This is a genomic window from Candidatus Acidianus copahuensis, assembly GCF_000632495.1.
GTDB classification, from domain to species: Archaea; Thermoproteota; Thermoprotei_A; order Sulfolobales; family Sulfolobaceae; genus Acidianus; species Acidianus copahuensis.
Genome location: NZ_JFZT01000044.1, coordinates 1 through 56,936 on the forward strand (window position 1 = coordinate 1; position 56,936 = coordinate 56,936).

Annotated in this window: 63 protein-coding genes and 1 pseudogene (1 of these 64 running past the window's edge); 31 read left to right on the plus strand and 33 right to left on the minus strand. The window is 35.5% G+C overall.

Annotated elements, in window-relative coordinates; genetic code table 11:
• On the minus strand, nucleotides 1-643 hold a 643-nt coding region (locus CM19_RS06845; RefSeq protein WP_048099717.1), incomplete at its 3' end, for a cbb3-type cytochrome c oxidase subunit I.
• A 186-nt stretch (nucleotides 644-829) separates the two neighbouring features.
• On the opposite strand from CM19_RS06845, the gene CM19_RS06850 reads away from it, so the two are divergent.
• A complete protein-coding gene (locus tag CM19_RS06850; protein ID WP_235185645.1) occupies nucleotides 830-1,669 on the plus strand; it encodes an enoyl-CoA hydratase/isomerase family protein in 840 nt (279 codons plus the stop codon).
• On the opposite strand, the gene CM19_RS06855 is transcribed toward CM19_RS06850, so the two are convergent.
• Nucleotides 1,646-2,641: an ABC transporter permease gene (locus CM19_RS06855; RefSeq protein WP_048099718.1), complete on the minus strand. Its 996-nt coding sequence runs from the start codon at nucleotides 2,639-2,641 to the stop codon at nucleotides 1,646-1,648. The two genes, CM19_RS06850 and CM19_RS06855, sit on opposite strands and share 24 nt — an antisense overlap.
• Nucleotides 2,641-3,363 (minus strand): ABC transporter ATP-binding protein, encoded by a 723-nt coding sequence (locus CM19_RS06860; RefSeq protein WP_048099719.1) that lies wholly within the window; start codon nucleotides 3,361-3,363, stop codon nucleotides 2,641-2,643. The genes CM19_RS06855 and CM19_RS06860 overlap by 1 nt, the downstream gene beginning before the upstream one ends.
• Before the next feature lie 30 nt (nucleotides 3,364-3,393).
• Here CM19_RS06860 and CM19_RS06865 point away from each other — a divergent pair, with 30 nt between their 5' ends.
• The 4 genes from CM19_RS06865 (at nucleotide 3,394) to CM19_RS06880 (ending at nucleotide 6,731) form a co-directional block, all read left to right on the plus strand.
• Nucleotides 3,394-4,344, plus strand: coding sequence for an AIR synthase-related protein (locus CM19_RS06865; protein WP_048099720.1), 951 nt, complete (start codon nucleotides 3,394-3,396; stop codon nucleotides 4,342-4,344).
• On the plus strand, nucleotides 4,307-4,789 hold the full coding sequence (locus CM19_RS06870) for an NTP transferase domain-containing protein (RefSeq protein WP_048099721.1): 483 nt from the start codon (nucleotides 4,307-4,309) through the stop codon (nucleotides 4,787-4,789). The genes CM19_RS06865 and CM19_RS06870 overlap by 38 nt, the downstream gene beginning before the upstream one ends.
• Nucleotides 4,790-4,828: 39 nt before the next feature.
• Complete coding sequence (locus tag CM19_RS06875; RefSeq protein ID WP_048099866.1) at nucleotides 4,829-5,521, plus strand: DUF1614 domain-containing protein; 693 nt, start codon at nucleotides 4,829-4,831, stop codon at nucleotides 5,519-5,521.
• Between the two features lie 655 nt (nucleotides 5,522-6,176).
• Nucleotides 6,177-6,731, plus strand: a complete 555-nt coding sequence (locus CM19_RS06880; RefSeq protein WP_048099867.1) for a thiamine-phosphate synthase family protein — start codon at nucleotides 6,177-6,179, stop codon at nucleotides 6,729-6,731.
• On the opposite strand, the gene CM19_RS06885 is transcribed toward CM19_RS06880, so the two are convergent.
• Nucleotides 6,708-7,166: a PadR family transcriptional regulator gene (locus CM19_RS06885; RefSeq protein ID WP_048099722.1), complete on the minus strand. Its 459-nt coding sequence runs from the start codon at nucleotides 7,164-7,166 to the stop codon at nucleotides 6,708-6,710. The two genes, CM19_RS06880 and CM19_RS06885, sit on opposite strands and share 24 nt — an antisense overlap.
• A gap of 672 nt (nucleotides 7,167-7,838) precedes the next feature.
• On the opposite strand from CM19_RS06885, the gene CM19_RS06890 reads away from it, so the two are divergent.
• Nucleotides 7,839-8,906 (plus strand): NAD(P)/FAD-dependent oxidoreductase, encoded by a 1,068-nt coding sequence (locus CM19_RS06890; RefSeq protein ID WP_048099723.1) that lies wholly within the window; start codon nucleotides 7,839-7,841, stop codon nucleotides 8,904-8,906.
• 35 nt (nucleotides 8,907-8,941) lie between these two features.
• On the opposite strand, the gene CM19_RS06895 is transcribed toward CM19_RS06890, so the two are convergent.
• Nucleotides 8,942-9,355, minus strand: a complete 414-nt coding sequence (locus CM19_RS06895; RefSeq protein ID WP_048099724.1) for a hypothetical protein — start codon at nucleotides 9,353-9,355, stop codon at nucleotides 8,942-8,944.
• A complete protein-coding gene (locus CM19_RS06900) occupies nucleotides 9,352-10,011 on the minus strand; it encodes a ParA family protein (protein WP_048099725.1) in 660 nt (219 codons plus the stop codon). Before CM19_RS06900 ends, CM19_RS06895 begins: the two co-directional genes overlap by 4 nt.
• Nucleotides 10,012-10,923: 912 nt before the next feature.
• On the opposite strand from CM19_RS06900, the gene CM19_RS06905 reads away from it, so the two are divergent.
• The 3 genes from CM19_RS06905 to CM19_RS06915 all read left to right on the plus strand — a co-directional run bounded on the left by CM19_RS06905 (nucleotide 10,924) and on the right by CM19_RS06915 (nucleotide 14,250).
• Complete coding sequence (locus CM19_RS06905) at nucleotides 10,924-12,567, plus strand: cbb3-type cytochrome c oxidase subunit I (protein WP_048099726.1); 1,644 nt, start codon at nucleotides 10,924-10,926, stop codon at nucleotides 12,565-12,567.
• A gap of 233 nt (nucleotides 12,568-12,800) precedes the next feature.
• Nucleotides 12,801-13,259 (plus strand): hypothetical protein, encoded by a 459-nt coding sequence (locus tag CM19_RS06910; RefSeq protein WP_048099727.1) that lies wholly within the window; start codon nucleotides 12,801-12,803, stop codon nucleotides 13,257-13,259.
• 37 nt (nucleotides 13,260-13,296) lie between these two features.
• Nucleotides 13,297-14,250, plus strand: a complete 954-nt coding sequence (locus CM19_RS06915; RefSeq protein ID WP_048099728.1) for a VIT1/CCC1 transporter family protein — start codon at nucleotides 13,297-13,299, stop codon at nucleotides 14,248-14,250.
• 90 nt (nucleotides 14,251-14,340) lie between these two features.
• Here the strand turns inward: CM19_RS06915 and CM19_RS06920 are convergent, their stop codons facing one another.
• From CM19_RS06920 to CM19_RS06930, 3 genes are all read right to left on the minus strand, one after another.
• On the minus strand, nucleotides 14,341-15,135 hold the full coding sequence (locus tag CM19_RS06920) for a hypothetical protein (RefSeq protein ID WP_048099729.1): 795 nt from the start codon (nucleotides 15,133-15,135) through the stop codon (nucleotides 14,341-14,343).
• Between the two features lie 84 nt (nucleotides 15,136-15,219).
• A complete protein-coding gene (locus CM19_RS06925; protein ID WP_048099730.1) occupies nucleotides 15,220-15,933 on the minus strand; it encodes a carbon-nitrogen hydrolase family protein in 714 nt (237 codons plus the stop codon).
• Nucleotides 15,930-17,033 (minus strand): CBS domain-containing protein, encoded by a 1,104-nt coding sequence (locus CM19_RS06930; protein ID WP_048099731.1) that lies wholly within the window; start codon nucleotides 17,031-17,033, stop codon nucleotides 15,930-15,932. Before CM19_RS06930 ends, CM19_RS06925 begins: the two co-directional genes overlap by 4 nt.
• Nucleotides 17,034-17,098: 65 nt before the next feature.
• On the opposite strand from CM19_RS06930, the gene CM19_RS06935 reads away from it, so the two are divergent.
• On the plus strand, nucleotides 17,099-18,133 hold the full coding sequence (locus tag CM19_RS06935) for an arginase family protein (RefSeq protein WP_048099732.1): 1,035 nt from the start codon (nucleotides 17,099-17,101) through the stop codon (nucleotides 18,131-18,133).
• Here CM19_RS06935 and purT read toward each other — a convergent pair.
• Both purT and CM19_RS12565 read right to left on the minus strand, forming a co-directional pair.
• Entirely contained in the window at nucleotides 18,122-19,309 is a 1,188-nt protein-coding gene (gene purT, locus CM19_RS06940; RefSeq protein ID WP_048099733.1) for a formate-dependent phosphoribosylglycinamide formyltransferase, read from the minus strand. The two genes, CM19_RS06935 and purT, sit on opposite strands and share 12 nt — an antisense overlap.
• A gap of 56 nt (nucleotides 19,310-19,365) precedes the next feature.
• Complete coding sequence (locus tag CM19_RS12565) at nucleotides 19,366-19,953, minus strand: hypothetical protein (RefSeq protein ID WP_052349481.1); 588 nt, start codon at nucleotides 19,951-19,953, stop codon at nucleotides 19,366-19,368.
• Nucleotides 19,954-19,989: 36 nt separating this feature from the next.
• Here CM19_RS12565 and CM19_RS06950 point away from each other — a divergent pair, with 36 nt between their 5' ends.
• Nucleotides 19,990-20,637, plus strand: coding sequence for a hypothetical protein (locus tag CM19_RS06950; RefSeq protein ID WP_048099734.1), 648 nt, complete (start codon nucleotides 19,990-19,992; stop codon nucleotides 20,635-20,637).
• Between the two features lie 302 nt (nucleotides 20,638-20,939).
• On the opposite strand, the gene CM19_RS06955 is transcribed toward CM19_RS06950, so the two are convergent.
• Entirely contained in the window at nucleotides 20,940-21,428 is a 489-nt protein-coding gene (locus tag CM19_RS06955) for a hypothetical protein (RefSeq protein ID WP_235185646.1), read from the minus strand.
• 662 nt (nucleotides 21,429-22,090) lie between these two features.
• Complete coding sequence (locus CM19_RS06960) at nucleotides 22,091-23,077, minus strand: FAD-dependent oxidoreductase (RefSeq protein ID WP_048099735.1); 987 nt, start codon at nucleotides 23,075-23,077, stop codon at nucleotides 22,091-22,093.
• A 35-nt stretch (nucleotides 23,078-23,112) separates the two neighbouring features.
• Here CM19_RS06960 and CM19_RS06965 point away from each other — a divergent pair, with 35 nt between their 5' ends.
• Both CM19_RS06965 and CM19_RS06970 read left to right on the plus strand, forming a co-directional pair.
• Nucleotides 23,113-23,901 carry a hypothetical protein gene (locus tag CM19_RS06965; RefSeq protein WP_048099736.1) on the plus strand — a complete coding sequence of 263 codons (789 nt, stop codon included), beginning with the start codon at nucleotides 23,113-23,115 and terminating at the stop codon, nucleotides 23,899-23,901.
• 40 nt (nucleotides 23,902-23,941) lie between these two features.
• Nucleotides 23,942-24,478, plus strand: coding sequence for a MogA/MoaB family molybdenum cofactor biosynthesis protein (locus CM19_RS06970; protein WP_048099870.1), 537 nt, complete (start codon nucleotides 23,942-23,944; stop codon nucleotides 24,476-24,478).
• Here CM19_RS06970 and CM19_RS06975 read toward each other — a convergent pair.
• The gene (locus tag CM19_RS06975; protein ID WP_052349482.1) at nucleotides 24,471-26,330 is read right to left on the minus strand and encodes a 4Fe-4S dicluster domain-containing protein; all 1,860 of its coding nucleotides are present in this window, start codon (nucleotides 26,328-26,330) and stop codon (nucleotides 24,471-24,473) included. The two genes, CM19_RS06970 and CM19_RS06975, sit on opposite strands and share 8 nt — an antisense overlap.
• A gap of 38 nt (nucleotides 26,331-26,368) precedes the next feature.
• Entirely contained in the window at nucleotides 26,369-28,588 is a 2,220-nt protein-coding gene (locus CM19_RS06980) for a DEAD/DEAH box helicase (protein WP_048099737.1), read from the minus strand.
• Between the two features lie 32 nt (nucleotides 28,589-28,620).
• Between CM19_RS06980 and CM19_RS06985 the strand changes: the two genes are divergently transcribed.
• Nucleotides 28,621-28,833, plus strand: coding sequence for a hypothetical protein (locus CM19_RS06985; protein ID WP_048099738.1), 213 nt, complete (start codon nucleotides 28,621-28,623; stop codon nucleotides 28,831-28,833).
• Nucleotides 28,834-28,974: 141 nt separating this feature from the next.
• Complete coding sequence (queC, locus tag CM19_RS06990; protein ID WP_048099739.1) at nucleotides 28,975-30,360, plus strand: 7-cyano-7-deazaguanine synthase QueC; 1,386 nt, start codon at nucleotides 28,975-28,977, stop codon at nucleotides 30,358-30,360.
• Between the two features lie 11 nt (nucleotides 30,361-30,371).
• On the opposite strand, the gene CM19_RS06995 is transcribed toward queC, so the two are convergent.
• Nucleotides 30,372-30,953: an alpha/beta hydrolase family protein gene (locus CM19_RS06995; protein WP_048099740.1), complete on the minus strand. Its 582-nt coding sequence runs from the start codon at nucleotides 30,951-30,953 to the stop codon at nucleotides 30,372-30,374.
• Between the two features lie 133 nt (nucleotides 30,954-31,086).
• Between CM19_RS06995 and CM19_RS07000 the strand changes: the two genes are divergently transcribed.
• A complete protein-coding gene (locus tag CM19_RS07000; protein WP_048099741.1) occupies nucleotides 31,087-31,566 on the plus strand; it encodes a DUF2299 domain-containing protein in 480 nt (159 codons plus the stop codon).
• Between the two features lie 4 nt (nucleotides 31,567-31,570).
• On the opposite strand, the gene CM19_RS07005 is transcribed toward CM19_RS07000, so the two are convergent.
• Nucleotides 31,571-32,164 carry a hypothetical protein gene (locus CM19_RS07005; protein WP_048099872.1) on the minus strand — a complete coding sequence of 198 codons (594 nt, stop codon included), beginning with the start codon at nucleotides 32,162-32,164 and terminating at the stop codon, nucleotides 31,571-31,573.
• 207 nt (nucleotides 32,165-32,371) lie between these two features.
• Between CM19_RS07005 and CM19_RS07010 the strand changes: the two genes are divergently transcribed.
• Nucleotides 32,372-33,229: a sulfite exporter TauE/SafE family protein gene (locus tag CM19_RS07010; protein ID WP_048099742.1), complete on the plus strand. Its 858-nt coding sequence runs from the start codon at nucleotides 32,372-32,374 to the stop codon at nucleotides 33,227-33,229.
• Nucleotides 33,229-33,615, plus strand: a complete 387-nt coding sequence (locus CM19_RS07015; RefSeq protein ID WP_048099743.1) for a DUF1634 domain-containing protein — start codon at nucleotides 33,229-33,231, stop codon at nucleotides 33,613-33,615. Before CM19_RS07010 ends, CM19_RS07015 begins: the two co-directional genes overlap by 1 nt.
• A 17-nt stretch (nucleotides 33,616-33,632) precedes the next feature.
• Here the strand turns inward: CM19_RS07015 and CM19_RS07020 are convergent, their stop codons facing one another.
• The 11 genes from CM19_RS07020 to pyrB form a co-directional block, all read right to left on the minus strand.
• Nucleotides 33,633-34,856 (minus strand): MFS transporter, encoded by a 1,224-nt coding sequence (locus CM19_RS07020; RefSeq protein ID WP_150111408.1) that lies wholly within the window; start codon nucleotides 34,854-34,856, stop codon nucleotides 33,633-33,635.
• Nucleotides 34,857-35,626: 770 nt separating this feature from the next.
• Nucleotides 35,627-35,896, minus strand: a complete 270-nt coding sequence (locus CM19_RS07025; protein ID WP_052349483.1) for a hypothetical protein — start codon at nucleotides 35,894-35,896, stop codon at nucleotides 35,627-35,629.
• 1,025 nt (nucleotides 35,897-36,921) lie between these two features.
• Nucleotides 36,922-37,392 (minus strand): Lrp/AsnC family transcriptional regulator, encoded by a 471-nt coding sequence (locus CM19_RS07030; RefSeq protein WP_048099745.1) that lies wholly within the window; start codon nucleotides 37,390-37,392, stop codon nucleotides 36,922-36,924.
• Between the two features lie 58 nt (nucleotides 37,393-37,450).
• Nucleotides 37,451-38,056, minus strand: a complete 606-nt coding sequence (locus CM19_RS07035; RefSeq protein ID WP_048099746.1) for a MarC family protein — start codon at nucleotides 38,054-38,056, stop codon at nucleotides 37,451-37,453.
• A complete protein-coding gene (locus CM19_RS07040; RefSeq protein ID WP_048099747.1) occupies nucleotides 38,053-38,370 on the minus strand; it encodes a hypothetical protein in 318 nt (105 codons plus the stop codon). The genes CM19_RS07035 and CM19_RS07040 overlap by 4 nt, the downstream gene beginning before the upstream one ends.
• On the minus strand, nucleotides 38,342-38,641 hold the full coding sequence (locus CM19_RS07045) for a hypothetical protein (RefSeq protein ID WP_048099748.1): 300 nt from the start codon (nucleotides 38,639-38,641) through the stop codon (nucleotides 38,342-38,344). The genes CM19_RS07040 and CM19_RS07045 overlap by 29 nt, the downstream gene beginning before the upstream one ends.
• Complete coding sequence (gene pyrD, locus CM19_RS07050; RefSeq protein WP_420804718.1) at nucleotides 38,638-39,507, minus strand: dihydroorotate dehydrogenase PyrD; 870 nt, start codon at nucleotides 39,505-39,507, stop codon at nucleotides 38,638-38,640. The genes CM19_RS07045 and pyrD overlap by 4 nt, the downstream gene beginning before the upstream one ends.
• Complete coding sequence (gene pyrC / locus CM19_RS07055; protein WP_048099750.1) at nucleotides 39,488-40,639, minus strand: dihydroorotase; 1,152 nt, start codon at nucleotides 40,637-40,639, stop codon at nucleotides 39,488-39,490. The genes pyrD and pyrC overlap by 20 nt, the downstream gene beginning before the upstream one ends.
• Nucleotides 40,623-41,207 (minus strand): ferredoxin reductase domain-containing protein, encoded by a 585-nt coding sequence (locus CM19_RS07060; RefSeq protein ID WP_048099751.1) that lies wholly within the window; start codon nucleotides 41,205-41,207, stop codon nucleotides 40,623-40,625. The genes pyrC and CM19_RS07060 overlap by 17 nt, the downstream gene beginning before the upstream one ends.
• Nucleotides 41,204-41,671, minus strand: a complete 468-nt coding sequence (gene pyrI / locus CM19_RS07065; RefSeq protein ID WP_048099752.1) for an aspartate carbamoyltransferase regulatory subunit — start codon at nucleotides 41,669-41,671, stop codon at nucleotides 41,204-41,206. The genes CM19_RS07060 and pyrI overlap by 4 nt, the downstream gene beginning before the upstream one ends.
• A gap of 1 nt (nucleotide 41,672) precedes the next feature.
• Nucleotides 41,673-42,563 (minus strand): aspartate carbamoyltransferase, encoded by an 891-nt coding sequence (gene pyrB, locus CM19_RS07070; protein ID WP_048099753.1) that lies wholly within the window; start codon nucleotides 42,561-42,563, stop codon nucleotides 41,673-41,675.
• A gap of 64 nt (nucleotides 42,564-42,627) precedes the next feature.
• Between pyrB and pyrE the strand changes: the two genes are divergently transcribed.
• From pyrE to CM19_RS13310, 3 genes are read left to right on the plus strand one after another with little or no spacing between them, the layout of a single operon-like run.
• Entirely contained in the window at nucleotides 42,628-43,206 is a 579-nt protein-coding gene (pyrE, locus tag CM19_RS07075) for an orotate phosphoribosyltransferase (RefSeq protein WP_048099754.1), read from the plus strand.
• Nucleotides 43,199-43,849, plus strand: coding sequence for an orotidine 5'-phosphate decarboxylase / HUMPS family protein (locus CM19_RS07080; RefSeq protein ID WP_081801239.1), 651 nt, complete (start codon nucleotides 43,199-43,201; stop codon nucleotides 43,847-43,849). The genes pyrE and CM19_RS07080 overlap by 8 nt, the downstream gene beginning before the upstream one ends.
• Nucleotides 43,821-44,474 (plus strand): hypothetical protein, encoded by a 654-nt coding sequence (locus tag CM19_RS13310; RefSeq protein ID WP_048099755.1) that lies wholly within the window; start codon nucleotides 43,821-43,823, stop codon nucleotides 44,472-44,474. Before CM19_RS07080 ends, CM19_RS13310 begins: the two co-directional genes overlap by 29 nt.
• Here the strand turns inward: CM19_RS13310 and CM19_RS07090 are convergent.
• Together CM19_RS07090 and CM19_RS07095 are read right to left on the minus strand one after the other, a co-directional pair.
• Entirely contained in the window at nucleotides 44,458-45,456 is a 999-nt protein-coding gene (locus tag CM19_RS07090; protein ID WP_048099756.1) for a phosphate uptake regulator PhoU, read from the minus strand. The two genes, CM19_RS13310 and CM19_RS07090, sit on opposite strands and share 17 nt — an antisense overlap.
• Before the next feature lie 16 nt (nucleotides 45,457-45,472).
• Complete coding sequence (locus CM19_RS07095) at nucleotides 45,473-45,955, minus strand: hypothetical protein (RefSeq protein ID WP_048099757.1); 483 nt, start codon at nucleotides 45,953-45,955, stop codon at nucleotides 45,473-45,475.
• 187 nt (nucleotides 45,956-46,142) lie between these two features.
• Between CM19_RS07095 and CM19_RS07100 the strand changes: the two genes are divergently transcribed.
• The 4 genes and pseudogenes from CM19_RS07100 to CM19_RS07115 all read left to right on the plus strand — a co-directional run bounded on the left by CM19_RS07100 (nucleotide 46,143) and on the right by CM19_RS07115 (nucleotide 48,866).
• Nucleotides 46,143-46,514, plus strand: coding sequence for a hypothetical protein (locus CM19_RS07100; RefSeq protein ID WP_048099758.1), 372 nt, complete (start codon nucleotides 46,143-46,145; stop codon nucleotides 46,512-46,514).
• Nucleotides 46,507-47,850, plus strand: coding sequence for a dihydrolipoyl dehydrogenase family protein (locus tag CM19_RS07105; protein ID WP_048099759.1), 1,344 nt, complete (start codon nucleotides 46,507-46,509; stop codon nucleotides 47,848-47,850). Before CM19_RS07100 ends, CM19_RS07105 begins: the two co-directional genes overlap by 8 nt.
• A gap of 25 nt (nucleotides 47,851-47,875) precedes the next feature.
• Nucleotides 47,876-48,199 (plus strand): winged helix-turn-helix domain-containing protein, encoded by a 324-nt coding sequence (locus CM19_RS07110; protein ID WP_048099760.1) that lies wholly within the window; start codon nucleotides 47,876-47,878, stop codon nucleotides 48,197-48,199.
• Nucleotides 48,200-48,231: 32 nt separating this feature from the next.
• Nucleotides 48,232-48,866 (plus strand): annotated as a pseudogene (locus tag CM19_RS07115) (tRNA(Phe) 7-((3-amino-3-carboxypropyl)-4-demethylwyosine(37)-N(4))-methyltransferase).
• Here CM19_RS07115 and CM19_RS07120 read toward each other — a convergent pair.
• The 3 genes from CM19_RS07120 to metG are packed head-to-tail and all read right to left on the minus strand — an operon-like array spanning nucleotide 48,789 to nucleotide 50,729.
• Nucleotides 48,789-49,415 carry a 7-carboxy-7-deazaguanine synthase QueE gene (locus CM19_RS07120; RefSeq protein ID WP_048099761.1) on the minus strand — a complete coding sequence of 209 codons (627 nt, stop codon included), beginning with the start codon at nucleotides 49,413-49,415 and terminating at the stop codon, nucleotides 48,789-48,791. The pseudogene CM19_RS07115 and the gene CM19_RS07120 sit on opposite strands and share 78 nt — an antisense overlap.
• The gene (locus CM19_RS07125) at nucleotides 49,405-50,397 is read right to left on the minus strand and encodes an NOG1 family protein (RefSeq protein ID WP_048099762.1); all 993 of its coding nucleotides are present in this window, start codon (nucleotides 50,395-50,397) and stop codon (nucleotides 49,405-49,407) included. Before CM19_RS07125 ends, CM19_RS07120 begins: the two co-directional genes overlap by 11 nt.
• Nucleotides 50,391-50,729, minus strand: coding sequence for a methionine--tRNA ligase subunit beta (metG, locus tag CM19_RS07130; protein ID WP_048099763.1), 339 nt, complete (start codon nucleotides 50,727-50,729; stop codon nucleotides 50,391-50,393). The genes CM19_RS07125 and metG overlap by 7 nt, the downstream gene beginning before the upstream one ends.
• A 140-nt stretch (nucleotides 50,730-50,869) precedes the next feature.
• Between metG and purC the strand changes: the two genes are divergently transcribed.
• The 6 genes in view from purC to CM19_RS07160 are tightly spaced (at most 5 nt apart) and all read left to right on the plus strand, a layout consistent with a single transcriptional unit that may run on beyond the window.
• Nucleotides 50,870-51,580 carry a phosphoribosylaminoimidazolesuccinocarboxamide synthase gene (gene purC, locus CM19_RS07135; protein WP_048099764.1) on the plus strand — a complete coding sequence of 237 codons (711 nt, stop codon included), beginning with the start codon at nucleotides 50,870-50,872 and terminating at the stop codon, nucleotides 51,578-51,580.
• A complete protein-coding gene (purS, locus tag CM19_RS07140) occupies nucleotides 51,577-51,846 on the plus strand; it encodes a phosphoribosylformylglycinamidine synthase subunit PurS (RefSeq protein ID WP_048099765.1) in 270 nt (89 codons plus the stop codon). The genes purC and purS overlap by 4 nt, the downstream gene beginning before the upstream one ends.
• Entirely contained in the window at nucleotides 51,827-52,495 is a 669-nt protein-coding gene (gene purQ, locus CM19_RS07145) for a phosphoribosylformylglycinamidine synthase I (RefSeq protein WP_048099766.1), read from the plus strand. Before purS ends, purQ begins: the two co-directional genes overlap by 20 nt.
• A complete protein-coding gene (gene purL, locus CM19_RS07150; RefSeq protein ID WP_048099767.1) occupies nucleotides 52,492-54,606 on the plus strand; it encodes a phosphoribosylformylglycinamidine synthase subunit PurL in 2,115 nt (704 codons plus the stop codon). The genes purQ and purL overlap by 4 nt, the downstream gene beginning before the upstream one ends.
• On the plus strand, nucleotides 54,603-55,937 hold the full coding sequence (gene purF, locus CM19_RS07155) for an amidophosphoribosyltransferase (RefSeq protein ID WP_048099768.1): 1,335 nt from the start codon (nucleotides 54,603-54,605) through the stop codon (nucleotides 55,935-55,937). Before purL ends, purF begins: the two co-directional genes overlap by 4 nt.
• A gap of 5 nt (nucleotides 55,938-55,942) precedes the next feature.
• Nucleotides 55,943-56,936, plus strand: the 5' portion of a protein-coding gene (locus tag CM19_RS07160) for an amidophosphoribosyltransferase (RefSeq protein ID WP_048099769.1). 212 nt of this gene lie beyond the right edge of the window; only the first 994 of its 1,206 coding nucleotides appear in the window; the start codon lies at nucleotides 55,943-55,945; the stop codon falls past the right edge of the window.

Below are 56,936 nucleotides of genomic sequence, written 5' to 3' on the forward strand. Positions count from 1 at the left end.
AACCTATCGCTATCATTAAGGAAGTCATTAAAGCAAATACTGCAAATATTGGAAGTTTTTCTTTCATCCCCCTACTCGCTATGTAGTAATGATATATTAACCAAATAACGAAGATGTAAGTTCCTATATCCATCAGCTCGTAACCTATGAACCAAAGAGGGCTGACAACATATTGGGAATAATTAGGGATACCAATGGGATTCATGTAATACCAACCAGTTGCGCCAAAGTAGTTATCATTAAATGATGGAAATGCAACAATTGGTCCCTCAAGTAGCATAAAAGAGATGTTAAATAGGATAAAACCTATGTTTAGGAACCATTTGGCCTTTGGTTGTAAGTTTAATAATCTAAACGAGAGGAAGATGAAAAGAGCTACTTCTAGTTGAACTGCAAAGCCAAACAGATCTCTAACTCCGTGAAGGGTTATTGATCCGTAGTATTCCTGAGAGGTAATAACTAAGCTTTGCGTTAACCCCCAAGAAGCTTCCTGTATTCTAGCCATTAAAGCGTCAATAATGCCTAACATTCCCCAGATTAGGCTCATCACTATCATTGCCATAGTTATTCTACTTACCCAGTCCTTGTCTAGCTGAAATATTGCGTTTATCAGTGTGAATAGAGGATTAGAACGCGTAGACATGAGCTAATGCTATCTTTAATGGTATATATCATTTATTTAAGATCAAATATATACTTTTTTAAAACCTTTTTAAGTAAAAACTTAACAATAGGGATTAAGTTATAAATATATCAATCTTTAATGTTTATTTATTATTAAAGCAGTTTATCTATATACCAAGAAGAATGGAATAACTTATCGCTATTATTGCTTAAATTGTTAGATGTTCAAAACGATCAGTATAATAATTTATTTCTCGAGAAAACTAAGGGAATTATGGGTTTACTAATAGATTTTAGAGGAAATTTAGCAAAGGTCACGTTCAATTCTGAGTCTAAATTTAATATGTGGAATGTAAAGACAATGAAAGAGCTTCTTGACTTTTTAGGAGATGTAGAGAAGAGAAGAGAAATTAAATACGTTTTGTTTAATGGAAATAACGGGAATTTCGGTAGTGGAGCTGATATAAGGGAACTAAATGTTGCATCTAAAGATAGAGAATTTGCCTCTTCATTCTTCGGATATATGAAAGATATTTATCTGAAGTTGATATCCTTAGATAAAATAACAATAGGAGCTGTTGAAGGTATAGCTTACGGTGCTTCTCTAGAAATGTTACTATTTTTAGATTTCGTTATAGCGCATAAAGATTCCAAATTTGCTGCTCCTGGGGGTAAAATAGGAGTCTTTCCTCCCGCATTAATAACAGTAGGTCCATATATCATAGGTTTCCAGAACGTAAAAAAAATGGCTATGCTTGGAGAGGAAATAAGTGCAGATCAAGCTAAGACAATTGGCCTAGTTACAGAAGTAGTTGAAAATTTAGATCAAGGAATCAGCTATTTACTTGGCAAATTATCAAACTTTGCACCATCATCATTAGTTCTGATGAGAAAGGAACTTTCACGCTATTTAGTTAGAGATATGGAGGAGGCTTTCACCAATTTAGTAATCCAGGTAGGTAGTGACGATGCAAGAGAGGGTATAAACGCATTTTTGGCTAGGGTAAAACCTTCATGGGCTTCAGTCAGCTTCTCTAAGTCTTAGAGTCTTACCTCCTAACATAACTAGAACCAATGTAAGAAGGAATATGTACAAAATATTAAAGGGGGAAGGAGGTACCCTATAAACTATTAGTCCCCTTATGATATCGTTTAGGATAGAAACTGGCTGATATTCTACTATATATCTTATTATTCCTGGAAAGTCAACTGTTGGGAAGAATGCATTGCTTAAAAAAATGAGAGGAAAGGTTATAATGTTTGCCGCTATCTGCGAGACAAAGATTTTTTCCTTCGGAGTTATTCCTACAATAACTGCTCCTAATCCTGAGAACGTTAATGTTCCTAAGAGTAAAAATACTATGAAAAGAACGCCAATAGCTGGTATAAACCCTAGGGCAATACCTAAGAGGAATAATGGAACAATTGATATCAGAGTTATTACAAGCTCATATATCATTAGGCTGATTACCCACTCATGATTCTTTAATGGAGAAGCTGCTAATCTATCAACTAGTTTATCTCTATAATAGCCTGTAGATACTCCAGTTACTCCAAACACTCCATTTGATAGAGCTATTACCCCGATCATACCTGATATTACGAATTCTGACCCGGTAAAACCTTTTCCTGAATATAGGGTAAATACCATAGATGAATCATTACTTTTATACTCCAAAATAAGGGCTTTAAGGGAAGGCACAAGGTAACCGTAATTAGAAGGATAATATATTATAGTATCATTTTTGCTTACGTTAACAACAAAGTAATTATGAAGAAGAGCACTATGAACACTAATGTTACTAGTAATTCCAATGAACATTGCACTTGTATTTAGGAATCTTCCAAGACCTTGCTGGTTAACTACAACTGTCTCGACAGTATGATTTACAGCGCCAAAAGCGAAAGCAAATATCATAGCTAAGAATAGTGGAAAGGCTATTACAAAGAATATAGTTGTTTTATTGCTTAGGTTATCCTTTATTATCGCCTTTGCGGTGTAAATTATCCTCCTCATTACTCTTCGCCTAGACTCTCCATAAGTGCCAGATAGGCCTCTTCCAATGAGGACTTTTCAAATTCCTTCATAATTAACTCGGGTGTTGAACTCCTTATGATTTTCCCATTGTACATTATCGCAACCTTATCTGAGAGTTTTTGAGCCTCGTCTAAGTAGTGAGTAGTCAGTAGCACGGTTATACCTTTATTTTTAAGCTCTTTTATTGTATTCCAAAGATCTCTTCTTGATTTTGGATCTAATCCTACTGTAGGTTCATCAAGGTAAATTAAGCTAGGTTTTCCAACTAATGCACAAGCTATAGCTACTCTTCTCTTGTATCCTCCAGAGAGTTTTTTAAATCTGGTATTAGCGTATTCTATAAGACCTAATTTACTTAATGTTTCCTCTACAGAGCTATTTCCTTTTCCATATAATTCTGCAAAGTATCTTGCATTATCCTTTACGCTCAAATCTGAAAAACCTTGGAACTCTTGAGGTACAATACCAACAGATTCCCTAATCTTCTGGCATTGAGAAGGTATTGAATATCCTAATACCTCAATCTTCCCCCTTGTAGGTTTATCAATACAAGAGAGAATTTTAACTGTGGTAGTCTTTCCAGCTCCATTTGGACCTAAGATAGAAAATATTTCTCCCTCATTCACGGAGAATGTGAGACCCTTTAACACCTCCTTTTCATCATAATACTTCCATAGGTCTTCAACCTTAATAGCTTCCATATTTATTTATGTGAATAGTATAAAGTTAATGTGTCTTTTGGTAAGATTCCCTTAGATTCAATACCAGGAATACCTATAGGCGATTGTGTAATTTGTCCTGAAGTAGGGGAAGATGATGCAGTTCTTATAGCTGATAAACCATATATTGTTACGCATTCAGATCCTATTACCGAATCAAGCGATGATGCAGGATTTTTGGCTGTTGCAGTATCTTGTAACGATGTTAACATGAAGGGAGTTCCTTGTAGGTGGGTTTTAACTACTATCCTTTTATCTAAGAGGGAAAATTTAGAAGGTGAGATCTCAGGGATAAGAGAGGCATGTTCTATTATTGGTTGTCATGTTGTAGGGGGTCATACTGAAGTTACAAGGGGAATAGATAATGATATAGTCATATCAACTGCTATCTCTCTATCAGAAAAAGTTATTAGCGTTAAGGACGCAAGAGCTGGAGATTACGTAGTTATGGTAGGAAGCGCAGGAATAGAAGGTACTTGGATATTAAGTCATATGGAGGATTTGCTACTATCAAAGGGAGTAAGCAAGGAAACCATAATTAGAGCAAAAGAATTTAAAAAGAGAATTATAGTTCAGGATAGAGCCCTTAAGGTTTCAGACGTAGTTATAGGTATGCATGATGCTACAGAGGGAGGAGTTTTACAAGATCTTCTGGAGATCTCTAGACTTTCTAAACTCAGAGTAGAAGTTGATCCTTCGAAAATACCGGTTGAAAAAGAAACCCTTGAAATATCGAAGGTTCTCTCTATAGACTACCTAAGGCTTATCTCTTCTGGTTCATTCGTTGTCGTTACTAGATTTCCTGAGGAAGTTATAAGAAGAGTTGGGGGAAGTGTAATAGGAAGATTAGAAAAGGGAGAGCCAGCGTTATATCTTAAAGGTATTGGAGAGTTTAGAGAGAACTTTGAGGAGGAGCTTATTAGAGTTGAAGGCAATTATAATGGCTGGAGGAAAAGGAACTAGGTTATCTCCGATGAAGCCTTTCCTAGAGGTATGCGGAAAACCGATGATACAACGAGTTTATGATATTGCTCATAAATTCGCAGAGACAGTGTTTATTGCTACTGTTCCAAGTAATCCGGTTTACATTGAAATAGTAAAGACATTCAATAATGTAATCTTAACTAGTGGAAAGGGTTATGAGTTTGACGTTATAGAGGCAATTAATAGGGTGGGATTTCCTGTCTTGGTTTTTCCTTCAGATACGCCATTCATTCCGGATAGGGCTATCTATACTTTGCTAGCTTGTCAAAGAGATATATGTACTTTATTTTCCAGGGGAAAATACGTCGGAATAAGTTTCTGGAGAAAGTTTGGAGATGATTATGAAGACGTTGCTATAGACTATGAAATAAGTAACGTAAATACCAAAGAAGATTTAGAGAAGATAAATAAATCATGTATATAGATAGCATTGAGAATAATAGTTTACTCTCCTGTAAGGGGTATGTTATTTCCAATCTATGTACTATTAGGTCTTATACTTCTTTTTATTTCAATGGGTTATTTTAGGGATGTTCTCTCCTTTGTTGGAGTCAATAGCAAGTTTTCTTACTTGCTTGCCTTTGAGGTCTCAGTTCTTAGTCTATCATTAAGTCCAGTAAACCTAGTAGTAAAGGAAGTGAAGAGGATAGCCAAAATTCCTAGTTACGACGTAGTATACGTTTTTGGAATTCCATTCTATATACCTAGATTATCACATACTTACGCTACTACATTGATTGCCTTAAATTTTGGAGGGGCCATAATGCCTTTAATACTCTCTCTAACTTTAATGTATTTTACATTTCATTATATTGTTCTTATATTATTTGCTACTTTATTTTTAATAATCATCTCTAAGATATTATCAAAGGTGATAGAAGGAGTCGGAGTAGTAATGCATCCAATAGTTCCACCTTTATTTGCAGTATTAATAAGTTACATATTATTCATGGGAAAGCCGGAACTTATACCAGTATCCGCTTATATAAGCAGCGTTTTAGGGACATTAATTGGAGCAGATTTGCTCAACTTGAGGAAAATACTTGACTCATCTCCTCAAATAGTTAGCATAGGCGGAATGGGAAGTTTTGATGGTATATTCTTGTCTGGGTTATTTTCTATTGTAATAGGAGAAATTTTAATTTCTCTCCTGTAAATAAGGTAAAATATTACTAGATTTACAAGTTAATTGTAATTGAAAACCTCGATCTTTAGATCGCGTATGAAAGGGCATACAGAACTTCCTTAATCATTCGATGCTTACCCATTTAACAAGATGCCCACTGTAGTATCCCGTTTTAGATCTTATCCTAACTACTCATTAGTAAGGGCGTTAAAAACCCCGTTAGCGTGTGAGATATACAACACACTACGGTGTAGATCAATCTACTTTTATAGAAAAAAAGGTTAAGTAAAAATTCAACTAAGGTAGTTAGCCCTTGATCTGAGAAAGCAAAATAAAGAGGATAAACAACTCTATTCTCAGACAGTACAGAGAATTGCAGACCGTTTTCATGACGGGTTAAAGAGGTTCCTAGAGATAATCGAATTTTCTTCTATGAAAGTTATGGTTACGTCGCAGACCGCGATTTAGTCGGTTCCCTTAACGTTTTGTCCCGTCTGGCGGGGGAGTAACCTTAGATCCTGTGTAGTTGACCCCCTTCTACCTTGGTCAAGGCAAGGGTTGACGATAAAGCAGGAAGCTCCACACTGTAGTGCAGGGTAGATCACAAATTAAGATAAAACAATTAACAATTTATGCGTGAGTTTCGAATGCTAGCTTTAAAGGCTGATATATGATTATTATTGTGATGGCAGCGCAATTATCTGAAAGAGATCTAGTTTTAAAGGAGCTAAAAGAAGCTGCGGATTATTTTGTATCCAATGAAAAATCCTATATTCTTATCCCAGAGATAAGAACAAATTTGGGCTTTGCAATCTCTAATCCTAAAGATGAAAAGGATGTTGCAGCCTTTCCTGGAAGGTTAACGGTAGCTTTTGGGAGAGTGATTTATTGTTTACCCCCAGCTTTTGGAGCTTCGGATCACGTTGCAAGGATAATCTTAACGGCAATGAAATATAATAAATCATTAAGATCTGCAATAAATTTAAAATATTTACCGAATGTTATTAAAAGACTAGAGGACGTATATTTCTTTGATAGGAAAAGTGAACCGGAGGAGAGTAAGCAAATGGAAGGTCACACAATGAACTTTATGGTTAAAATGGCCTATGAAAGTCTTGGCCATATACCTCAGTACTTGGTCGATCTGGGTGACTACGGAAAAGAACCAGGGATATTTATATTGTCCAGCAATCCTACTGATGTTGTAAAGAAATCTTTACTCCTTCTTAACTCCCTCTAGAACAGCTTCTATCTTTTTCCTACAGTCATCTATTACAGTCATTACTTCATTAAACGTCTTTTCGTCCTTGAGTATTTCCTTATAGTTATATAATGTTAGTCCAATGTCAAAGAGAGATCTAGTGAGTTTTCTATATTGATTGTTTTGACTGAAAAAATTCTTAGCTTCTTCTTTCATCTCCTTATATGTTGAACGACCAGAATCTGTTATTACATAAATTTTCTTTCCATCAACATTGTCAACTTTTACTAGACCTTCTGAGACCAGACTTTTTATAACCGGATATACAGATCCAGGACTGGGCTTGTAAAGACCGCTAAACTTTTTCTCAATAGTCTTAATTATTTCATATACGTGCATAGGTCTTTCATTAAGTGCGTCAAGTATTAGTAGTTTTAGCCTACCTTTCCTAAGTCTTTCGATGTTTGTCTTCATGTCCTACACTCTACTCTTTATGGATACTTGTTTTATCTATCATATGAGTTTTTCCCTTCCCAAATACTATTCAGGTTTCCTCTAGTTAAGAACCATAACTGGAGCCTGTTCAGCTATTTATATGAAAGTCCTGGAATTAACTACTTAATGCTATATATGACTCGTTTTGCGTCTTGCATGTTTATTTTTAAAGGTTTGGGAAGTGAAGCAGTTTCAGATTCTAGGTAACAAAAGGCCCTTAAGTTGATTATCATTTTTATGACTAATCCTACACCGATGAAGCACAACGCAAAAAGGTGCAGGGCGATAGATGTCTGAAGGGATAAACGTCGTTGATCCAGATCCTGGATCCCACACTGGAGGTGGTTGTCCCACCATCAAAGGTGAGTGAGAGGGGAAAGTCCTAAAGGACTAAAATACAATGAACAACCTAAAGCCCTCTAGGGATAAACGGTTAGAGAACTAAGGTGAATCTGATAGTTACCCGGAGAGTATCAACTTATTGAGATTTTTGGATAAAGTATAAATATAGTAAAAACATTTCATTATGGCATATAAATTTCTTAAAACATTTCATGAATCTGTAATATATAATTTTTTTATAATTAATTAAATCATGTTTTAACTCTAAGAAGTATAGTGTTTAAATATTTACAGTTACAAGCCATAATAATGAAAAGAGTAGTTGTAGTTGGAGGAGGAAACGCGGGTTCTATAGTAGCTAATAAGTTATCAAAAAAAGGTCTAGATGTTAAGGTAATAGAACCACTAGAATATCACTTATATCAACCTGGGATCATAGACTATGCCCTAGGCAAAGTAGATAAATCAGAAATTACAAAACAAACTAGTGAAGTTCTGTCTACGTGGATAAAAAATAAGGTTACTAAAGTAGACCTAGAAAATCATACTGTAAACTTAGCCAATGGAGAAAAAATGGAGTACGAGTATTTAGTAATTTCTGCAGGAGTTAAGTCTTCTCATCCACAAGGATTTCCAGAATGGCATAGTTTAGAAGGAGCAGAAGAGATAAAAAGGCAAATCGATAATTTTGAGGGAAAGAGAATAGTCATCGGTTCATATGGAATAATAAAATGTCCAGCAGCACCTTTTGAGCTATCATTTATGTTGAAAGAAAGATTTCCTAAGGCTGAGATAACCTTACTAAATCCTGTTGTCTCTCCACCACCTATTCAGAAACCTATGGCAGAAATACTAGGAAAAAGGTCACATGAAAATGGTATTAATGTAATTCGTGGATTTAAAATTTCTGAAGTAAGAAAAGATGAAAAGACAATATTTTCCGAGAATGGGGATAAAGTGGAATATGATCTAGCTTTTATAGATGGGCAAATTAAGGCCTCAGAAGAATTTAAGGATCTAACAGATAACTCAGGTTTAATTCCTGTTGACAAGAACAGTATGAAAGTAAAAGACTTAGATAATGTGTTTGCAATAGGCGACATTACCAATATAATTTCCCCTCCTAAAACCGGAGCTATAGCCCACTTTGAGGCAAATTTTGTAGTTAAATCGATATTATCTGATATTTATGGATCCGGGAAAACTAGGTTTAATGGAGATGCTGCATGTGCAGTTTATACTGGGAACGGTTTAGGTTCTTTTATATATATGAACTACGAGAAAAGTTTTGCCTTAGGTCCTAATAAATTCTTTGCAAATCTAAAGACAAAATTTGGTAATATGTATTGGAGAACTATAAGGGGAGAATTGCTTTAATGAAATAGGTTATTTAGAAAAGAATACTCCTGAGACTACCTTACTTTGTTTTTGTATATATCTATTGCCCTATCAAATAATTCTGGATATAGTTGCCTCAGACCTATTTCTAGCGCTTCTTTTGCTACTTTACCTATTCTGAAACCTGGTTTAGTATTATAGAGGTATTGTAATACTAGGAAAGCAGGGTAGCTCCATACACCTATTTTTGGATCTTTTTCAAGAAATTTATTCATTATTTCCTCTATAGAGTCTATACTCTTTTCTCCACTTTCTTGTTTTTTCTCTCCATTTTCTTCAGTATAGTTTAAGGGATCTGAACTCTTCTCTTCAGTCTTTACATTATAGTCTTCTCTCTTCTCTTGATTTTCCTCTTCTCTCTTCTCTATTTTCTCTATTTTCTCCTCTGAAGATTTCTTTTTCTTTAGTAAGAAATCTAGTTCACTCACTCTAGAATCGCCTTTGATAACTCTTCATAGAAGCGTATTAACTTTGGTTTCTTCATTCTGATCTCTTCATATCTAGAGGCTGGAACTCCGAGTCTAGAGGCTTCAATAAAGATTTTAGACTGAGGAACGGATATTTTCAGAAAATTTACTGACTGTAAGTTAATCTCGATTGGTTTTGCAGACATATTAGTAAATGCCATTGCCTTTTTCTCTAGACTTTGTAGTCTACTATCTAGATTTTTTGCAGCCTCCATTGCTAAGGGCTGCGGTGTTACTGGAGAAAGTATCTTATCTGCAGCTATCATAGAAGCTAGAGCTAATGTCCCCAAGTTTGGGGGCGTGTCTATAACTAGTAAGTCGAAGCTCTTAGCGATATTTTTTAGGCTATTTGTAACTTCCTCCACATCTCCATTAAGTTCCATCTTAAGAAGACCAAGATGAGAGGGAAATAATTCTACATTGAATATATTTACACTTTTTCCCCCAAGAGGAATCTCCTTCTTCTCTCTCTTTAATCCGAAAGAAGTAGTTGTACCTCCTTCTGGATCCATATCTATTAAGCCCACGTTTTTATTCCTTGATAAGATGTAAGCCAGGTTAACTGCTGTAGTAGTCTTTCCTACTCCCCCTTTCTGATTAATTACCGTGACTATCATGTCTAGAGTATTCAAAGAATATCGTTTAAAAGGCAAATAAGGAAATAATACGAAGAGTCAGTAGTCTAGAGAGATATTTGTCTTAATGAAATGCAGAAGAACTATCAGTAGAATGGGGTCGTGAAGCAGTTTCAGATTCTAGGTAACAAAAGGCCCTTAAGTTGATTATCATTTTTATGACTAATCCTACACCGATGAAGCACAACGCAAAAAGGTGCAGGGCGATAGATGTCTGAAGGGATAAACGTCGTTGATCCAGATCCTGGATCCCACACTGGAGGTGGTTGTCCCACCATCAAAGGTGAGTGAGAGGGGAAAGTCCTAAAGGACTAAAATACAATGAACAACCTAAAGCCCTCTAGGGATAAACGGTTAGATATATTCTTAAATAGATTATATACGATTTTATTTTTTAATATATTTTCTTAAAATTATTAAGAGAAGAATTTATGATCTCTGTGAGATTGTGCTATATTCATGGAACGTAGGGAACTTATTGTGATCTCTTCTGTAAAACCTCTAGTATTCAGAGTTTGTTGGAATCATCATACAAAGCACACTTTCCTGTAGCGAGAAGAAGATCGCCAGAAGACTAAGGTAGAAGACTAACAAAAGATCTGGCAGTTCACTTAGCTAATATTGGTAAAGTGTTTTCTTGTATGAAATGATACCTGATATATGATTTAACAAATTGTTTGGAATCGCTTTATATCTTAATGTTCACAGCATTAGTGCAGTTAAAATTTAACAGTTGTTATTTTACTAAACCAAAGTATATAATGCTTGAACTTTTAGTAACGTTTATTTATTATCTTAATTCTATTTTTTATTTTCATTTTTAAGCTAGTTTTCAAAATAACTTATACTCTATTCTAATGTAATTTTTATAATAAGCTGATTAACGTTTTAACAATGAATTATCATAATCGTTCTAATCCTCTATTCACACTGATAAACGCAATATTTCAGCTAGACAAGGACTGGGTAAGTAGAATAACTATGGCAATGATAGTGATGAGCCTAATCTGGGGAATGTTAGGCATTATTGACGCTTTAATGGCTAGAATACAGGAAGCTTCTTGGGGGTTAACGCAAAGCTTAGTTATTACCTCTCAGGAATACTACGGATCAATAACCCTTCACGGAGTTAGAGATCTGTTTGGCTTTGCAGTTCAACTAGAAGTAGCTCTTTTCATCTTCCTCTCGTTTAGATTATTAAACTTACAACCAAAGGCCAAATGGTTCCTAAACATAGGTTTTATCCTATTTAACATCTCTTTTATGCTACTTGAGGGACCAATTGTTGCATTTCCATCATTTAATGATAACTACTTTGGCGCAGAAGGCTGGTACTATCTTAGCCCATTAGGTTTACCAGGAAGCTCACAGTATGTTGTAAGCCCATTATGGTATTTTGGTTACGAGCTGATGGATATAGGAACTTACATCTTCGTTATTTGGTTAATATATCATTACTACATAGCGAGTAGGGGGATGAAAGAAAAACTTCCAATATTTGCAGTATTTGCTTTAATGACTTCCTTAATGATAGCGATAGGTTGGAGTGGAGAGTTAGCAGCCAATACATGGGACATACTAGCCTACTATCATATTACCGGCTTAGACGTTATAGCAAATCAGATATCATGGGGGATTCTATGGCATTCAATAGTGTACATTGTATGGATGCCAGCAATAGCGTCAATGTATTACTTGATCCCAATGTTAGCGAATAAACCACTATATAGCGATAAACTGGGTAGAGTATCCGCATTGCTTTATCTAATATTCTCGAATAACGTACCAATACACCACTTATACATGGTAGATTTACCTGCTTCAATAAAGATTTTTGAAGAGATACTAACTTACGCTGTAGTCGTTCCATCAATGATGACGTTCTTTAACCTGTGGGCTACTGTAAAAGGTGCAACGTTTAAGCCTAACTTAATCTCTGTATGGATAGCAATAAGCTTTGCAGGAGCTATAGCTGCAGGAGTTACAGGAATAGCAAACGGGGATATTGCTTTTGATTCCATTATTCATAACAGTATGTGGGTCCCTGCTCATTTCCACGCAATGATATGGTTCTCAATAGTTCCAGCAGGATTTGCCACTTTGTATCTCGTTGTCCCAATGATTACGGGTAAAATGTGGTACTCCGCTAAGATGGGATGGACTCATATGATAGGCTATATGCTTGGCACAGTAATGGTTGATGTTGGTTTCATGTATATCGGGTTAGCTGGACTTGTTAGAAGAGCTGAAATATACCCGTTAACTCCAACATATGTTGCAGGAGAGGTACTATCAACTGTTGGTTCTATAATTGCAGATCTAGCTACGCTTCTTTGGTTAGGCAACTTAGTACTTACTTTACTTAAGGGAAGAAATGCTAACGTTGAGGGATTATCAGTAGGAGATGTAGTATCAACTGTCGCGATGCAACTAGGAAGTGAAGGGATTTCGCCTATGAGATTGGCTACTCCACTAAGAGGTCTAGTACATAAACAAGTCGTAACAAGGATAAGGCATCTGAAACTTCATAATAAATAAATAATTTTTTTTAATAGAATATATGAAAGACTTTGTCCTTAAGGACTATAATATTAAGGTCTAAGTGTAGTTAGGATAAAAAAATTGTTTCTAAATAAAGATCTTTAAAAGAGAGACTTAAGTTAGTATCGTGAAAAAAGTACAAAAATATTCCCTATTTTAGAAGCAATTGGTGTTATCATAAAGTAAAAGCATAATATGGAAAATTCACGATAAAGTAATGAAGAGTCTTAATGTCGGAGGAATATTTTCTTAAATATAATGGAGATCAAGTTTTTGTTGTTCTTCTTGGGTACTCTGGAAATAAAACATATCTTTACTATCCTAAGGGAGATGCGATATTTATCGTTTCAGATGATGGCGTATCGCTTAAAGAAATAGATCAAGTTATAGGTAGTGCGCCGGCTGGGTTTAAATTATCCGAACCGAAGGAAATCTGGGATAAGATAAAAAGTAGACAGGTCACTTGGTATATAGAAGGGAAAGAGGTTGTTTCCGATAATGTCTACGTAGTCACGAAATCAGAGATAGGGTATAAGAAAGCTGAAGAATTTTCCCCAAATAGATTGAAGTATTATATCCTTAAGGAACAAAATCCGTGGGACTACGCAAACTGGTGCTGTGTTCTAATAGTTTCAAAAAATGATGTTCAAAATTTACCATCTAGTTTTACGAAGATTACTATTGATTAGAATAACTTTTAAATAAGACTTACTAAAATATCTTCTTATGGAAGAGATGATTAAGAAGAACTATAGAGAAGAACTCTTTGGATATATGTTTTATAAAGAGCTTGCTAATGACGAAAAGAACCCTAAGGTAAAGGAAGTACTTGAAGAACTTGCTGAGGGGGAGAAAAAACACTCTGAATTTTGGAAGGAAGTAGCAGAGAAAAGAAATGTAATCATTGGTGAATTAGGTTGGTTTTCATCTCTAAAGCTAAAGATCATGAAGTTTTTGAGAAGGGTATTAGGTCTACCGATAGTTCTAAAAATTGCTGAGATGGGAGAAATAAACGATTCAGAGAAATATAAAGAGCTTTCAAAAGCAGAGGGTTTTAGCGATACAGAAAAGCAGAGACTCTCATCCATAATGATGGAAGAGCTAGCTCACGAAGATATCTTAATTAGTGCCCAAATAAATATAGATAACGTTAGGAATGCCATATATGCTGTTAGTGATGGATTAATTGAAGTTTTAGCTGGAGTATCAGGTTTAGCAGGTATATTTAATATACCTCTATATGTGGGGTTAGGTGGACTTATAGTTGGGATATCTGGAACAATTTCTATGAGTATAGGAGCATATTTATCCTCAAGTTCAGAAAGCGATATAGAGAAATCTTCTAGAAAAAAGATGAAGGAATTAGGGTCAGAAGTTAAGCAAACTATAGAAAATAAGCCCAAGGAAAGCGTAACTACAACGGCTATCTTCTATATTTTGGGCGCTCTAATTCCGGTAATGCCATTTCTTTTAGGAGCTGGGGGGTTAACAGGTCTTGTTATAGCCTATGTTATAACCGGTATTGCTACTCTTATAGTTGGAAGTATGATTGGGATATTAAGTGACGTAAACCCATTTAAAAAAGGTATACAGATGACATCTTTAGCAATTAGTGCTGCTATTGCTACTCACTTATTAGGTATAGCGTTTCATATTATTGAGATTATTTTACTAATTTAATCTCCATCAGTTAAGAAGTATGTTTTTACTCTATTTTCATTATTAAAAAGAATTTCAACGTTTAATTATTTATACTACAAAGATAAAAGCTTATATGGAGGCTATTTTCCAAGCTATACTTTTGAGGATTTCCTCCTTTATTATTCCCTTAGTTTTAACGTCATAATAAAGGAAAGCTTTTTCCCTTAGTGTTAACGTATCTCCTCTTAATACGTTGTCACTTTTAGCTAGCCCTCTTATCACGTCAATTAGGACATTATCTTCCTTTCTCCTTATTTCAATTATATTGTCGTTCTCGACATTATTGGCGATAATAGCCGATAACAACATATACTTTCCAGGTAACATAAGGTAAGAAACTATTTGTCTAGACTCTTCCATCTTCTCTACAGACCTATAGTCCATAAAGATGTTTCTTTTCTTATCCTCATTAATTATTACTCCTTTTTCTACTTCTATGATTAGATCATCCTCTATCTGAGACTTTATTGCATTTTCAATATCTGTAAATGTATTATACTTCATAAAAACTAGTCTGAACTTTCCTTCCAAAGGTATAATGAGAGGAGGTACTTTATCATTATCCTCAACCTTCACTTTAGTTTCTTCCGATAATGGAACTATATAGTATGGAAATAAGTTGGTAGGGAATATTTCTTTACTGTTTAGTATCTTCCTTACAAATGTTGTTCTCTCATATAAGAATTCGTCATATCTAGAAAACTCTTTTTCCAGTGTTTTTATCAAATTTCTAAGTAAATCATCTTCCAAATAAAAGGAGACCAGTGGAACTAATTCCTTCTTTTTTATATCATTCTTTATGTCAGAGATAATTGAGGCCATTCCAGGAATTTTTTCCAATTGGCTGAGGGATATAGGGTTCATCTAGTCATTAACTGCTATTACAATTAAAAGCTCACCTTAATATCTTTACTTTAATTTTAACGTTGTCAAGACGTATTAGTAGCTCTATCGTTCTTCTACTTCAAAGCTTGTAATTTCTTTCATTCTACTTATTCTTAAATTGAAATAACTTAAAGGATTTATTTCTGCTATTGCATAGCCCTCCTCATCTCCTAACTCTATTATAGTCTTAAGCACAACGATATCACCAGATTTTTCTGGGACAACAATAAAACTTTTACCCGGGTAAAAGGGCGGACTATACACGTTTGCGTTTACTACCGATACTCTATTCTCTAGAGCCCTGACTCTCAGGTATTCTTTCCATATATCATATCCGTTTGACGTTATTTTAGATGGAATAAGAAAGATTTCGGTTCCTCTCATAAAAGAGGCTCTAGCTATTTCTGGGAAGTCTGCATCATAACACACTATTACTGAAAACTTTATTCCTCCATACGAAAAAACAATGAGTTTATCTCCTGGTAAAAGCTTTTCTTTCTCTTTTCCGAAAAGATGTATCTTTTTAGCTATAGCTAATATATTTCCTCTAGAGTCTATAATTGGCGCAATTATTGAAACTCCATCATCTACAGCACCTGGTATAATATAAGATGTATATTTAAGAGCAAGTCGCTGAAATTCCTTAATTGGTAATTCTTCTAAGGATTTAACCCACTTCTCTGGTAGTAGGACTAACTGAGCCCCCTCCTTAAGAGCTGACTCAGTTAGATCTACTCCACTTTTAGCTGAAAGAGGTTGTACTATGGCTATTTTCAAATCTCTTCTTCCTTTGACACTTTCTTGTTTTGCAACCTCTTAATCTTTTTAACTATATTGTTCTCAACTTTTTCGACAGCTTTCTTAACTGCAACTATGGGATCCCAGTCTGTCTCACTTGCAATAAAGTTGCCTTGTTTTGTAGAAACTGTAACAGTACTCTTATAAAGGGTCTTATTCTGACTCTTAGCAGCCTCCTTAAAAGATACCTTAAAATTTATTATGTCCGTTATTTTTTCCAATTTACTAAGGTATCTTTCGACTACAGCGTCTATCTCAGCTTTTGTAGTGTTGCTTGTTAATCCAGAGGCCAACTTAGCTTGAATTGGCATACTAAGATTATACTTTTTCTCTAAGGATTTGATTATATCTATTCCACTTATAACTCCAGCGATAAAATCCCCTTCCATAACTGGTGCTCCCGAAATACCTTTTTTCACTAAGAGTTCAGCTACTTTTTTCAGTGGATCTGAACCATTTACGGTGATTACGGGGGATGTCATTATCTCCTTTATAGGCATAGCCATTATTCTTTCTTCCTCTGTTAGTATAGATGCCTTTTTCTTCTCAGAAACAGAATAAAGGGAATTTACTATATCTCTAGAACTAACTATACCCTCTAACTTCTTCTCATTAACTACTGGTAATCTAGATATGCTATCCCTTATCATTATCCATCTGGCTCTTGCTACTGACTCCTCTGAAGATATTGAAAGTGCAGGTGAATTCATATATTCTCTTGTTTTATTATCTGGCAATTGATCGGTATCTATAAGATACCTTAAAAGGGACTCTCTAGTAATAATTCCAATCATTTCCCTATTCTTGTTAATTACAGGAACTGCTCTAGCCTTAGTTGTATAAAATTTCGCAATAACTTTAGGGAAGTCATCGTCTTCATTTAAGCTAATTGAAGGAGAGGATATTGTAATAATTTTTGCTTCTGGGCTAACCCTTCTCTTCATTAAATCCTTATATGAAATAAGACCTACTAACTTCTTATGAAGAACTACTGGCACCACCCATTGATTCTCCTCTTTCATTTTTGCTATTACTTCCCTTAATCTATCCTGAGGATCTGCTACAACTTTTGGTTCCATCACGATTTCTTCAATCAAGGTTCTCGCGTCTAATCTTTTATAATTAGAAATTAAAACTTCTATGGATGCATAAAACAGCGTTCATTTGGAGTGACAGTTATTTGGATTACTCATTCCCAGGAACTCACCCATTTAAGTCTTTAAGAGAATCTATGGCAAAGAGGTTAATGGAAGAGAGAAGTTTCTTTCACGAGCTTGATGTTCTAAAACCTCAGCCAGCTACTCGACAGGAATTGGAAATTGCACACGATCGATCCTACATAGACCAAGTAAAGATGTTAAGTGATATAGGTCAAGGTATGTTAGATGAAGGAGACACTCCTGTGTTCAAAGGTATTTATGAGTCCGCCTTGATTAGAGTAGGTGGTAGTATATCAGCTTTGAAATCGATCGATAGTGGTTATCAACATGCTATTAACATAGGTGGAGGATTTCACCACGCTAAAAGAAGTAGAGCTGAAGGCTTTTGCGTGTTTAACGATGTAGCTATAATAGCGAAAATAGCCGAGAAAAAGTACAGAACTGCTATTGTAGATATCGATGGTCACCACGGCGATGGGACTGAGGAGTTACTTAAAAACGATAACATCCTAAAAGTTTCTCTCCATATGTTTCATAGAGGATTCTTTCCAGGAACTGGAAATTTAGAAGATAACGATGAAAAAACTGTTAATATTCCACTGCCTCCTGGTACTGCGGATGACGCATATCTTTTAGCTTTTAATGAAATAGCCATGCCTATATTGGAAGAGTATAGACCAGAATTATTAATAATAATGGAAGGAGGAGATTCTCATTTTGACGATCCACTTGTTGAACTAAAGCTTAGTACACACGGTTATCTAAATGTTATAAAAGAGCTTCATTCCCTTTCCCATAAAGTGTCAGGTAAGATCATATTACTTGGCGGTGGAGGATATAATTACGATGCAACTGCCCGTACCTGGGTAATCTCAATTGCAGAGCTAACCGGAATTCAGTCAATAGAAGTAGATACTCTTCACGATTGTTGCAATACATTTTCTTCCCCATTTGTTATGGAGAAGGTTAAAGATACTATACAAAAAATAAAGCAGGTAAGAAAAAATTTAGCCCACTAAAATTATGGATGAAGCTTTTCTAGCCCTCTCTATTGCTTCATTTGTGTCTTTTCCAGTAGCTAATACAACTCCCATTCTTCTATGTTCGTAAGAATATGGTTTCCCAAATAACCTTATTTGAACTCCAGGAATGTTAAGGGCCTTATCTATATTAATAAATTTAGGGTTCCATTTACTTGTTTGAGCTAAAATAACATGGGAAGCTGCAGGAGAAACTATATCTACTTGAGGAGTTGGTAAACCTATTGCACTTCTAACGTGAACTTGAAATTCACTTATGTTCTGGCTAGCCATAGTCACCATTCCTGTATCATGCGGTCTGGGAGAGACTTCGCTAAAAAGAACTCTATCTCCTGATTTTATTATCTCTACACCAAATACTCCCACGCCACCTAACTCCTCGACAATTTTTAGCGCGTAATCTTTTGCCAGTTGTATTGTTTTATCATCAACAGTTGATGGTTGCCATGATTCCACATAAAAATAGCTAGGTCTTTTGTGTTCAATTGGGGAAAACGTGTTCATTTTGATTCCTGATTCAGTAGGATATCTATAAGTTAGTACTGTAAGTTCTGTATCAATTTTTACATATTCTTCAACAATAACTCTACGTCCTTTTCCTCTGGCATGGGAAATAGACTCACGATAACCGTTTTCCACATCTTCTTCTTTAGAAACAAGAACATGTCCATGTCCACTAGAGCTCATTTCAGGCTTTATTAGGCATGGAAATCCAACGTCTTTACATATTTTCTTTGCTTCTTCCTCATTTTCAGCGAAACCGTATTTAGTTGTAGGGAGTCTGACTTTTTCTGCAGCAGTTCTTCTAAGGTCTATTCTATTCATACATATCTTTACTGCATTAGCGTTGGGTACAATTTTGTATCCAGAGTCTTCTAAATCTATTAAAGCTTCAGTATCTATGGCCTCAATTTCCGTTATTATTGCATCTGGGTTTTCTCTCTTTATGATAGACTTTACTGCCTCACCATTAAGCATATCTATAACGTACTTTCTATGCGCTACATGCATTGCAGGGGCCATATCGTATCTGTCAACTGCAACTGTTTCTATTCCCATTCTTTGAGCCTCTATTACAATTTCCTTTCCTAATTCTCCACTTCCTAAAAGCAAGACCTTCTTAGAGTCTTGCATTAAAGGCGTACTGATTTCCATGCAGATTATTACTTAGATAGAATAAAAAACATTATTAGTAAGTACAAAATTTTTACTTACTTAAGTAAAAGACGATCTACATAAGAGTAAATTCGTTTTCTGTCAATCAACGTATTAAACAAACATATCCAGTGAGGAGGAACTTTACATTGTGAAGTGTATGGAAAGACTATAATTCCTTTCTCGAATAATCTAGAGTATTCCTTGATTTGCGAAAAATTGTAAGAACCGACTTTTGCTTCTACTACTATCTTATCTTCTACAATAAAATCAGGCTTATTATGAGTTCTTTTCCCGGTAAACCTTGATACTGTCTGAAAGATCTCAGCTCCTCTTTTTACCTTATATTTTGCCTTAAGGATATCGTAAATATATTCCTCAAAGCTCATACCTATTAAACCGTTTAGCGGATATCCCAGATCCCTCAAAATGCTAAAAATCTGAAATTCAGAAGAATCAGCAACAGAATACTCTAGAATCTTCTGTATTCTCTCTGGCATATTCTTATTCTTAGCCTCACTAGGGCTAATCTTAACTTCTTTTCCTTCTATAAACATCTTTACGATTAGTCCATCTAATACGATTACAACATCATTACTACTTGTTGAGTTATCTATACGATCCTTTAATACGTAGATCTTCAAGATAGATTTATAAAAAATAAAGGTAGGTTAAAAATCGTGCTAATTGACTTAACCGACATAACATGGGGTATAGCGCTCACGATTTGGGTCGGATTTGTGACACTTTACCTTTCTAGAATTATAGCAGATAAAAAAGGTACATACGTAGCAAGAAAATTTATTCATATTCTAGGAGGAGGAGTAGTAGCAGTTCTGGGACCTTTCGTTTTTTCGTCTCCCTTAATTCCAATAATTCTCCCATATATATTAACGATTTACCTTTTACTTCATAGAAAGGGTAAGATGCTTTCATGGTTTCAAGATAAAGGAGATATGGGAGAAGTTTTCTTTACTTTTTCCTTTGGGACAATATTGCTTCTATCATGGGTTCTGATTCCAAGTTTTTGGGATCCTGGAAATAAATTACTTTACGTTGCTCTACTACCTTTATTTTACATGTCGTTTGGCGATGGCATTACAGGAATAATAAGAAACTATGTTTATGGCAAGAGAATGAAAGGGAACTGGGGTTCATTAGGAATGCTCGTACTTTGTGCAACTTTGGGTTATCTTCTTTTATCTTATGTAGGTTTGCTATCTGGGATTATTGCTACTGTTTTAGAGAAATATGGAAAACTGGATGATAATCTTACTGTCTCGTTTGGTACGTTTTTGTTTTTAATATTGACATTAAGGTTTCTTTGAATGTAAAGATTTATATAATATCCTGACTCCATCAAGAGGTTTGGGCTTTGCGGACACTTATTGTCATGTCCATAAAGATCTTGGACTTCACCGCGTTCTGAGCCTTTTTTCATCCACAAAAATAGATTCATGCCCACTGCAGCGTATTGTATATCTCGCACGCTAACTTCAACGGGTTTTTAACGCCCTAACTAATGAATCGTTAGCGTAGGATCTAAAACGAAATACCATAGTGAGCATCGAATGATTAAAGAAGTTTTTTATATTCATGCTTTTTCGTGACTTATATTTAATAAAGTATATTACATGTCATGTATTTGAATATGCCTTTTAATCATCTCATCCGTAGGTAAATCAACATTCACTTCTAAGTGCATTTTTTGCTTTCTCTCACAATCTCTGCAATCATATAGTAGCCAGCCTCCTATAAAAGTATCCCCTTCGTAATACTCTATTGCGTGCCAACTCTTTAGTTCTTTTAGCTTTTTAATTACCTTTTCGTCAAAACTAGGAAAGGCTACATATTTTGATAACTTAATATATTTTAGTTTGGTTGTCTTAAGATATCTAGGGCTAACAAGTACGGAAGTAGTAACGTAAAACTCATCTACATCAGTTACTTTAACTAATTGAATAGTATCATTACCATCTATATAAACAGCGGCATTAGGATAGTCCTGCATTATATCTTTTATATCTTCCCATGCTGGACATGGAGAACCTATGAGTAAGCTTAACATAGATGTACTTCTTGTCCTAAATGTTGAAGTCGATCTTAAAAAAGTTGCCATTTAAGATTTGAAAATCTACAACAATTTTGCTTTTACAAAAAATCAATTTAATTTTAAATTAATTATATTCTCTAGATATGGAACAACTGATACGAAAATCTTTATTTTAGTTGAATTATTACTAATATATAAAAATCAATCAATAAAAATAATGTTTATTCTAAAAAGTTATTAGATACATACTAAAGTTTTTATTAATTATATTCCTATAAAATATAACAAGAAATGATTATATTCTTGCTTACCTTATACCGCTCAAAGAGAAGTTAGATATAATAACTAAATCCAAAAGAATTTAATAAAGAAGTGATGACGTGACGGTTTACTGAGTAGTGAAGAGCGTTACCCCATCCTGAGCATTACGCTTAAAAGATTGTTTAAATGATGTCGTCTATAGATATTCTAATGATGATTATATAAAATGGAAAATTTATAACTTATTAGAGTAGAATTGAGAGATTTTAGTATATTGATAGAACTTATCATTGTTTCATAGTTGTTCTTACATTGTAGACCGTGATTTAGTCGATTCCATTAGCGTTTTGTCCCGTTCGCCCTAGATCCGCCCTCAGATCCTTCAGAGTTGACCCCCTCTACCGGATCAAGCCAAGGGTTGATGATAAAGCAGGAAGCCCAACACTTAAGTGCTGGGTAGATCACCTTTAGATCTCGTGCGGTTCTTTTCCCAATTTGAAGTCAATAATCCCTTTGAATCTTTCTAACCTATACTCTTTGGTTTCGTGACCATGGAAAATGAAATCTAGCAAGAGCTTAGCCATACCCGGACCTACTTCTGCCCCATAACCATCAAGTCCGCCAACGTAATACAAATTGTCAAGTAATTTACCATAAGCTGGTCTCATATCTGGAGTTCCTTCACAAAATTCTCCATTCGTATATATATTGAATAACCCCTTCAGTCTTTTTCTTGCTTTGGATAAAACTTCCTCCGAATTGACCTTTATCTTTTTACATGGAGGAGATTCTATTGCTTCTCCGTCTCCAACTATTGCAGTATTTGTTCCAATTCCAAGAAAAGGTCTAGAGTAATAATTGAGCTCATAATCATATATGAAAATTGAATCTAATCTTCTTTCTTCTGTTGTAACGAGGGAAGCCCAACAATAATAACTTTTCGTATTTACCTTAAATAGTAAATTATTCCATGGACCTGCAGACAATATAACTATATCTGCATCAATACTTTTCCCATTAACTTTAACGTAAGCTTTGCCATTAGAACTATATATACTAGCTTTTTCCCTTATTATCGGAACACTATCAATAAGTCTCTTGATATAAACTAATCTATCTCCACCAATAGCTACTAGCCCACTTGCATTGATCCAGTCTATAAACTGTTCTTTTATCTCAACCCCTTCTGAACTCCAAAGCGATATCAGATCTTCGCTAACTTTACCTAAAGTTATTGATGGAAACTCTTTCATAGGAATCCTAACTTTTCTGTAAAAATCTAGGCTGGTTCTAGCTAATTCTACATCCTTTCCCTTGAGTAATAGTGAATGAATTAGACTGGGAAAAATCCTTCGTACTCTTGGATCAATAACTATAGTATCGTGCCCAGCTTCCTTTAACATGTAAAATAGAGAACTACCTAAAATTCCCGCTCCAATAATTGCTACTTTCAACAAGGTTCAAAATGCAGTTAACATAAAAAAGAGTTGTGATAGTGGAAGGATATTTCGTAAGGTATAAGGATGCTGTCTGGGCAGTTAAGGGATGTTTTCATCCTGAAGGTCACGTTGTAGCTGTGCCAAGAGTAATAGGTAACCTAAAGCTGAAAACAATGGAAGCTTCCCTTAAAGTTGTAAGAGAAAGATTTCCTAATTTGTTAAGATATATTGAAGAGATAGGATTTGAGGTTCCTATTATACCTTTAGATAGTGCTGAAATTTTAGATCCATTTAAGGTAAAATATCCTGAAAAGGTTAAGGGAATGCTGAAAAGGTTAATTAATGTAGGTATTACAGGTAGCTATCTATATCAGGGAAATGGAGAGGATATCGATTTTCTCTCTTTCGATCCGAAAAACTATGCGATTCTAAAGGATCTCAGAAATGAGGAGATAACATCTCCTCTAGATATTGTCAATGAAAATGAGGTTGAAGGGTTGGAACTTCAAGATTTTCTAGCTCTTAAGAAGAGAAGGTTACTAGAAGGAAAGTATAATGGTATACCTTATACGTTTAAGATTGTTGAGTGCGAGAGGTTTGGTAAAGTTATAAAAAAACATTTTTTTAAGGGAAGGCTTAAGATAGTTAAGGCTATTAAACCATTTTCTATTCCTGTAAAATACTTAACAGATCAAGGTCTTGTGCTAACTAGTTTTAGAACAAGATTTACAGAATTACATGAAGGTACAAGTCTAGATATTAGTGGACTTGTTATGGAAAGAGAAGACTTCAATGATTTAGACTTAGATATAGCCCACGTAAAGCTCCTTTATTCTTAAGGCTAAGAAATTCTAAAAATATGTTCTCTAATATATGTTTATGGATTCTCATAAAAGGCATAGAGAGATGGCACCAAAGACCCTTAATTTTTTTGTAATAACAATAAGTACTTCGAGGTTTGAGAAATTACAAGAGAAAGAGCCTGTTGTTGATGAATCTGGAGATTTAATAAAGCAGCTTATAATTTCATCTGGCCATAAACTAGTGGGATACTCTCTAGTTCCAGACGATAAAGTAAAGATATTGAAGGCTATATCAACTGCTTTGGACGATAACAATGTTGAAGTAATAGTTACTACTGGAGGAACTGGATATACTACAACAGATCTAACAGTGGAAACATTAAGGGGAATTTTTGATAGGGAAATAGAGGGCTTTGGCGAAATTTTCAGACAAATTAGTTATAATGAAAAGGACGTAGGTTCAGCATCATATCTAAGCAAAGCTACTGCTGGAATAGTAAAAGGGAAGGTAATCTACTCTTTACCAGGATCACCTGACGCAGTAAGGCTAGCTATGGAGAAGTTAATAATACCAGAGGTATCGCATTTAATTTTCCTAGTTAGGTCTAAGTAGATGAAACTATTTTTTGTATATCATGGGCTATTCTTTCCTTTATAGAGGTATCTAATGATGAGAAATCATAATCGTCTAAGTTAAGGTAAAAATCTATCAGTAGTTCTGTACTTTTGTTTTCTAAAACTTTCGTTATTATGTTATCTATAACTTTTTCGAATAGTGAATTGTCTAAATCTAGGTACCACTGAGAATCAGTAATTATATCTTTAGATTTCTGTAGTGATGTAAGTAGCTCTTGATAAATGGCTTTCTCCTCTTCTATGTCAAGATTTACCTGAAGGATGTCTATGTAACTCTTTATTCCTAATTTTTTAGAGGCAAGCGGGCATAGACTGATTTCTGCATCTGGCGTTTTTCCTTTTCCTTCCCCATTTATTAGGTTTAAAAGTTCATAACTACAACCTTTTATTCCACCTTCAAAAGAGTAGAAACAGCTACTATGAACTTTCATTTTTTTAAGTAAGTTTGATATAAAAGGCATTAAAAGTTCAAAAGCAAAAGTAATTTCTATTACTTTTACGTTCTTTAAGGCGATAAGGTAATTGTACTCTTCAGGTGTTAGAGTAATAACTTCATCGATTTTTTCTAATGTTTTGTATACCTTATTTTTGTCAATATTTCCCTTAACCAGTGAGTCAATGCTCTCATTTAACGTTACAATACCTATCTTTTCACCCCTTGTAGAGAAGTATTTTATTAACTTTAACGCATCTTTAACTAGTGATTCCGATATAGGTGTAATAATTATAGACCGCCTGGTGGGAATGTAAATCTCCTTTTTTAAATTGATTTTAGGCGGATTTGAGTAATTTCTTAGAGACTCAACAATTGGTAATTGGGCTGGACATACATTGTTACAAACTCCGCACATATGGCAATTGGCTACTTCAACCTGTTTTCCGTATTTTGTAAGTGTATAAAATCCAAATGGGGAGTAAGTTATTGAGTTCTCATGCTGCCAACTATGAGGACAGGTATCAACACACTTACCGCACAAAATACAGCCATTAAACATGTTTTCTCCTTTATCAGAATAACTAAGAAGTCCTGGAAGGTTTAGAGGTACTTTCGAGAACGCTTGAAAATATGACATATCTCTCCTAACTGTTATGTAAAGGTTTTCTACGTTTCCGAAAAGCGGGGATAGGTCATTAGTTGGTATTTTCCCTGCATAAATATACCCTGGTTTTATCTTTGGATATAATGGCTCTGAATCTTCAAATCCATTAAGAAGTTTAGAAACTAAACTTTCTCTAATTATTGGGTAAGATACTAAGAGATTTACTTCATTACCCGTTTTAAAGATACTTATGTCTCTGAAAGGAGGTATTGTGGAGGAAAACCAACTCTTTACTTTTCCTATTATATTTTCAAGCGAATCACTAATGCGCATAAATTTGATAGCCTTATTTTCCTTAAGGATTGAGACAGAGAAAATAATTCCACCAGTATATTTCCCAACGTATTTTTTTCCTTCACTATAACCCTCTATATTAACTTTGTTCTTCATTTCTCCAAATTCATTGAATCCAAATCCCTCATCATCGAAGTGTATTGTCCCTCCTACAGAATAGTCAAGATTCGACCAAATTTCTGGAGCGTAGGGTAGTACCTCACTCCACTTTGTCCCAGATAACACTTTCAGATAATTTCCATTATCTTCTACTCCCCTTAGTCTGGTAAGATCTAGGATAATATCTCCTTCTATTCCTCTGAAGAGTTCATATCTAGGAATAGCTGAAATTTCCTGGAGGTCCTTTTCATCCCTTACAACAATTACTTTCTGTGGAGGCTTTGCCATTCTAGTCCTAGATATTGCAGAAAATGCAAAAGTATCAAGATCTGACATTAATTTCCTCTATATAAACAACCTTATTTAACTTAGTGCTAGCTTACACTATTTCCCCAAATTCTTTCATCACTAGTATTATTCCCCTTAATTACTTCCTGGATCAATTTAAAGGATTTCCTTCTAGAAAGTACCTTATTATTGTTCCCACAGTATGGGCTATAGATACACTTTGGGCATCCGTCTTCACAATCACATTTTCCTACTATATCCAGAGCTATCTCATAAGCATCTTCTAGTCTACTGTACATCAGCTTTGAGACCCCACTACCTCCTACAACTGAATCGTATATTATAACGTGCCCACTAGGGTAACTCATTCCAGATAGATCTGTCATAGATGCTCCGGCTACTACTCTACCAGCAGATATAAGAACATGCTCAGTTGCATGATAAGCTTCCATGCTATCAACAAGTCCAAAGCCATCTAAGACAGGATGTTTAATTATAAGTCCCTTTGTCGTATACGTAAATTGGAGAGGATCATCAAATTCTGTTTTATTTTCATGCTTTTCATTCTCATAAAAGCTCTTTATAACATAGCCTTTAACGGAAATCTTTACCTTTGTCTCTCCATATGCAACCGGTAATCCATAAACCTTCCTTTTGTCTAATTCGTTAAATTCTACCAGCTCAACGTCATATAGCGGTTTTGTGTAGTAACTTACATCTGTGGATCTTTTTACCTGAGCTCTAAAGGATTTTAAGTCTAGTTTTTCCACGATATAAGTCCTCTTTGAAACTAGATATACAGCATTTGGATACAGGTCATATAGGGCTATTGGAAGCTCCCTCTCTCCAATTTTTTTCTCATTATCATATATTCTTACAATTGGACCAGTATTTCTAAGAGAAGAATTTTTAACGAAATCAAGTGTTTTTCTGTTTGCTATTAGGTAATTCCCAGTGATTGTAACTTTCCCCTCTTTATCTAGTTCTTTCGCTGCTTTAGCCCAGAGAGGAGGAAGATCTGAGATCTTAACTTTACCTTTTTCTATCAAGTAAGCTCCTACGTGTACTTTGATGACCTCTAAATTACTTGTATCAAATGGTATCGGAGTAAGTTTTCTAGAAAAGAACTCTTTAGGATTTCTAAGAAAATAGGAATCTATAGGGTCATCTCCCATAACCGTTATTACATATCCAATTTTATTTCTTCTACCAGATCTACCTGCTCTTTGAACATACTTAGGATAACTTGGTGGGTTCTCTGCCATAATTACTACATCTAGATCACCTATATCGATTCCAAGCTCTAAGGTTGGGGTAGCCACTATTCCCATAATCATACCTGACTTTAATTCCTTCTCAACTCTGATCCTTTCTTTGGGTATCAATCCAGCTCTATGTACAGCCATGTTTACTCCGAATCTGTCGGCAATCTTAGCAGTTACTTCAGCCATCTGTTGCGAATCAACAAAAACTAAAGTCTTTAGGCCTTCTTTTATTGCCTTAGCAGCTATGAAGGCTGAAAGAGTCCACCTGCTCATTGATTTTGAGTCCACAAGTGCGTGAATTGCCATTCCCTTCCTCCTAGGAATACCCTGAATAATTTTCCCAGGAACTCCAAAGAGTTCTTGAAACATATAAGGCGTTGCTCCGATTGTTGCGCTTGAAGAGATTACATTAATATTATTAGTAAACTCCTTTAGCCTTTCACATATCATCCTTATGTGTGAGCCTAAAACTCCTTCATAGGCATGAATCTCATCAAATACGAAATGATCGGATCCTCTGATTATATCCCTGAATTTATAACTTAGGCTTAATCCTAAGTGTAACATGTCTGGGTTAGTTATTAATATATCTGGAGGTTTTTCGTAAATTTTTTCTCTTTCCTTTGCGGAAACATCTCCATCCAGAACTGCTACTGATATTCCAGTAGGTTCAGCTATTTTTGTAATTCTATCTAATTGATCCCTTGCTAGGGCTTTTGTTGGATAAAGAATAACACTTTTCTCGCCTTTTCTGAGAGTAAGTTCAATAAGTGGAACGAGAAAGGCTTCTGTTTTTCCCGTTCCAGTCCCAGACATTATGAGTACGTTCTCTCCACGTATTATCGCATTAATCGCGTCTTCTTGAAATTTATAAAGTCTTGTTATTCCTAAAGAGATTAGGGAGTCCTTCAGTCTAGAATCTAGACTAGTATCTATAACGTTTTCTCCCATATCAGGCTCTAAAGCTGTTTCAACCTGTACGTGGGAGACAACAGCAGGAAAAGGCTTTAAGGCGTTAGAGAGTGTATCTATAAACTCCATAGCTTTAAGATTTGGGTTTAAGAGTAAAAAATATGGTAGAAGTACTAAGTAATGAGGGAGAGTTGAAAGGCTTCTTGCAAAAGATGGAAGACTCTGGAGTGAAGAGGGTAGAGATAGTTGTTTCTGAGGAAACGCTAGAGAAATCTCCTGCTATAGCTGGAAAATATGGCTATGCAGTAGTCGATGGAGAAGACCTACCTGGCGGACTTTACAAGTTGACTCTAGAGTTAAGAGGAAGATTATAAGAGTACTGAACTTACTTCTAACGCTTTTCCTTGTTGTTATAACATCTACGAGTAAAATGTGTTGCTAATGAGACCATGATATTTGTAGGCCTGTGGTTCGAGATATTAATTTTTTAAGTTTATACCAAAGATTCAGTAGAATTGTGTAGTGTATCTGGTGTTCTTATATTCGATCCAGAAAAATCGAAAGAAGTTGAAAGAAAACTAGTAGATCTACTCAAGAGAGCGGAAGATAGAGGTAGAGATAGTTATGGAGTGATAGTTATAGATAAAACTGGTGGGATAAAGTCTATAAAGTCCTCAGGTAAACCTTCGGACTCCGAGGAAAAGCTTAACGGAATTATAAACGAAGACTCTAGAGTTGTTATAGCCAATAATAGAGCAGAACCTACTACAGAATATGTTAAAGCTAAAACTCAAGAAGATATCCAGCCGTTTGTAGGGAAAAGATATGTAGTAACGCATAATGGCATAATATCCAACGATATTGAACTAGAAAGGAGATATAATCTACAAAGAAAAACAAGAATAGATTCAGCTATTCTTCCTCCTCTTCTAGACTCTAGATGGGATGGAACTTTAGAAGGACTGAGAAAAGTACTGTCAGATATAAAGGGCAGTTTTGCCTTAATAATAGCTGATAAAAGTAGGCCAGATAGAATTTTTCTCGCTCAGAATTTTAAACCGCTTTATATGGCGTATGACTTCTCCTTGAAAGCCGTATTCTTCTCATCTTTGGATGAGTATTTTGACGTCAAACCTTTCGATCAAGTAAACGTTAGAAAGCTTGAGCCTTACAGCGTAGCAGAAGTAACTTCTGCAATGAACTTTAATCAGCTACCATTGCTCGAGGAAAAGAAAAGAAAGAAAGTTTTAGTAATAGCGAGCGGAGGTCTAGACTCTACAGTGGCTGCTACAAAACTGTTAAGAGAAGGATATGAGGTAACTCTTTTACACTTTAACTATCATCATAAGGCTGAGGAGAGAGAAAGAGATGCTATAAGGAAAATAGCGGACTATCTAAATCTTGGATTAATGGAAATAGATACTGACTTATTTAAATTAGTTGGTAACGCCACCCTTATAAAGGGAGGGGGAGAGATAGTTAAAGATAGAGAAGGGCAAGAGGGAGCAGAGTTTGCTCATGAATGGGTTCCTGCAAGAAATACAGTATTTATATCCGTAGCGTTAGCAATAGCTGAAAGTAAAGGATATGACGCTATAGCTTCAGGGATAAATTTAGAAGAAGCCGGGGCATATCCTGATAACGAGATGGAGTTCATTAGGCTATTTCAAAAGTTATCACCATATGCGACTGGCCCAAACAAGAAGATTGATTTACTTATGCCAGTAGGAAATTTAGTAAAGCACGAAATTGTAAAGTTAGGGGTGGAAATAGGCGCGCCCCTTTCTTTAACCTGGAGTTGTTACGAAGGTGGAGAAAAGCATTGCGGAAAGTGTGGGCCATGTTACATGAGAAAACAAGCCTTTGCGATAAATGGGCTAATAGATCCAGTTTTCCAGTGATATTAATATCCTCATTTTGAGAATATCTTGGTATTTATCCATCTCTGAATTATTTCTTTTATTTCCTTTTCATTTGATTTTCCTGGCGAATGTCTCATGTTTATTATGTGGAGCTCACATTCTCCTCCATTTCTACCTATCTCTTCGCACATGAGTTTACTTTGCTCTTTCTCAACGATCTCATCTCGTTCTCCATGAATTAATAATGCTTTCTTTATCTTGTTTGCATAATTTATTGCAGAATATTTCTTTAATTCCTCTTCTGGTATTTTTAATAAATCAAGGTAGTTTCTATATTGAATAGTATCTTTAGGAAAAGTTGAGCTATATTTAAGTTGCCTAATTCTATCTGATGGTGCGGAAATCGAAATAACGCACGTTCCCTTTAGGGCAGCAGTTATGAGGGCTATTAATCCTCCTCTTGAATGTCCAGCAATACAATCAAAATTTATCTTTAGAGCTTTTTCTACTCCTTCCTTTACTTCTAAGTCAAATTCTGGGGCATATACTTCTCCAAATTCCTTCAAAGGGTCTATTAGCCAACCTATCTTTTCAGGAGACGAACCCTTTCCATGGATTACCAGAAATTTCATGGCTATTAATTAATCCTTCTCGTTGAAAACTGTTTCGTAATACTTATGGAGTTTTTATGGACATGGAAATAAGTGTACGTAAAACTCGACCCCGTCAGATATAAATTATCAGTCGAGAAGATGAATAGGGAAAATGGATTCAGACAGTAATGTGGAAAGATGGTTAAGAGATTTAGGTCTAAACGTATCTAGACCACCACAGGCTAAGGAACATTTTCATGTACTGGTTACACCGCCTCAAGGGGGTCCAGCATTCGAGGTAATAAGACCAACAGAAAATCAGAAGTTTTACTTAGTTGTAATGGGTATAGCAATATATCAAGGGCATCAAGACGCACTGAAAGCTATGAGAGAGGATGAAAGAAAGAAATTTCTTAACGACTTGAAATATGATCTGCTTAAAATGGGTACAGATGTTATATTAATGCCAATGGGAGATCAAATTCCACAAGTTATTCAAATAGTGAGAGTCCTCCTAATAGAAGATATTACTCCAAATGATTTAGTAAATTGTATATATTTAGTGAAAAATGCTGGTATGTTAGTTATATCGAAATTTAGCGATACTTTCGGAACGCCACAAACAAAAGGTAATGCGATAAAATATATTTAAAAAATCATATTAACTTGACATTTATAGTCTTTTTGCCTTCAACTCTTACTTTATCGCCTTTACTAACTTTTATAGGGCCAATGAATGCGCCTAAGGAAACATAACCATTCATATAACTTTTTACTCTTTCCTTAGGTTTATAACTAGGTCCACCTTCTGCAATATACTTATCATTTATAAATAATTTGAAATGACCATAAGGAGGCTCTATTTCTTTACCCACGTAAAGTCTACCTGCGAAGGCATCATCGGCTATCATATACTTTACCGGAATGTCCCAAGTATTGAATCTAGTAGCAGGCAACTCTAGTCCTAAGTAAACTCTTTGAATATCTCCCTCTCTTACTAATGCTATAAGTTCAACTTCTAACTTATGTGTTTTGAACCATAGTTCAACGTCAGATGACGTAATCATTGGCTTCGTTAATACGCCTATGATTCCATCTTTACCTATCTTATATCCTCCTAGTCCTTCCTCTTGAATTAGTTTTGTTGAAAATTCTTCACCAATTTTCTTTGCTTCATCCTCCTCTAGATTAAAAGGCTCGATTTCCTTTCTTTCCTTATAGGCTTCCAGTAAAATATCGACTTTTTCCATGAAATGATCTATTCTGTCTAGATTATTACTCTTGTCTTTTTGTTTAACTACCAACTGATATAATTACTTATTTTAATAATATTTTAAAAATTAAAGAAATAATACAAATTTATAATTTAAGTAGATAATATTTTTTGTAGGATATAATAATGGAAACTAAAAACTAGTTTTAAAAACGTATCGCGAAAATGATATTTGGTAATTATAATGCTAACTGGACTAGCACTTTTTCTTTCAGTTTTATTCTCCTCTATTTTGGCAGGATATTTAGGTTCTTTAACCGGCTTAGGAGGAGGAACTATTTTAGTACCAATACTAACGCTATATGACGGTATACCTATAATTTATGCAACAGGGGCTAGTTTAATTTCAACTATATCTACGTCTAGCGGAGCTGCTAGTGCTTACATAAAGGATAGAATAACAAACGTTAAGTTAGGTATGTCTCTTGAAATAGCTACTACTGCAGGTTCAATAGTTGGATCACTTACGGTAGCCTATATTTATGAACATCATTTAGCTTATATCATTTACATTATTTTCGGAATAGTTCTCATAGGCTCTATATATCCTACTATTACTAAGGGTAAAAGGGAGCTTCCAGAACCTAAACCTCAAGACTGGACAACAAGATTTTTTCAGTTATATGGTGATTATTATGATTCCGCGCTTGGAAAGCAGGTAAATTACTGGGGAATTAGATGGTGGTTAGGTGAGATAATAATGTTTTTCGCTGGTTTCATTAGTGGTTTATTAGGTATAGGGAGTGGAGCCTTAAAGGTTTTGGGAATGGATTATGCCATGAACCTTCCGATGAAAGTAACTACTACTACTAGTAATTTCATGATAGGGGTTACTGCTGCTACTGGAAGTTCAATATATTGGGCTCTTGGATATATACAACCTCTTATTGCTGCACCTACAGCAATAGGAGTGTTATTAGGCGCTTTGATAGGGACAAAAACTCTAGTTAAACTTAAGAATAGAAGAATAAGGACAATATTCACTATATTGTTAGGATTTCTTGGCATTCAGATGATACTCAGAGGGTTGGGGATAGTATAATGGACATAAATGACGTAATAGGGTTAAGCTTGAGAATAGGGGTTATAGTCAGTGTAATTCTGATAGCTACCGGTTCTTTACTAACCTTTGTAGAACATGGGTCAAATGGATATAGCGTTTCCGAACTACTTTCGAGGACTTCAGTTGTGAACTCATCTACTGCAAGTTTTAATTTTATTGTTAATAGTGTTTCTCAATTTACTGGTTTAGGTCTTATATATTTAGGACTAGTTGTACTAATTGCAACGCCTGTAATAAGAGTAATGCTATCAGTACTCTATTTTGCGCTCGATAAGAACTTACTCTATACAATAGTTACCGCAATAGTCTTGTTCAATTTGTTAATAGCTATATTCGTTATACCTATTTTCGTAGTCCATAATTAATTTTTTTTTTAAAAAAATTATCCTTCTTCAAGTTGTTTAAATATATATGCAGATATGAATAATATAATTCCAGCTAAGGAATAATCTGTAGTAAATCCAAAGTATGTAGCTATATATCCAGAAGCTAATGAACCTGAAAACATGGCAATTCCTACTAGGCTACTGTAGACTCCTAAAGATGTACCTTGTCTTCTTCCTCCAATTGCCTTGAAAACTATAACATTTGAGGCGGAATAATAAGCCGAAAAAGCTATTCCTGCAGCGATTGGATAAAACACTAAACCAAAAAACAGAATCATAGATCCACCAAGCAAGAATGAAATACCCATACTTATGTAGCTTATACCTCTAAGCAGGAGAGATCTAAAGCTAACTTCCTTTTCATCTCTATTCTCTATATATCTTCCAATGAAATGAAAAGTAACTATTTGTGCAGTCATACCTAGTGTTATTATTCCTAGTACAGTTGTTTTATCTAATCCATAAACATACAGACTAGCTGGATAAAGTGTATTAAATAGACCGCTTGATACATAAAAAAGGAAAATTGCGAGATATAGCATTGGTAAGAAATTTATGGGTTTCGTTTTTAATCTAGATAATCTAAACATCTTGAAATGGGCTAGATTAGGTAAGTGAAGGAAAAATAGGGGATGCATTTTAATTCTTGTTAGAAAAGATTCTTTTTGGTGAATTATTGAGTTTCTCTCTATTCCTATAAGATTTTTAGGTATATAGACATATGCAGAAACTAAACTCAGCAGTGATATTATACCTAAAGGAATATATAATTCATAGATTTTAATTAAAAGAACTGCAAAAGTAGATATAATTAAACCTAGTAGAGTTCCTATTGAAGATAACATAGAAAGTCTCGAAAATCCCGATGCCCAGTTCTTTTTTTCCATAGTTTCCATTACTAGTAAGTTCATGGGAGTATTGTAAGCCGTGCTAAAGAAGGAAAAAGCTGAAAAAATTCCTATTAACCCAGCTATACTTCTAATTAAAAACATTGAAAAAATCATAATTGATGAAATCAGGAATCCAGATATTGTTATTTTTCTAATATCATGTTTGTCTGCCATCAAGCCCCAAAAAATAGATGCTGGGATTAGCATTATGTTTCCTGCTGTAATAGCATATCCTATATCTAAGGAGTTCCCTCCTAAGTTAAGAATTTCTATTGAAATAAGTGTAGACAGAGGGCCATAAGCCATATTAAATAAAAGCGGTGAAATCATCCATCTAGGTGATGTTTTGATCAATTGAAGGTCGATTTAGACCTAAATAGTTAGTTAATAAAATATTCTATTGGTTCATACCATGTATAAACGAAAAAAGTAAACTTCCTTGATCTTCATGTTTACTAGGCAAAGATTAGATGAGGTTGGCTTCACACGAGCGAAGGGTGTTTCTCATTCCGTAAAAAAGTGATGTTAGTTACACCTATGAAGTCTCGACAGCAGTGTAACTACAGTTCCACAGAGAAAGATGCAATTGAAAGTAGTTTCGCTTAGATCGTGATATTTTTATGTATTTCACGATATTTCCCCCTTCCAAGATGATTATATTTTAAAAGCACAAAATTAATTTGTCCTAAATGTTGGTGTGTAGACCCGAAGAAGGGACAAAAAAGGATAAGGGAGGAATTAAGGATGTGCGGGCTTCCCCACGCATGTTTGGGTTGTGTGGATGGGTTATTCCACTAATGGATCGTGATGACTAGTGCTGACCCAGAACGCGCTGAAATCTAAGGGTCTCATGGAAATAACAAAAATGTCCGTAAAACTAAAACCCATTCTAAGACCTTTTCTCAACCTTTTAAATCTCACACCTTCTATGGTTGAATTTTGCTCTAATTACTCATCTTCCTTCTTGAAGCGAATAGGTTATGTTTAGCCATGCTTTTTCTGGTTCTAGAATTATAACATCATAAATTTACTCAGCTGTAAATTAATATTGTGAAATAAGAACTATAAGTACATCTTAAATAATATTGTATATGCAAAAATTAATCAATTTCTTTCCCTAGATTTTCCCTAATTTGTTTATATGATTCGTTGTTTACGATGAGAACAGTCAAATAGAGCGAATTCGCATACTTGTAAGCTTCATCTAGAACTTTATCAATTATCTCGGATCTTTCAGAACAGGACAAGGGAGATTCAGAAATCCCTACAATAAAATACTCGTCGTCCTTTTCGAACGTTTTAACGTCTGAACTTATAAGCTCTCTTAGCTTTCTAGCTCCTGCCAAAACTCCTTTAATTTGAGTTTCCATATATATTAGCGCGAATTAATCACTTTTAACTATTATCCTTATAAGGATAATAAGCTAGAGATCTTCTCTATTAAGAGGACGAATTAAAAAGTATATTAACCGAACGGAGAGAACAAGATAATAATACTGATCTGGGTTTGAGTCTTACGGAAATTTATTGCCTTGCCCATAAAGTCCATAGGCTTCACAACGTTCTAAACAACGATCGTCATCACGATCACTTAGTGGAGGAACCTCACAACATCCTTGAAAATCTTGACAAAGATCTCAGGTATGTGAGAAAAACAGTACATTTTTAAGAAGACATTTACGTCAGCGTTCACTTATTTATCAATTTTTAATCCGCACCTAAAACTTGAACGATTTCCTTACCTCTAATTTCGGGTCTACCCACCAAATCTGGTTTTAAAAAAAAATAAGCGTTTTAGAACGGAGAAAAATCACAACATGAATAAAAATGTCACAATTTAAGCCAAACTGTTGACAATGGCGTAAGCAGGAAAGTGATTGATTACCTACTCCAGGCCAAAAAGTTGCACTTTCGCGATTATGATTAGAGTTACGTTATGAGGCTATGAGCTAAATCCACCTTTGTTGATGGAAAATACGGAGTTCTAGTTATTCTATTCCCTTTCTCTATACTATATCCTTATGCAATTAAACGCAGTGCTTTACCGTTATCAAGAATTGAAGAATTCCAATAAAAATCCTAGATTAACTCATTTCAAGAATGAACAGCATACTCTGTGTATTACGTATATAGTAGTTTTTGGGAGCATCAATAGATTACATCTGACTAAGGATGTCAATGCGTGTTAAATTCCTAAAATGAATGTGTATTATTAGATGTACTTGTATCAGTAGAACGATAAAACTTAAGCTTGGGAAACCGGAGACTGTAACCCTAACACTACGTTTAAGTGGATAGTCTAGAAAAGGAAATCCAAAGTTCTAGCGATAGTAGTCTAGAGGTTATAGCAGGAAGTTAGTCAGAAAAGTTTGGGATAATTCACTAAATATCAAAATTAAATTCTCACTCTAGGATCTTCCTTTATTACGTTTAATACAATACTAGTATATGTCCTTTCAATTTTTGGATTCTTTAAAAGCTGCTTTAGGAAAGAGTCTAAATCCTCTACACTCCTAAACTTAGCAACTAATATTACATCATAATCTCCAACAACATCATAGACTGCGGTTATGTTATCTATGTTTGATATCTCTTTCTCAAATTCCAGCAAGTGTTTTCCATCTACTTTAACCATTATTACTGCAGAAAGACTATACCCCAGTTTTGAGTAATCTACAAGCGCGGTGAATCCCTTAATAATGCCTTCCTGAACTAACCTGGTAAGTCTATTGTGAAGGGTTGCGGGAGATACATTCATCTCCTCGGATAATCTTCTAAGGCTTGTTCTAGCATCTCTTAAAAGTTCTATCATTAACCTTCTATCTACAGTATCCATCTCAACTTTTTTCTTGTTATTATTTGACATATAGTTCTATAAGCTATAGAAATAAGGATTAAAAAATTTTCATTTAAATTAGGGATCTTCACGCTAACTTTATCTGAGATATACCCTGTAAAATGAGCTGTACGCCGAAAGCTGCTATAATTATCGCTGTAAATCTGCCAGCCGCTACTGTGCCAGTTCTTCCAAGTACCTTAACTAAAAGAGGTCCAGATCTTAAGACAATATATGTTAGTACGGCAGCTATTAAACTCCCTAATATCAGATAAATTATTCCATAAGTTACTGAAAGTGTTACAAGCGCTGCCATAGTTCCTGGACCTACAATGAGTGGAGTCGCTATAGGCGTAACAGCTGCTTCAACTAGATTTCTTCCTAGGAATCTCAGCTGTTGGAATCCACCCATTGTATCTATTCCTAAATAAATCAAAATTATTCCCCCTCCTATTTCAAGGGATTCAGGGGAAAGTCCTAAGAAATCGAGGAATGCTCTACCTATAACCGAGAAAAATAGAAGGAGGATTAGAACAGCTAACTCAACCTTATTTACTAGAAATTTCCACGATACCTTTGTATCTGAAGACTGTGAATATTCTTCGAAAATAGCGAGAAGATAAGGTATTATGGAAAACGGATCCATTATAGCAAAAAGTTTTATTGCTATTATTACGGATGAGTCTAAGTTCATTGTTTTTCTAGCAAGGCTAGGATATCTCTTAAGTTTTTAACTCTTTCATTCTCATCTTTTTCGTTGATGGCTAAGATAATTTTACTTAAGACCATGTAAATCCTTGAAATCTCGTTTTTGCATTCTTTGTCAGATCCTTCTAGTTCAGTTACTCTATTTTCTAGGCTCTGTAAGTTAGTATAAAGTTCTCCTATGACTTCTTCGACACTGTGTTCATGATCTTCATGGTTATGAGGGTGTTGAGCCTCTATCTCCCTCTGTATCTCTTCTATATCCTCATCATTTTTAGGAATCTTGTCTATCCTCAGTTTCATCTTCTCCCTCCACGTCTACGTTAGAAACCTGAGTCCCCTCAGTTATTATGTGATTTCCTATTCCTAGCTTTAGATAGTGTTTAATGACTGTCGAGATTTTTCCTGCTGCCCTTATTGGGATACACTCTGACTCTACTTCATCACCATCTGTGGTTTTGACTAAAACCTTAGCTTTCTTCTTCTCCTCATCGCAAAATTCTACATTAACTGAGGAAACTTTACCCAAGAATACTAGCCCTTCCAGATCTCTCCCTTTCATTACGCTTCTCATTTTTTCACTGCTGAACCAATAATGTTTTCAAGTTTTAATCCCTTTTTATTAAGATAGATAGATAGATCCTTCCTTATTTTGTTAATTATGTTATATCCTTGGTCAATTATTACTGAACCTAGTCCCACAACCTTGGCCCCTGCTGACATTAAACCTAGAACGTCCATATAGGAGAAAACACCTCCCATTCCTATAATTTCTACCTCGTATTCTTTATAGACATCCGCAATTACTCTCAAGGCTAGAGGATATATACACTTTCCCGATATTCCTCCTGTACCGTAACTAAGTATGGGTGAAAATGTTTCAACGTCCACTAACTCTCCTTTTAGTGTATTTATTAGGGATAGTCCATCAGCCCCTCCTTCTAGAGCTTTTCCTGCTATTTCTAAAACGTTATCCCAAGGACCGAGTTTTACGAAAACTGGAACTTTTACTGTAGATTTAATTTCTTTGACTATCTCGTAAGATTCAGTAGCTAGAGATGCTCCATATCCCTTTCTATTAGGACTACTTAGGTTTATCTCAATTAGTTTTGCCTTTTTCTCTACTCTTTTTCCCACTTCTCTGATTTCTTCCCTATCTTTTCCACCTACACTAATAAACAAATTGCAGTCGCACGAAATACTGTCAACAACACTCACTCCTGGATTTCCGAGTCCTATAGCATTTATGTAACAGCCATCTTGAAACCTTAATAATGTAGGAGGTCTGTGAGGTTCCAGAGAAAGTAGAGTAAATGTTTTAGTTGTTATAGCAGACGGTCTATATTCTCTACAGACTCTCGAGATAAAGCTAGGAACGTCTGGTACTATACCCGAGGAAATAATTAAAGGATCCTCTAATTCAATGCCTGCTATCTTCAATTGCATTAACACCTCTAACTGGATATATCTCTCCACCATCATAGGCAATCTTTCCTTGAACTATAACAGAAACTATGGTAGAGTCAAGAGGATATCGATCAAATGGAGTTTCAATTACTTTAGAAAATCTTGTACTATATCTCCAGCGACTCAGCCGAATAATTACGAAATCCGCAAAATATCCCTGTTCAATCTTTCCTGCTTTTATCCCTAATATCTTCGATGGATTTATAGACAATAATTCAACTGCTCTATCAAAGGAAATGATCCCCTTCATTGCAAGACTGTATATGAAAGGCGTAGTAAAGGAAACTGCAGCAACTCCAGGTGGACATAGCTGATATGGCATTTCCTTCTCTTTTTGTGTATGCGGAGCATGATCGCTTACTATAGCATCTGCTTCCCACAGAGCTCTCAAAAGTTTTCTTCTTTCTGTTACACTCCTAATAGGAGGATTTACCTTAGTTAGACAGTTAGTTTCCCCGTTTAATAAGAGGTGGTGTGGTGTAAAGTCAGTCGTGAATCCTTTTGACTTAGAAATCCTTATTGTTTCATAGTTTGTTGAGTGGGTTACATGAAAATTACCCTTAATAATATCGAGTGCAGCTATTTCTTGCCATGTCCTTCTTAAATTTCTAAACTGATTTAAAGATAATGGAATTTCTGGATGTAGAACCTTCAGTTTTCTTGAAGATAAAACGAACTTTAATTCTTGTTTTTCTAAATCTTCTGGGAAAACTTTGTAACCAGCTATAGGTAGTTTTTCTACTTCGCTATTAGATGTTACCCCAGAATAAACGCCAAAATTAGTCCTAGAATAGTTGTCAAATTCTCTCAATCTTTCCTTAATTTTTTCTGGAGAATTTATAAATGGTACGGTATTTGGCATATCCATGATTGTTGTAACACCTCCGTAGATTGCCTCAGAAGTTGCAGAAGTTACGGTTTCTTTATAAGAGAGTTCCAGGCCTCTCACATGTACGTGCATGTCAACCGATCCTGGCAATATTAATGCGTCAGATGGAAAGCTTATGTCTGGCTTACAATCCTTTCTGATTTCCTTTATTCTCCTGTCAAAGTTGATACAACCTTCAACGAACTCCTTTAGAAAGATCTTACCTCTTATCCACAATGTGACTCACCTGCATAAAAGGACCTTCAATGCAAGGCAAATATCCATTAACTTCGCACACTCCACAAACTCCCATCATACAATTCATTTTTGTCCATCTCACAAAAACAAGTGAATTACTAGGTAACTCTTTTAGTTTCTCTCTCGGCACAGAAGCTAATATAGTATCCCATCCATCTAAATGTTCAGTTTTCTCGAATTCTTCTGGACAATCGTTACAAACTAAGCCAACTTTAGATCCTCTTCTAATTGCGGTTCTTAGGGGATAAATTAAGTCATGATAATGCATCTTATCAGTTATGCCTAATACTGAATTTCCTAGCTTGATTGGTCTTCCTAGTGGACCCTTTACTATAACTCTATCCTTTCTAGATATCAGGTCAAAAAGCTTAGGAGACTCCACAAAGATAGTTAATAGGCCGTTTTTTGCGTCTCCTATTCCCATTGGTATTTCATATGGAGGAATAATTATAGTTAAGAATTGGCCAGGAAGTGTATTAATCTCTACTTCTAGATCTATTTCTGAAGGATCTCCCCTTTCAGCTCGAATTACATTAGCATATTTCATGACAATATCTGCCTCAGTACGTCATCCTCCGTAAGTTCTGTGTCGCAATAATCGCACTTTAGCACAATAGGTACCTTACTCACTGAGGAGAATTTTGATATACCTTCAGGATCGTTATTTGTTATACACAATGGGTTTTGGCATTTTAAAATTCCTACCACTATATCTGGTATCCTTAATTTTCTCTTCTCTGCAACTTCATAGTTCCTAATAATATTAATAGTTGCATTAGGAGCTATAAGAGTAATTAGTTCTGACTCAACGTTGTTTATTACTCTTTCCTCTATCTTTACTATATCTTTTTTGCCTATTCTATGGCTATCTACGTTCATAACAAGGGCTACTCTATTTCCTTCATTGCCCTTTATTCCAAGAATCTTTAGAACTGCTAATGCTCTTCCCGCTGGTATATGATCAATGACTGTTCCATCCTTAATTTTTGTTACAATTAGCCCGTTCTCCATCTTACTCACCTAAAATTTTAACAAATAGAGCTTGCCTAATAGGTACTGCCAATGATGCCTGATAAAAGTATTTAGCATGAGGCGAGACATCAATTTTTCTGTCGATCTCGTTTACTCTCGGAAGGGGATGAAGTATTATTGATCCCTTTCTCATTGAATTAACGATCTTTTCGTCTATTGTATAGCTTTCTTTTACCTTTTCATATTCAACTTCGTCTGGAAATCTCTCTTTTTGTATTCTAGTAACATAAACCACATCTAAATCATGAAGAACGTCATAAGGACTATTAAGTTCAACATATTCATAGTTTAATTCTCTTAAAATCTCCTTTCTCGCTTTTAATGGTGGTGGAGATATTAGGTAAACACTCTTTGGCTTAAATCTAGTGAGTCCTCTAAGAAGACTATTTACTGTTCTAGCATATCTTAGATCACCTATTAGACCAAAATTTAGACCGTCTATTGTATTGAATGTCTTGAATATTGTGTATAGATCAACTAATGTCTGAGTTGGATGTTCATGTTTTCCATCTCCAGCATTTATTACAGGTTTACTTGAAACTTCAGCGGCAAATTTTGCAGCCCCATCAAACTTATGTCTTATAACAATACAGTCAGAGTAATTTTCCATCATTCTTATTGTATCTGCTAAATTTTCTCCCTTTACAACTGATGTTCCTTCTTGTGACGAGAAACCTATGACGTTCATCCCTAATCTCTGTGCAGCAGCACTGAAGCTTAGTGCTGTTCTTGTGCTTGGCTCAAAAAAGGCCTCTGCAATTATCTTTTCTTTCATTTTTATTTTTCTTCCCTTTAAAATTTCATCAGCCAGAGAAAAAATCTCTAGATATTGATCTCTTGAAAAATCATACGCCGAAATTACGTCTTCCACTAATGCCCTTAATTATGGTAAATACGTTAGTGTATTTAAACTCTTTTTTCATATAAACCCATTGATGAATTTCGCTGAAGAATTGTTGGACAAAAAGCTTCTACTAATAGGTAGTTTTGTATTGACCTCAGGTAGAACTAGCCCTTACTATCTAGACTTAAGGAGATTACCAAATTATCAAGTCTTTTTTGACGTTGTATCCAAAGCCATAGATCTCATAAAAGGAGTTAAGTTTGATATGATACTCGGAGTAGCGACTGGAGGAGTTCCTTTAGCTTCTTTTCTTTCTTGCAAGTTAACCACCCCAATGGGGTATGTCAGACTAGAAAAGAAAGGTCATGGAACTGATAAACTATTAGAGGCGGATGTAAAGGGAAAAAAAGTAATTATAGTTGACGATGTAGCTACATCTGGAGGTTCAATAGAGAAGTCAGCCTTAATAATAAGAGAAAATGGTGGAGAGGTTAATGACGCACTCGTGATAGTGGATAGAGAAGAAGGAGCTAAGGAGAGACTTCAGGATTTAGGAATTAATCTATATAGTGTTTTTTCAATTCATGAAATATTAAATGAAATATCTAGTAAGTTAAGTGATCAAGAAAGAAAACTTCTTCAAGATTATTTGGTGAAAAAAGTTGAATAGAATAATATTGGCCTTAGATGAAGTTATACAGCGCGACAAAATAATGCAGATCCAGGAATATATTTATGCGGTAAAGATTGGATATCCTCTATTATTGCAGCTTGGAGTAGGAGGCGTTAACGAACTTCTTTCTGGTGTAAAGGTAAAAAGAATACTGGATCTCAAGCTAGCCGATATCGGTAATACAATGATAAAAATAGTTTCCAAGATACCTGGAGATGGAGTTATCGCCCACGCTTTTATTGGAGTAGAGGGTGCTTTGGATGAGCTAAAGAGATTCTTAGATTCTACGGGAGAAAAGCTTTATCTTTTATTGTCGATGAGTCATATTGGTTGGAACGATAGTTTCTACGATTACTTAAAGGATGTTGCTAACGAGATAAAGCCGTATGGAATAGTTGCTCCAGCAACCAGGTCAGGTATTCTCCAAAAGATAAGACATGACTTTCCAAGCTTAGAGATAATCTCTCCAGGTGTAGGAGTTCAAGGAAGTTTACCAGGCGATGCCTTATGTAATGGTGCGGATTATGAAATAATTGGAAGAAGTATATATTCAAGCCTAGATCCTATAGGTAAAGTTAAGGAAATATCAAAACTTCAGGAGGAGAGAATACTTGAGTGCAAAGGAGCAAAAGGTAGATAAGAATGCATTAAGTGAAAGGATAGCTGATCTATACGATCTTCTAGTTACTGCCGAGGACATTCATGAGATTACTGGAAATCCACCGACTACTGATATGGAAAGAGTTTTCTCCCTTGAACCTGTTGAAGGTTATGACGTTAATATTGGTAAAGGTAATTTTGACTACCGCAAGATTTATGACGAAATTAATTTGTTATATTTAAGGTTCCTTAGAGAAGTCATTTTAGATTATGCTAGAAGAACTATGGAAAGTGGAGTGGAGTTTATCAGCTTTATATTGAGAAATGGGGAGTACGCTATATTTGAAGGAGAAGAGGATAAGGTAGAAATTCCCATGCCAAAAGGCGTCGCTCAAGTTCATACTCATCCAGGAATATGTGTGTTCTCAGCAAAAGATCTCGAAACTGCTGACTCTCTCTTCATAAGGGGATACGTTACAGTTGCTGTTATGAATCCTAGATGCTTATCAGTAATATATCGTAGAGGAGTTTACACTCCAGAAGACCAGGAAGATTTAAAGAAACTTATGAAGGCAACTAGCAAAGCCAAAAACTTAGACGATATAAAATCAGCCTATTCATCTTTCAAGCCTCCGAACTTGATTTTCTCTAACCTCCCCGTTTAGCTATCATGTTAATTGTTGTTTCAGCAATATCTACGGAATATCTGCTAATTCTTCTAAATGAATCGACTAACAATAATGATTGTATTTTGTTTTCTGACTCTTTGGAAATTATATCTGATGATATACTTCTATGTGATTTTGCTACATCAACGTCTTCGGCGATGATCTTGTTTGCTATTTCCTTTTTTCCTTCTATAAAAGAATTTACAGCCTCAGAGTAAAGCTCTAGAACCTTATAACCTAGCTCTAGGATTTTACTCGTATCCCCGTTTACTACATCCTTGACTAGATATGCTATTCTAGAGGCGTGATCTGATATTCTTTCGATCGATTTTATTGCAGAATGAACGTCAACTATCTGGGCTATATTATAGCCTTCTTCTTCGAGTATTTCAAATGATGAGACACTTAATGTCAATTGTCTAGATACATAAAAGAAGAACCTATCTACCTCATCATCTCTTTCCGGAACTTCGCTAGCAATTTCAGGATCTTTTGTCTTTATAGCCTCTAAAACATCTTTAATCATGTTCTTAGATATTGCAGCAGCTCTGCTTATTGCTTTCGAAATTGGTAGATCCTTCTCGTTGACTAAAAATTGGACTGAAATATTGTTAGCGTCCTCCTCTATCACTTCAGCTCCTAGTAATCTCCTCCTTATAACGTCCTTAATAGTAGCTCTATCTTCAGCTCTCATCTTAGGACAAGTTAGGGTGACTGTAACGTAACCAGCCATATAATGAGATATAAATTCTCTTATTGCAAATTCAGGATTTCCGCTTTGACAATGAATTATTGCTTTGCTCTGTTTCGATTCTTCTTTATTTTCTCTAGGTGAAATTATAAGTCTAAGATTTGTATCCTTTATAATTTCTACTTCATCACCGGGTTTTAGAGAAAGCTCTTTAACCCAATTTTTAGGTAACGATATTATATAAGTAGAACCACCAGTCAATTGAATTCTTCTAGTTAAGCCCGCCATATATGGATATATAGTTTTAGGTATTTATCTCTATAGTTCTATTAGATCCTTTTTCGTTTAAAGATTTATCTATCTCATCTAATATTCTTTTACCTCCTTCTGTCGTTCTAACCTTAAATTCTTTAGGTAAATCTATAGAAGAAGAGAAATCTCTATATATATTCTCGATTTCTATTAGAAGATCAGTCCCTATAAACGGGTATATTTTACCAAATTCCTTTATAGCACTCACAACATCCTGAACATTGTTCAGAATTATTCCAACAGTTACTATTGTCTCAACTTTTATTTCGAGCATCTCAAGAAGGAGATCTAATTTTTCTATTGTGTTTAATATTGTTTTTAATTGTGCTGTTTCTTTTTTATATTCTTCTGGGATTTTAGTATCTTTAATATTTTCATAACTCGAAATCCTTGTCTTAATTTTGTTCTTCCAAAGACTAATCTTATGTCTAGTAGTCCTTATATCAATGATAACGTCGGCTAGTCCTTTCTTCACAAGAAATTTATTGATTGCAAAGTCTTAATAAGGTACACGGGTTAATAACTCCCCTCTATTTTCTCTATGTTTTATTAGAGAAAATATAGGAGAAAGCGATCCATTCCTACCATTAAAATCTTCTTCCTTAACTTCAGAGATATAAAAAGATATTTATAAACTACTTTCGTTAATTGAGGTGTAAGTTTTGAGACTTTCGGAAGTAGTTGAACTTTACAAGAAAAAGGAGGAAACGTTCATAGAGATTAATGAGAAAATTGAGTTTGAGGATATACCTGTTGATATTGGTACAAGGATAATATTAAATAAAGGGGAGAGAAAAAGGTTGATTGATCTTGGAATTTTATCTTTAATATATAAGAAAAATAGAAATTTTGTCCAAGACTACTTGGACTTAGATAGTTCCCTAGATAATATCCATGAGAAGTACGGTGTATATACAGAACTTGAATTTCTTTCTATCTGCTGTCAAGACCTAGTTAGTGACCTCGATTTAAAGGCTGTTTTAGAAAAGCTCAAAACCTATATACTTTCTAGAGAAAAAGAAGCAGATGAATAATATCATAGTCATAGGAGGAGGAGTTGGAGGATATGCTGCAGCAGTTAGATCAAGTGAGCTTGGAGACAAAGTAACCATAGTGGAGAAGACACAGTTGGGAGGAGAATGCATAAATAGAGCATGTATACCATCGAAAACACTAATCGACGCTGTAAAATTACTTAATAAGTTAAATAAGTCTACTTGGATCTCTGCAGAGGCTGAATTAAATTATGAAAAGCTAATGCAGTTCAAGACTCAAGTTATAGAAAATGTTAGGTCGAAAATGGAAAAGAGATTAGCTGAACAAGGTGTAACGATAATTCAAGGAGAGGCTAGACTAGAGGAAGGAGGTGAAGTAGTGGTAAACTCTCAGAGGTTTAATCCAGACAAGGTAGTTTTGGCTAATGGATCCATTCCAATATCTTTTCCTGATTTTCCCCTTAATGGAAATAACGTTCTAGATCCTTGGACTGCTATGAATAGAGAGGTTCCGAAAAAGATAATTATAGTAGGTGGAGGAGTAGCAGGAGTAGAGCTGGCCACCTTATTCAGCGCTATGAAAAGAGAAGTAACAATACTAGAACTTATGCCTCAACTTTTACCTGGTTTTGATAAGGACTTGGCTTCAGCAGTCAAGAAAAGGTTAGAGGAAAAGGGGATCAACATATTTCTTAACGCTAAGTCTAAGGTTGTCAATTCTAATGGAAGTGTAGAGTTCTCAGTTGTTATCCCTTCAGGTGAGGAAAAAGTAGTCGGTGATTTAGCTGTTATAACAATTGGCAGAAAGGCTACTACAGCTGGCTTAAAGCTTAAGGAGAACGGAGTTGAAGTAGATCAGAGGGGTTACATTAAGGTTAACGAAAGCGGTCAAACTACCAATCCTTCAATTTACGCTGCAGGAGATGTTGCAGGTCCTCCACTTTCTGCAACTAAGGCATGGAAACAGGGAATCGTCGTAGGAGATAATTTAGGAGGAGTAAAATCGAAGATGCCATCGTTCTATCCATCATCTATATTTGCGGATCTCGAAATAGGGACAGTTGGTAAAACTGTGGACGATTTAAAGAAGTCAAACGTAGACGCGAAAGAAATTACAATTCACATGAAAGATATACCTAGAGCTTGGACTCTCAATGAGACTGAGGGGTTTCTAAAAATAGTTATAAGCCAGAACAAGATTGTAGGGGCCCACATGATAGGAGAAGGAGCAGCTGAGGTTATAAATACGTTAGCTCTAGCAATGGAAACTGGACTAACTATTGATCAAATATATCCAGTGCTATTCTCTCATCCAACAGTTTCAGAGATAATAACAGAAGCAATACAAAGGGCTAAGTATGGAGAGGTATATTAGCCATTTTTACTAGTTTCTATCGCGAATGAATGAGAAAGAGAGGAAAAATATAAGGAAGCTTTTCAAGCTTCTTTTCTTTACATCTAGAGGTGGTTATACTAGGTTAAAGATTGTTAGACTTCTGGAATCTGGAGAAGCGAATGCTAATCAGATATCAACTAGGCTTGGATTAGATTATAAAACAGTGATTCATCACCTCGAAGTTCTACTGGAAAACGGAATAGTAGTAAAGGGGAACGAGAAATATGGCACTCAGTATAAGCTTTCATCCTTTTATCATACTTCAAGTGAAATTTTGTCCGATTTAGAGAATGAAAATAAGGGTTTTAAGGTAGATAAAAAGACTTAACTTATAGACATTTAATTTATCTTAGACTCTTAATGCTCTGGGAGGAATGGAAGAGAAAAGCCTTCGAAAGGCTGAATAAGGACAGAGAAATAGGATACCTGGATCCAGACATATATGATATTCTAGTTCAATTCTTTAAAAGGGAAAAAGTTATACGTATAGCAGTTGTAGTGGTAGAATAACTATAGTCGATTCTCAACTTCCTTGGAAAAGGGAAAACTCAACTATCATATTTAAGAATCATTTTAAGATATCACCTAATGAGATAGTTGATGTATTGAGTAAAGGACAACTCTATAGACTTTGGTTAATTTCACAGGGTCCAATATTTCATGTGTATTCTAAGGATTGGGATGAAACATGGGAAGTAATTAGAATAGCAAGAAAAGCAGGGTTTAAACATTCAGGAATTATGAGTATAAATCAGAAGGGTATATTAATAGAGTTAAGGACAGGAGTTAAGTTTGTTCATCTTTTAAGGGAAAAGGAAGATCAATTTCTCTCTGAGGCGGAAATCAATAGTTTAGCGCTTATAGCTAATGAGGTTCTCTCCAAAGGTAAGGAAAAATTAAACGAGCTTATGTTGGAGTTATCTAAAGGAAATGATTCTATGGAGTTGCGGAAGGACTCTAAAGGGAAGCCTGAGGTCCATTACGGCTTCAGCTAACTCCTTAAGTGCAATTTCATAGTCCTTCCTATTTCCATCGGGTTGGACAATTACTTTATCTTTTCTAATACCGTTCTCCTCTACAAATCTTACTACCTCTTCTAAGTCCTTCCTAGTATATAATATAACAAACTTGTAGTAAGTTGCCCAATCATCTGTAAAGTTATAGGCTATTTTATGTCCACTATTTGAAAGTTTTGGAGAAACAGAAAACACGTCGACAATCTTCCTTAATTCTTCATGCGGTTTTATTGTCCCATTTGTTTCTACAACGATCCTTTGTCCCATTTCCTTTATAGCTAAGGCAAGAGGAACAATGTTTTGAAGCAGAGGTTCGCCTCCGGTTATGGTTGTGGCTGGTAATGTCTTGTCTAACCTTTTTATTATTTCTTCTATTGAGATTAATTCTCCTTTTTCCCAAGAATATTTAGTGTCACACCATACGCATCTTAAGTTACATGTAGCTAATCTAATGAAGTTTGACGGTACGCCTATAACTTCTCCTTCACCTTGTATGGAGGAGAAGATCTCAATTACTCTATACTCCACGAGATAGGAGTGGTTCTATATCTTTAAAAATCTCCCTTTTAAGATCTTCAAGCCCTTCTCCTCTCTCGGCACTTATTTTTAGGTATTTAAGACCTTTTTCCATTAAGATCTCTTCAAGTTCCTTCATGATATCTCCCTTTTCGTCTATCTTATTAATTGTAACAATTGTTTTGTTCCCTAATGATAAGACCTCCTGTAAAAGATCGATCTGTTCCTTAACAGTGTATAAAGACTGGCTTGATCCATCAAGCAAAAATACTGTAACATTTTTAAGATTTTTAAGGGCATTTATAGCCTTTTTTTCTATCCAGTTTCTTTCGTGGGAAGGTCTATCAAGGATTCCTGGAGTGTCAATAAATTGTACTTTATATCCATTTACTTCAGTATGACCTACGTGAATTTCCTTAGTAGTAAATGGATAACTTGCAATTTCTGGCTTAGCTGAAGAAAGTTTAGATATTAGAGTGGATTTACCAACATTTGGAGGGCCTGCAATAACTACAGTTGGCAAATCTGGGTCTATAGACTTAGCTTTCTTTAAGCTTAAGGAAAGATCTATAATCCAGTTAATGCATTCCTTGTTCTTCCTTAGAATAGAAGAGGCTCTACCAAAAGCCTGTCTCATTAGTCTATTTGATTCCTTATCCTCTGACGTTGATATCTTTCTAGCATATTGATCAAGGATATTCATAGATAACGTTGAAGCTCGTAGACTTACGCTTAGACAAATTTTTACTCTATCTAGTGAACCACCTGCGGCTATCTCTAGAACTCCTCTGTAAAATGGGTGTAAAGAGTTAACTCTAGGGAAGCTCTTTACGAATTCCTGGTATTTCCTTATGTTGTCCGAATATGACTTTAGTCTTCTTATCTCTCTATCCTTTGGAGTTTCTCCTGAAATTTTTGCAATCCTTTCTAATTCTATTTTAATTAGATCCTCTACTTTAGGAGGAATTCTTAACCTCTCAAATGGGCTTAGCATACTTTAGTACCTGGAGGAACATCCCCATCTACTGTTAAAACTCTAGGTTTAATACCCCTCTCTTCATCCTCTTTACACCCTGCTGCTAAGATCATTCCTTGGCTCTCATATCCCCTAATAATTCTTGGTTTAAGATTAATAATCACTATAACCTCCTTCCCCACTAAGTCTTCTGCGTTATAGAATTCAGCTATTCCAGAAATTATTTGCCTCTCTTCATTCCCTAAATCAACGATTAATCTAATTAACTTTGTTCCCTCTAACTTCTCGGCTAACTTCACTTTTCCTACCCTAAGCTCTATTTTAGAGAAATCGTCTATTGTAATCTCCATGAACTTTGCTTAACCCTTTAAGATTTTAACGCTATTGTTCGCAAGTTCTCGATCAAAAGAAAACGATTTATTTACTTGGTTAAGGAAATTTTAGCATTAATTAAAGCAAATCTTTTATATCAATTATGTAAATATGGTTTATGGAGATTGCCAAGCTAGGAGAAGGAAAAACCAAGGAAGTGTATTCGTTCGAAGATGGAAAAGTCCTTCTCAAGTATAAAGATTCCATAACTGCTGGAGATGGAGCCAAGTCTGATATTTTAGATGGAAAAGGCATTCTTAACGCTCAAACCTCAGCATTATTCTTTCGTTTACTTGAAAGAAAAGGAATTGAAACTCACTATATCGGAATGTATGATGAAAGAACTATGATAGCTAAATCACTAAAAATGATTCCAGTAGAGGTTGTATTAAGGAATATAGCGGCTGGTAGTATAGTGAAGAGATTACCAATAAAGGACGGTGAAGTATTTAACCCTCCAATAATTGAGTTCTTCCTTAAGGACGATTCAAGGCACGATCCAATGCTGAATTATTCTCATTTAGAGTATTTTAAACTAATGAGCAAAAAAGAGGCTGAGGAGGTAGAGGAGATCATGATTAAAGTCAATGCGGTAATGAAGGAGACTATAGATAAAGCTGGACTCGATCTCTATGACTTTAAGCTTGAGTTTGGGAGATTAGGGGATAAACTAATTATAGGGGACGAGATTTCGCTTGACTCTATGAGAATAAGAGAAAAAGGGACGGGAAGAATATTAGATAAGGATCTTTACAGAAAAGGTTCTGATATGGGAACAGTAAAGAAGTCTTATACTGAATTTCTTACTAGGATGGAGCGAGTTATATGATTTACAAGGTAGAATTTCTGATAACAAATAAGGAAGGGATACGAGATCCAGAAGGAGAGACAGTAAAGAAGTTTATCGTGGATAAAGTAACTAACAAGGTTGAGGATGTAAGGGCAGGGAAATACATTGTCGTCAACGTTAATGTGAGTAACAAAGAGGATGCGGAGAATATTGCAAAACTTTTGTTAGAAAAAACGAGGCTATACAATCCAGTAATTCATAAGGTAGAGGTTAGGGTGAAGGAAACTGAAAACTGCCATAATTAAGTTTCCTGGAACGACCTGTGAGTTTGATGTACTAAAAGCGATAGAGGAAGCTAAAGGAGAGGCAGAAGTAGTGAAATATAAGGAATTTGATCCAGATAGATTCGACGCTGTTATATTAGCCGGTGGGTTTAGCTTTGGAGATTACTTAAGGGCAGGTAGCGTTGCTGCTAATAGCGATACGATGGCTAAAGTAAAAGAGATGGTAAACTCTGGAAAGAAAGTTCTTGGAATATGTAATGGATTCCAGATATTGGTAGAGTCAAACTTACTAGAGGGAGGGCTTTTGCCTAACCTTAATATGAGGTTCATAAGCAAATGGATTTACCTTAAGATAGTAAAGGAGACAGCACTAACTAAGGGTTTAAAGGGAAAAGTAATCAAGCTTCCTATAGCCCATGCCGAGGGAAGATATTATCACGATAACCCTCAAAGAGCGTCAGAACTTGCAGTATTCCAGTACACTAACAACTTAGGAGAAGTTGACGAGAAGTCAAACCCAAACGGTTCCTTACTTAACATAGCTGGGATATCGAATGAGGAAGGTAACGTGATAGGTCTAATGCCACATCCGGAAAGAGCATCATTTCCGCTAATCTCGCCTGATGGTTCGAGTGATGGGTTAATGTTATTGAGGTCGTTTTTAAGATGAGACTTTCTCTTTCAACTTATGAAATGGAGCTGGTCAGGAAACAGATAGGTAGAGAGCCTCTAGAAAGTGAATGGAAAGTGATTGATGCCCTATGGTCTGAACACTGTTCATATAAGTCCTCCAAGATTTTCTTAAGGACTTTTCCTACTGGTGGAGAAAATGTAATAATGGGTATAGAAGACTGGCAAGACGCTGGAGCAGTTGACCTGGGGGATGGACTTGCCCTTGTTCTAAAGGTAGAGAGTCATAATCATCCTTCTGCTATAGATCCCTTTAATGGTGCAGCGACTGGAGTAGGAGGAATAATAAGGGATATAGTTAGTAAGGGAGCTAAACCTATAGCCCTTCTGGACATGATAAGAGTAGGAGATTTAGGTTCAGAAAGGAATAGATGGCTTCTCAAAGGTATAATTTCAGGGATCGGCTTTTACGGAAATAGTATTGGAGTTCCAGTTGTTGGAGGAGAATTGTCGTTTGATGAGTCTTATAACGATAATCCATTAGTTGATGTAGCTTGCGCAGGAATAGTGAAGAAAGATAAAATTATTCCGAGCGTTGTCAAGAAATCAGGACTAAAATTAGTACTAGTGGGTCTTACAGGAATAGATGGTTTAGGTGGGGCTTCCTTCGCATCTAGAAAGTTGAGCGGAGAGGATGAAATCGGAGCTGTTCAAATAGCTGATCCATTTGCTGGAAAAATAATCATTGATGCAACTTTAGAAGTTTCTGATAAGGTGGAGGCGATTAAGGATTTAGGAGGTGGTGGGTTAGCCGTTGCAGTAACTGAGATGGCAAATGGTTTAGGAGCAAATATTAAATTAGAAAATGTTCCATTGAGAGTTAAAGAAATGACCCCTGAAGATATAATTGTATCTGAAACTCAAGAGCGGATGCTCTTTGCAGTCGAGGAGGGTAATGTTCAAAGCGTTTGTAAATCTTTTGAGTACTACGAATACCCATGCGCGGTTATAGGTGAAATAACTGAGGATAAGATTATCAGATTTACCTTCGAAGGGAAGGAAATAGTATCATTACCTTCTGAACTCCTTCTTTCTCCCCCCTTATATATGTGGGGCACGTCAACAGAAAGAAGGGGAATGAAACCAAGGATTGCAGTAGAGATTGGACAAGCGATTAGAAAAGTTTTAACTCATCCAGATATGGTAAGCAAAGAATGGGCTTATAGTCAATTTGATTACGAGGTTGGTATATCTACTGTAATAAAGCCAGGAGAAGCTGATGCTAGTCTAGTTAAATTGCCAAACGGTAAATTCCTTGCTCTTAAGGGAGATGCCAACCCTGAACTATGCTTATATAACTCTTACGAGTGTGGAAAGGCAATATTTGCTGAGGTTTATAGGAACTTAGCAACTGTTGGATCTATTGGAGTTGCAGCAGTTGATCATCTTCAATTTGGAGACCCAAGAAGACCTGAAGTGTATCAGGACTTTGTTAATTCCGTCAGAGGAATATCCGAGGCATCAAAGGTTCTTAATGTTCCTATAGTTGGCGGAAAGGTCTCATTTTATAACGAAAACTTGAGGGGAGAGGCAATTAAGCCTACACCATTAATAGTTATGGCTGGGATTAGTGAGAAGTTTTTCAGACCCAAGATCGACGAAGATCAGTATATAGTTTTATTGGGAATTACTAAAGATCAATTGGCCGGTTCTCTTTATCATAAGTTATTTGGCGGAGAAGAGGAGACACCTAATGAAATTCTATATGAAGACCTTATTACGAGTAAATTTGTAACTCAATTAATTAGAGAAGGTAAAGTAGAGTTTGTCAAGGATATATCCAAAGGTGGAATAATAGGATCGCTTTGGCCCATTATCGTAAAAGGATATTCTGTGTCTCTAAATATCGACTCTATAATAGGAGCTTCTAGAGTTGAGTCAAAATTATTCTCCGAAAATGGAGGCAGATTTATTCTTCTAACTCAAAATTTAGAGGAGATAATTTCAAGGTCTAGAGATAATGGTATATTCTCGTCTCAAATAGGTAAAGTTAAGGGAAGAGAGAAGATAGGTTTATCACTTAATGATAAGTTCTTGGACTTGACTGAGGAAGTCGATAAGTACTATAACTTTTTGGAGGGGATGCAATGATTAAGGTTAAGGAGCATTGCGGAGTTTTCGCATCTATGGGAGAGGGTTCTGTTCATATTGTCTATGAGGGCCTGAAACTCCTTCAACACCGGGGAGAGGAATCAGCTGGAATATCCTTTTTAAATGGCGAAAATCTTGCTACGATTAAAGGCCTTGGATTAGTTGATGAGGCAATTGGAGATAAGATAGGGAACGTGTTCTCAAATGTGAGTATTGGTCATGTGAGGTATTCAACTACTGGTAAGACAACGATAGATGAGGCCCAACCTTTAAGTAACGATAAAATATCTATAGCCTTTAACGGCACTATAACAAATTACTTTCAATTTGGGAACTTCTCTACAGATACAGAGTTTATATTGAATTTCATGGCAAAATATAGTGATCCGTTAGAGGGCTTATCTAATTTTATGGCAAGTGCAGACGGAGCCTACTCAATGGTGATAATGTGGAAGGATGGTAGAATTTTTGCTGTTAGGGATCCTCATGGGTTTAGGCCACTAGTACTTGGCAGAATAAATAACAACTTGGTCATATCATCTGAGGATTCAGCAATTATTCAGATGGGAGGTAAAGTAATCAGAGACGTGAAACCAGGGGAGGTCGTAGTTTTCGAAAATGACTCATTTTTAAGCTATCAGCTACAGAGGCAAGACATTGCAGTTTGCTCGTTCGAATATATTTACTTTTCTAGATCAGATACATCAATAGATGGTTATCCTGTCTACGATGCCAGAATAAGGTTAGGAGAGGTTTTAGCTGAGAAACATCCAGCCAACGCACAAATTGTTGTTCCTGTTCCAGATTCAGCTAGGCCAATAGCTCTTGGATTCTCCAGGAAAACTGGAATTCCAATAGAGGAAGGTTTGGTTAGAACTTTGAACTCCAAGAGATCCTTTATTTTGCCCTCAGATCGTAGTAGAGTACTAACTCTAGAGGAAAAATTTGGTGTAGTAAGTTCAGCGATAAAGGGGAAGGATATAGCTTTAATTGATGATTCGATAGTTAGAGGTAACACGATGAGAAGGATAATTCAATTATTAAGGAGAGCAGGAGCTGAGAAAATTCACGTTCGTATAGGTTCTCCAATGATTAGATATCCTTGTTATATGGGAATAGACTTTCCTAGAAGGGATCAGTTAATAGCCTTCGAGAAAGATGAAAGTAAAATAGCGAAATCCATAGGTGCAGATTCAGTGAAATACCTTACTAAGGATGAGATGGTAGAGGCAATAGGAAGGAAGGATCTCTGTGTGGCCTGTTTTACAGGGAAATACCCATTAAAGGGTAATTACAACTTAGGAAAACTTGAAGTTACTTTTAGAAGGTGAATTAAATGGCAGGAATATCCGGAATACTAGCCTTTGATAAGGTATGGAATGTAAACAAATTCCTGAAATACTCCCTTATTGGGCTTCAACATAGAGGATATAATTTTACGGGAGTGGCAGTATATAACGAAGGTAAAATAGAGAGTAAAACGTATAATGAATCTCCAGAGGATGCTGAAGTGTCCTACGACGGATGGGCAGGGATAGGATATTCGGGTAGCAGGAAAGGGTATCCTGTAAAGGTAGGAGGTATAGCCTACGTAGTTGATGGAGTACTTAAGGAAAATCCAGAGGAATTTGCAAAAGATCTTTTAAAAGATCCTGAAAGGGCACTCGAAAATGCAAAAGGCGTGTTTAATTTAATAGCTTTAACTGAAAATGAAAAAATAATAGCATATAGAGATAAATTTGGTTTAAGACCATTATTTCTAGGCGGTTTTGGGTTCGACCTAGGTATAGTATCTTCAGAGTCTTCTGGAATTAATGTTATAGGAGGAGATACTAAGAGAGAAATAAATCCTGGAGAGATGGTTGTCCTTGAAAGGTTTAACGTTGAGTCAAAGCAATTGAGAGTTGAAAGAAAAGCTACATGTTCTATAGAATATATTTATCAATCAAGAATAGATGGTATTTTAGAAAAGTCGCAGATATATGATGTAAGAATAAGAATTGGAGAAGAGCTAGCCAAAGAATGGCCAATATCAGCAGATACTGTAGTAGGCGTCCCAGACACTGCTTTACCTTTTGCAATAGGCTATTCGAGAAAGCTAGGTTTAAGAGTTGATTTAGGTTTTACAAGAACTGGCAGTCCAATAAGAACTATGATTGCCGGAGATAATTTTCTTAAGGTTGTAGGAGTTCAACTCAAACTCAATCCAATAAGGTCCGCATTTTTCGGTAAGAGAATAGTACTAATAGACGACTCGATGGTTACTGGTACTACGTTAAAGAACACAGTTTTTAATTTAAGAAAAATGGGAGCAAAAGAGATCCATATCC

What these genes read in the sequence shown, in the direction of transcription:
- CM19_RS06855 (WP_048099718.1), bottom strand. Translation starts at nt 2,641, where the DNA reads ATGAGGAGGATAATTTACACCGCAAAGGCGATAATAAAGGATAACCTA.
- CM19_RS06860 (WP_048099719.1), bottom strand. Translation starts at nt 3,363, where the DNA reads ATGGAAGCTATTAAGGTTGAAGACCTATGGAAGTATTATGATGAAAAG.
- CM19_RS06875 (WP_048099866.1), top strand. Translation starts at nt 4,829, where the DNA reads ATGTTATTTCCAATCTATGTACTATTAGGTCTTATACTTCTTTTTATT.
- CM19_RS06880 (WP_048099867.1), top strand. Translation starts at nt 6,177, where the DNA reads ATGGCAGCGCAATTATCTGAAAGAGATCTAGTTTTAAAGGAGCTAAAA.
- CM19_RS06885 (WP_048099722.1), bottom strand. Translation starts at nt 7,166, where the DNA reads ATGAAGACAAACATCGAAAGACTTAGGAAAGGTAGGCTAAAACTACTA.
- CM19_RS06890 (WP_048099723.1), top strand. Translation starts at nt 7,839, where the DNA reads ATGAAAAGAGTAGTTGTAGTTGGAGGAGGAAACGCGGGTTCTATAGTA.
- CM19_RS06900 (WP_048099725.1), bottom strand. Translation starts at nt 10,011, where the DNA reads ATGATAGTCACGGTAATTAATCAGAAAGGGGGAGTAGGAAAGACTACT.
- CM19_RS06905 (WP_048099726.1), top strand. Translation starts at nt 10,924, where the DNA reads ATGAATTATCATAATCGTTCTAATCCTCTATTCACACTGATAAACGCA.
- CM19_RS06910 (WP_048099727.1), top strand. Translation starts at nt 12,801, where the DNA reads ATGTCGGAGGAATATTTTCTTAAATATAATGGAGATCAAGTTTTTGTT.
- CM19_RS06915 (WP_048099728.1), top strand. Translation starts at nt 13,297, where the DNA reads ATGGAAGAGATGATTAAGAAGAACTATAGAGAAGAACTCTTTGGATAT.
- CM19_RS06920 (WP_048099729.1), bottom strand. Translation starts at nt 15,135, where the DNA reads ATGAACCCTATATCCCTCAGCCAATTGGAAAAAATTCCTGGAATGGCC.
- CM19_RS06930 (WP_048099731.1), bottom strand. Translation starts at nt 17,033, where the DNA reads ATGGAACCAAAAGTTGTAGCAGATCCTCAGGATAGATTAAGGGAAGTA.
- CM19_RS06935 (WP_048099732.1), top strand. Translation starts at nt 17,099, where the DNA reads ATGCATAAAACAGCGTTCATTTGGAGTGACAGTTATTTGGATTACTCA.
- purT (WP_048099733.1), bottom strand. Translation starts at nt 19,309, where the DNA reads ATGGAAATCAGTACGCCTTTAATGCAAGACTCTAAGAAGGTCTTGCTT.
- CM19_RS06955 (WP_235185646.1), bottom strand. Translation starts at nt 21,428, where the DNA reads ATGGCAACTTTTTTAAGATCGACTTCAACATTTAGGACAAGAAGTACA.
- CM19_RS06970 (WP_048099870.1), top strand. Translation starts at nt 23,942, where the DNA reads ATGGATTCTCATAAAAGGCATAGAGAGATGGCACCAAAGACCCTTAAT.
- CM19_RS06975 (WP_052349482.1), bottom strand. Translation starts at nt 26,330, where the DNA reads ATGTCAGATCTTGATACTTTTGCATTTTCTGCAATATCTAGGACTAGA.
- CM19_RS06980 (WP_048099737.1), bottom strand. Translation starts at nt 28,588, where the DNA reads ATGGAGTTTATAGATACACTCTCTAACGCCTTAAAGCCTTTTCCTGCT.
- CM19_RS06985 (WP_048099738.1), top strand. Translation starts at nt 28,621, where the DNA reads ATGGTAGAAGTACTAAGTAATGAGGGAGAGTTGAAAGGCTTCTTGCAA.
- CM19_RS06995 (WP_048099740.1), bottom strand. Translation starts at nt 30,953, where the DNA reads ATGAAATTTCTGGTAATCCATGGAAAGGGTTCGTCTCCTGAAAAGATA.
- CM19_RS07000 (WP_048099741.1), top strand. Translation starts at nt 31,087, where the DNA reads ATGGATTCAGACAGTAATGTGGAAAGATGGTTAAGAGATTTAGGTCTA.
- CM19_RS07005 (WP_048099872.1), bottom strand. Translation starts at nt 32,164, where the DNA reads ATGGAAAAAGTCGATATTTTACTGGAAGCCTATAAGGAAAGAAAGGAA.
- CM19_RS07010 (WP_048099742.1), top strand. Translation starts at nt 32,372, where the DNA reads ATGCTAACTGGACTAGCACTTTTTCTTTCAGTTTTATTCTCCTCTATT.
- CM19_RS07015 (WP_048099743.1), top strand. Translation starts at nt 33,229, where the DNA reads ATGGACATAAATGACGTAATAGGGTTAAGCTTGAGAATAGGGGTTATA.
- CM19_RS07020 (WP_150111408.1), bottom strand. Translation starts at nt 34,856, where the DNA reads ATGATTTCACCGCTTTTATTTAATATGGCTTATGGCCCTCTGTCTACA.
- CM19_RS07025 (WP_052349483.1), bottom strand. Translation starts at nt 35,896, where the DNA reads ATGGAAACTCAAATTAAAGGAGTTTTGGCAGGAGCTAGAAAGCTAAGA.
- CM19_RS07030 (WP_048099745.1), bottom strand. Translation starts at nt 37,392, where the DNA reads ATGTCAAATAATAACAAGAAAAAAGTTGAGATGGATACTGTAGATAGA.
- CM19_RS07035 (WP_048099746.1), bottom strand. Translation starts at nt 38,056, where the DNA reads ATGAACTTAGACTCATCCGTAATAATAGCAATAAAACTTTTTGCTATA.
- CM19_RS07040 (WP_048099747.1), bottom strand. Translation starts at nt 38,370, where the DNA reads ATGAAACTGAGGATAGACAAGATTCCTAAAAATGATGAGGATATAGAA.
- CM19_RS07045 (WP_048099748.1), bottom strand. Translation starts at nt 38,641, where the DNA reads ATGAGAAGCGTAATGAAAGGGAGAGATCTGGAAGGGCTAGTATTCTTG.
- CM19_RS07060 (WP_048099751.1), bottom strand. Translation starts at nt 41,207, where the DNA reads ATGAAATATGCTAATGTAATTCGAGCTGAAAGGGGAGATCCTTCAGAA.
- pyrI (WP_048099752.1), bottom strand. Translation starts at nt 41,671, where the DNA reads ATGGAGAACGGGCTAATTGTAACAAAAATTAAGGATGGAACAGTCATT.
- pyrE (WP_048099754.1), top strand. Translation starts at nt 42,628, where the DNA reads ATGAATTTCGCTGAAGAATTGTTGGACAAAAAGCTTCTACTAATAGGT.
- CM19_RS07090 (WP_048099756.1), bottom strand. Translation starts at nt 45,456, where the DNA reads ATGGCGGGCTTAACTAGAAGAATTCAATTGACTGGTGGTTCTACTTAT.
- CM19_RS07105 (WP_048099759.1), top strand. Translation starts at nt 46,507, where the DNA reads ATGAATAATATCATAGTCATAGGAGGAGGAGTTGGAGGATATGCTGCA.
- CM19_RS07110 (WP_048099760.1), top strand. Translation starts at nt 47,876, where the DNA reads ATGAATGAGAAAGAGAGGAAAAATATAAGGAAGCTTTTCAAGCTTCTT.
- CM19_RS07125 (WP_048099762.1), bottom strand. Translation starts at nt 50,397, where the DNA reads ATGCTAAGCCCATTTGAGAGGTTAAGAATTCCTCCTAAAGTAGAGGAT.
- metG (WP_048099763.1), bottom strand. Translation starts at nt 50,729, where the DNA reads ATGGAGATTACAATAGACGATTTCTCTAAAATAGAGCTTAGGGTAGGA.
- purC (WP_048099764.1), top strand. Translation starts at nt 50,870, where the DNA reads ATGGAGATTGCCAAGCTAGGAGAAGGAAAAACCAAGGAAGTGTATTCG.
- purS (WP_048099765.1), top strand. Translation starts at nt 51,577, where the DNA reads ATGATTTACAAGGTAGAATTTCTGATAACAAATAAGGAAGGGATACGA.
- purL (WP_048099767.1), top strand. Translation starts at nt 52,492, where the DNA reads ATGAGACTTTCTCTTTCAACTTATGAAATGGAGCTGGTCAGGAAACAG.
- purF (WP_048099768.1), top strand. Translation starts at nt 54,603, where the DNA reads ATGATTAAGGTTAAGGAGCATTGCGGAGTTTTCGCATCTATGGGAGAG.